Source organism: Kosakonia sp. CFBP8986 (assembly GCF_034044935.1).
Taxonomy (GTDB): domain Bacteria; phylum Pseudomonadota; class Gammaproteobacteria; order Enterobacterales; family Enterobacteriaceae; genus Kosakonia; species Kosakonia cowanii.
Map to the genome: position 1 here is coordinate 1 of NZ_JAXCXB010000009.1, position 57,671 is coordinate 57,671.

Annotated in this window: 53 protein-coding genes and 3 tRNA genes; 37 read left to right on the plus strand and 19 right to left on the minus strand. The window is 55.3% G+C overall.

The features are described from left to right. A partial coding sequence (locus SOM48_RS18450) for a flagellin N-terminal helical domain-containing protein (protein ID WP_320512735.1) occupies nt 1-887 on the plus strand: 887 nt, incomplete at its 5' end. A 204-nt stretch (nt 888-1,091) separates the two neighbouring features. Then, nucleotides 1,092-4,742, plus strand: a complete 3,651-nt coding sequence (locus tag SOM48_RS18455; protein WP_320512736.1) for a glycosyltransferase — start codon at nt 1,092-1,094, stop codon at nt 4,740-4,742. A gap of 60 nt (nt 4,743-4,802) precedes the next feature. Here the strand turns inward: SOM48_RS18455 and SOM48_RS18460 are convergent, their stop codons facing one another. Next, on the minus strand, nt 4,803-8,372 hold the full coding sequence (locus SOM48_RS18460) for a glycosyltransferase (RefSeq protein WP_320512737.1): 3,570 nt from the start codon (nt 8,370-8,372) through the stop codon (nt 4,803-4,805). Nucleotides 8,373-8,619: 247 nt separating this feature from the next. Between SOM48_RS18460 and SOM48_RS18465 the strand changes: the two genes are divergently transcribed. Beyond that, nucleotides 8,620-9,759 carry a DegT/DnrJ/EryC1/StrS family aminotransferase gene (locus SOM48_RS18465; protein WP_320512738.1) on the plus strand — a complete coding sequence of 380 codons (1,140 nt, stop codon included), beginning with the start codon at nt 8,620-8,622 and terminating at the stop codon, nt 9,757-9,759. A gap of 31 nt (nt 9,760-9,790) precedes the next feature. Here the strand turns inward: SOM48_RS18465 and SOM48_RS18470 are convergent, their stop codons facing one another. From SOM48_RS18470 to SOM48_RS18510, 9 genes are all read right to left on the minus strand, one after another. Continuing rightward, nucleotides 9,791-10,987 carry an acyl-CoA reductase gene (locus tag SOM48_RS18470; protein ID WP_320512739.1) on the minus strand — a complete coding sequence of 399 codons (1,197 nt, stop codon included), beginning with the start codon at nt 10,985-10,987 and terminating at the stop codon, nt 9,791-9,793. Beyond that, nucleotides 10,971-12,056, minus strand: a complete 1,086-nt coding sequence (locus SOM48_RS18475) for a LuxE/PaaK family acyltransferase (RefSeq protein WP_313276620.1) — start codon at nt 12,054-12,056, stop codon at nt 10,971-10,973. The genes SOM48_RS18470 and SOM48_RS18475 overlap by 17 nt, the downstream gene beginning before the upstream one ends. Next, nucleotides 12,040-13,422, minus strand: coding sequence for an AMP-binding protein (locus SOM48_RS18480; protein WP_320512740.1), 1,383 nt, complete (start codon nt 13,420-13,422; stop codon nt 12,040-12,042). Before SOM48_RS18480 ends, SOM48_RS18475 begins: the two co-directional genes overlap by 17 nt. Beyond that, nucleotides 13,419-14,384 (minus strand): transketolase family protein, encoded by a 966-nt coding sequence (locus SOM48_RS18485; RefSeq protein ID WP_320512741.1) that lies wholly within the window; start codon nt 14,382-14,384, stop codon nt 13,419-13,421. Before SOM48_RS18485 ends, SOM48_RS18480 begins: the two co-directional genes overlap by 4 nt. Beyond that, nucleotides 14,377-15,195 carry a transketolase gene (locus tag SOM48_RS18490; protein WP_320512742.1) on the minus strand — a complete coding sequence of 273 codons (819 nt, stop codon included), beginning with the start codon at nt 15,193-15,195 and terminating at the stop codon, nt 14,377-14,379. Before SOM48_RS18490 ends, SOM48_RS18485 begins: the two co-directional genes overlap by 8 nt. Continuing rightward, nucleotides 15,192-15,935: an SDR family NAD(P)-dependent oxidoreductase gene (locus SOM48_RS18495; protein ID WP_313276623.1), complete on the minus strand. Its 744-nt coding sequence runs from the start codon at nt 15,933-15,935 to the stop codon at nt 15,192-15,194. The genes SOM48_RS18490 and SOM48_RS18495 overlap by 4 nt, the downstream gene beginning before the upstream one ends. A 10-nt stretch (nt 15,936-15,945) precedes the next feature. Further along, complete coding sequence (locus tag SOM48_RS18500) at nt 15,946-16,689, minus strand: SDR family NAD(P)-dependent oxidoreductase (protein WP_054803244.1); 744 nt, start codon at nt 16,687-16,689, stop codon at nt 15,946-15,948. A 4-nt stretch (nt 16,690-16,693) separates the two neighbouring features. Continuing rightward, nucleotides 16,694-16,936, minus strand: coding sequence for a hypothetical protein (locus SOM48_RS18505; RefSeq protein ID WP_054803245.1), 243 nt, complete (start codon nt 16,934-16,936; stop codon nt 16,694-16,696). A gap of 63 nt (nt 16,937-16,999) precedes the next feature. Further along, entirely contained in the window at nt 17,000-17,647 is a 648-nt protein-coding gene (locus tag SOM48_RS18510; RefSeq protein ID WP_232374395.1) for an acetyltransferase, read from the minus strand. A gap of 477 nt (nt 17,648-18,124) precedes the next feature. On the opposite strand from SOM48_RS18510, the gene SOM48_RS18515 reads away from it, so the two are divergent. The 7 genes from SOM48_RS18515 (at nt 18,125) to sdiA (ending at nt 23,861) form a co-directional block, all read left to right on the plus strand. Next, the gene (locus tag SOM48_RS18515) at nt 18,125-18,844 is read left to right on the plus strand and encodes an RNA polymerase sigma factor FliA (RefSeq protein WP_023480141.1); all 720 of its coding nucleotides are present in this window, start codon (nt 18,125-18,127) and stop codon (nt 18,842-18,844) included. Nucleotides 18,845-18,906: 62 nt separating this feature from the next. Further along, nucleotides 18,907-19,458 (plus strand): flagella biosynthesis regulatory protein FliZ, encoded by a 552-nt coding sequence (gene fliZ / locus SOM48_RS18520; RefSeq protein WP_042717714.1) that lies wholly within the window; start codon nt 18,907-18,909, stop codon nt 19,456-19,458. 80 nt (nt 19,459-19,538) lie between these two features. Beyond that, on the plus strand, nt 19,539-20,339 hold the full coding sequence (tcyJ, locus tag SOM48_RS18525) for a cystine ABC transporter substrate-binding protein (protein WP_320512743.1): 801 nt from the start codon (nt 19,539-19,541) through the stop codon (nt 20,337-20,339). 106 nt (nt 20,340-20,445) lie between these two features. Next, nucleotides 20,446-21,432, plus strand: a complete 987-nt coding sequence (gene dcyD / locus SOM48_RS18530) for a D-cysteine desulfhydrase (RefSeq protein ID WP_139965887.1) — start codon at nt 20,446-20,448, stop codon at nt 21,430-21,432. A 19-nt stretch (nt 21,433-21,451) separates the two neighbouring features. Beyond that, entirely contained in the window at nt 21,452-22,120 is a 669-nt protein-coding gene (tcyL, locus tag SOM48_RS18535; protein WP_023480131.1) for a cystine ABC transporter permease, read from the plus strand. After that, nucleotides 22,117-22,869, plus strand: coding sequence for an L-cystine ABC transporter ATP-binding protein TcyN (tcyN, locus tag SOM48_RS18540; protein ID WP_054803247.1), 753 nt, complete (start codon nt 22,117-22,119; stop codon nt 22,867-22,869). Before tcyL ends, tcyN begins: the two co-directional genes overlap by 4 nt. 269 nt (nt 22,870-23,138) lie before the next feature. Beyond that, nucleotides 23,139-23,861: a quorum-sensing transcriptional regulator SdiA gene (gene sdiA / locus SOM48_RS18545; RefSeq protein ID WP_042712095.1), complete on the plus strand. Its 723-nt coding sequence runs from the start codon at nt 23,139-23,141 to the stop codon at nt 23,859-23,861. Nucleotides 23,862-23,926: 65 nt separating this feature from the next. On the opposite strand, the gene SOM48_RS18550 is transcribed toward sdiA, so the two are convergent. Further along, complete coding sequence (locus SOM48_RS18550; RefSeq protein WP_023480046.1) at nt 23,927-24,151, minus strand: DUF2594 family protein; 225 nt, start codon at nt 24,149-24,151, stop codon at nt 23,927-23,929. Then, nucleotides 24,148-24,315 (minus strand): hypothetical protein, encoded by a 168-nt coding sequence (locus tag SOM48_RS22775; protein WP_422653749.1) that lies wholly within the window; start codon nt 24,313-24,315, stop codon nt 24,148-24,150. Before SOM48_RS22775 ends, SOM48_RS18550 begins: the two co-directional genes overlap by 4 nt. A 298-nt stretch (nt 24,316-24,613) precedes the next feature. Between SOM48_RS22775 and uvrY the strand changes: the two genes are divergently transcribed. From uvrY to SOM48_RS18580, 6 genes are all read left to right on the plus strand, one after another. Beyond that, nucleotides 24,614-25,270 carry a UvrY/SirA/GacA family response regulator transcription factor gene (uvrY, locus tag SOM48_RS18555; protein ID WP_054803248.1) on the plus strand — a complete coding sequence of 219 codons (657 nt, stop codon included), beginning with the start codon at nt 24,614-24,616 and terminating at the stop codon, nt 25,268-25,270. After that, nucleotides 25,267-27,099, plus strand: coding sequence for an excinuclease ABC subunit UvrC (gene uvrC, locus SOM48_RS18560; protein ID WP_128482709.1), 1,833 nt, complete (start codon nt 25,267-25,269; stop codon nt 27,097-27,099). Before uvrY ends, uvrC begins: the two co-directional genes overlap by 4 nt. Before the next feature lie 56 nt (nt 27,100-27,155). Further along, a complete protein-coding gene (gene pgsA, locus SOM48_RS18565) occupies nt 27,156-27,704 on the plus strand; it encodes a CDP-diacylglycerol--glycerol-3-phosphate 3-phosphatidyltransferase (RefSeq protein ID WP_023480080.1) in 549 nt (182 codons plus the stop codon). A gap of 148 nt (nt 27,705-27,852) precedes the next feature. Beyond that, a tRNA-Gly gene (locus SOM48_RS18570) sits at nt 27,853-27,928 on the plus strand. Nucleotides 27,929-27,982: 54 nt separating this feature from the next. Beyond that, nucleotides 27,983-28,056, plus strand: a tRNA-Cys gene (locus tag SOM48_RS18575). A gap of 12 nt (nt 28,057-28,068) precedes the next feature. After that, nucleotides 28,069-28,155, plus strand: a tRNA-Leu gene (locus tag SOM48_RS18580). Nucleotides 28,156-28,310: 155 nt separating this feature from the next. Here the strand turns inward: SOM48_RS18580 and SOM48_RS18585 are convergent. The 5 genes from SOM48_RS18585 to yecR form a co-directional block, all read right to left on the minus strand. Continuing rightward, nucleotides 28,311-29,216, minus strand: a complete 906-nt coding sequence (locus tag SOM48_RS18585; RefSeq protein WP_312202585.1) for a LicD family protein — start codon at nt 29,214-29,216, stop codon at nt 28,311-28,313. Then, nucleotides 29,197-30,591, minus strand: coding sequence for a bifunctional cytidylyltransferase/SDR family oxidoreductase (locus tag SOM48_RS18590; protein WP_076770076.1), 1,395 nt, complete (start codon nt 30,589-30,591; stop codon nt 29,197-29,199). The genes SOM48_RS18585 and SOM48_RS18590 overlap by 20 nt, the downstream gene beginning before the upstream one ends. A 423-nt stretch (nt 30,592-31,014) precedes the next feature. Further along, nucleotides 31,015-32,226 carry a tyrosine transporter TyrP gene (gene tyrP / locus SOM48_RS18595; protein ID WP_320512744.1) on the minus strand — a complete coding sequence of 404 codons (1,212 nt, stop codon included), beginning with the start codon at nt 32,224-32,226 and terminating at the stop codon, nt 31,015-31,017. A gap of 254 nt (nt 32,227-32,480) precedes the next feature. Continuing rightward, entirely contained in the window at nt 32,481-32,978 is a 498-nt protein-coding gene (gene ftnA, locus SOM48_RS18600) for a non-heme ferritin (RefSeq protein ID WP_023480186.1), read from the minus strand. Nucleotides 32,979-33,187: 209 nt separating this feature from the next. Next, a complete protein-coding gene (gene yecR, locus SOM48_RS18605; RefSeq protein WP_054803324.1) occupies nt 33,188-33,520 on the minus strand; it encodes a YecR family lipoprotein in 333 nt (110 codons plus the stop codon). Between the two features lie 239 nt (nt 33,521-33,759). Here yecR and SOM48_RS18610 point away from each other — a divergent pair, with 239 nt between their 5' ends. Next, a complete protein-coding gene (locus SOM48_RS18610; protein ID WP_023480165.1) occupies nt 33,760-34,398 on the plus strand; it encodes an RpiB/LacA/LacB family sugar-phosphate isomerase in 639 nt (212 codons plus the stop codon). Nucleotides 34,399-34,505: 107 nt separating this feature from the next. Here the strand turns inward: SOM48_RS18610 and SOM48_RS18615 are convergent, their stop codons facing one another. Beyond that, on the minus strand, nt 34,506-35,927 hold the full coding sequence (locus SOM48_RS18615; RefSeq protein ID WP_320512745.1) for an MFS transporter: 1,422 nt from the start codon (nt 35,925-35,927) through the stop codon (nt 34,506-34,508). A 216-nt stretch (nt 35,928-36,143) separates the two neighbouring features. Between SOM48_RS18615 and azuC the strand changes: the two genes are divergently transcribed. The 8 genes from azuC to otsA all read left to right on the plus strand — a co-directional run bounded on the left by azuC (nt 36,144) and on the right by otsA (nt 43,545). After that, a complete protein-coding gene (azuC, locus tag SOM48_RS18620) occupies nt 36,144-36,227 on the plus strand; it encodes a stress response protein AzuC (RefSeq protein WP_017458329.1) in 84 nt (27 codons plus the stop codon). Between the two features lie 117 nt (nt 36,228-36,344). After that, nucleotides 36,345-36,596, plus strand: a complete 252-nt coding sequence (locus tag SOM48_RS18625; protein WP_023480161.1) for a DUF2766 family protein — start codon at nt 36,345-36,347, stop codon at nt 36,594-36,596. Between the two features lie 117 nt (nt 36,597-36,713). Then, the gene (locus SOM48_RS18630) at nt 36,714-37,271 is read left to right on the plus strand and encodes a DJ-1 family glyoxalase III (protein WP_313276630.1); all 558 of its coding nucleotides are present in this window, start codon (nt 36,714-36,716) and stop codon (nt 37,269-37,271) included. Between the two features lie 318 nt (nt 37,272-37,589). After that, nucleotides 37,590-38,570, plus strand: a complete 981-nt coding sequence (locus SOM48_RS18635; protein ID WP_128482714.1) for an arabinose ABC transporter substrate-binding protein — start codon at nt 37,590-37,592, stop codon at nt 38,568-38,570. A 70-nt stretch (nt 38,571-38,640) separates the two neighbouring features. Then, nucleotides 38,641-40,155, plus strand: a complete 1,515-nt coding sequence (araG, locus tag SOM48_RS18640; RefSeq protein ID WP_054803254.1) for an L-arabinose ABC transporter ATP-binding protein AraG — start codon at nt 38,641-38,643, stop codon at nt 40,153-40,155. A 14-nt stretch (nt 40,156-40,169) separates the two neighbouring features. Next, entirely contained in the window at nt 40,170-41,153 is a 984-nt protein-coding gene (gene araH, locus SOM48_RS18645) for an L-arabinose ABC transporter permease AraH (RefSeq protein ID WP_023480059.1), read from the plus strand. A 186-nt stretch (nt 41,154-41,339) separates the two neighbouring features. Further along, a complete protein-coding gene (gene otsB / locus SOM48_RS18650; protein WP_054803255.1) occupies nt 41,340-42,146 on the plus strand; it encodes a trehalose-phosphatase in 807 nt (268 codons plus the stop codon). Then, nucleotides 42,121-43,545 (plus strand): alpha,alpha-trehalose-phosphate synthase, encoded by a 1,425-nt coding sequence (gene otsA / locus SOM48_RS18655; RefSeq protein WP_076770072.1) that lies wholly within the window; start codon nt 42,121-42,123, stop codon nt 43,543-43,545. The genes otsB and otsA overlap by 26 nt, the downstream gene beginning before the upstream one ends. 42 nt (nt 43,546-43,587) lie before the next feature. On the opposite strand, the gene uspC is transcribed toward otsA, so the two are convergent. Then, complete coding sequence (uspC, locus tag SOM48_RS18660) at nt 43,588-44,013, minus strand: universal stress protein UspC (protein WP_076770071.1); 426 nt, start codon at nt 44,011-44,013, stop codon at nt 43,588-43,590. A gap of 778 nt (nt 44,014-44,791) precedes the next feature. Between uspC and flhD the strand changes: the two genes are divergently transcribed. The 12 genes from flhD (at nt 44,792) to tar (ending at nt 57,641) form a co-directional block, all read left to right on the plus strand. Then, on the plus strand, nt 44,792-45,142 hold the full coding sequence (flhD, locus tag SOM48_RS18665; protein WP_023480187.1) for a flagellar transcriptional regulator FlhD: 351 nt from the start codon (nt 44,792-44,794) through the stop codon (nt 45,140-45,142). A gap of 2 nt (nt 45,143-45,144) precedes the next feature. Further along, nucleotides 45,145-45,723, plus strand: coding sequence for a flagellar transcriptional regulator FlhC (gene flhC / locus SOM48_RS18670; protein ID WP_042714166.1), 579 nt, complete (start codon nt 45,145-45,147; stop codon nt 45,721-45,723). Nucleotides 45,724-45,850: 127 nt separating this feature from the next. After that, a complete protein-coding gene (gene motA, locus SOM48_RS18675) occupies nt 45,851-46,738 on the plus strand; it encodes a flagellar motor stator protein MotA (protein ID WP_076770069.1) in 888 nt (295 codons plus the stop codon). Further along, the gene (gene motB / locus SOM48_RS18680) at nt 46,735-47,694 is read left to right on the plus strand and encodes a flagellar motor protein MotB (protein WP_023480067.1); all 960 of its coding nucleotides are present in this window, start codon (nt 46,735-46,737) and stop codon (nt 47,692-47,694) included. The genes motA and motB overlap by 4 nt, the downstream gene beginning before the upstream one ends. Nucleotides 47,695-47,698: 4 nt before the next feature. Further along, nucleotides 47,699-49,738, plus strand: coding sequence for a chemotaxis protein CheA (cheA, locus tag SOM48_RS18685; RefSeq protein ID WP_320512746.1), 2,040 nt, complete (start codon nt 47,699-47,701; stop codon nt 49,736-49,738). A gap of 22 nt (nt 49,739-49,760) precedes the next feature. Beyond that, nucleotides 49,761-50,264, plus strand: coding sequence for a chemotaxis protein CheW (cheW, locus tag SOM48_RS18690; RefSeq protein WP_023480148.1), 504 nt, complete (start codon nt 49,761-49,763; stop codon nt 50,262-50,264). A gap of 381 nt (nt 50,265-50,645) precedes the next feature. Then, nucleotides 50,646-51,215, plus strand: coding sequence for a Csu type fimbrial protein (locus SOM48_RS18695; RefSeq protein WP_023480132.1), 570 nt, complete (start codon nt 50,646-50,648; stop codon nt 51,213-51,215). A 25-nt stretch (nt 51,216-51,240) separates the two neighbouring features. Further along, nucleotides 51,241-51,780: a Csu type fimbrial protein gene (locus SOM48_RS18700; protein WP_422653750.1), complete on the plus strand. Its 540-nt coding sequence runs from the start codon at nt 51,241-51,243 to the stop codon at nt 51,778-51,780. Between the two features lie 13 nt (nt 51,781-51,793). After that, entirely contained in the window at nt 51,794-52,558 is a 765-nt protein-coding gene (locus SOM48_RS18705) for a fimbrial biogenesis chaperone (RefSeq protein ID WP_320512748.1), read from the plus strand. After that, nucleotides 52,534-54,927, plus strand: a complete 2,394-nt coding sequence (locus SOM48_RS18710; RefSeq protein WP_320512749.1) for a fimbria/pilus outer membrane usher protein — start codon at nt 52,534-52,536, stop codon at nt 54,925-54,927. The genes SOM48_RS18705 and SOM48_RS18710 overlap by 25 nt, the downstream gene beginning before the upstream one ends. Beyond that, entirely contained in the window at nt 54,927-55,889 is a 963-nt protein-coding gene (locus tag SOM48_RS18715) for a Csu type fimbrial protein (protein WP_054803258.1), read from the plus strand. Before SOM48_RS18710 ends, SOM48_RS18715 begins: the two co-directional genes overlap by 1 nt. A gap of 90 nt (nt 55,890-55,979) precedes the next feature. Next, on the plus strand, nt 55,980-57,641 hold the full coding sequence (tar, locus tag SOM48_RS18720; RefSeq protein ID WP_320512750.1) for a methyl-accepting chemotaxis protein II: 1,662 nt from the start codon (nt 55,980-55,982) through the stop codon (nt 57,639-57,641). Nucleotides 57,642-57,671 lie beyond the last annotated feature (30 nt).

Here is a 57,671-nt window from a genome sequence, read left to right on the forward strand (position 1 = left end):
ACACCCTGTCGCTGATGACCCAGAACAACCTGACTAAATCACAGTCTTCTCTGGGCACCTCGATTGAGCGTCTCTCTTCCGGTCTGCGTATCAACAGTGCAAAAGATGATGCTGCTGGTCAGGCGATCGCCAACCGTTTCACCTCTAACATCAATGGTCTTACCGTTGCTGCCCGTAACGCCAACGACGGTATCTCCCTGGCGCAGACTGCTGAAGGCGCGCTGAGCGAAGTGAACAACAACCTGCAGCGTATCCGTGACCTGACCGTTCAGGCACAGAACAGCTCCAACTCCGCGTCCGATATCGACTCCATCCAGGCTGAAGTTAACCAGCGTATGGAAGAGATCAACCGCGTGACCACCCAGACCGACTTCAACGGCATTAAAGTGCTGAACACCGGTACCGGTTCAAGCAGCTATAACTTCCAGGTTGGTTCTAAAGATAACGAAACTATCTCCATCAGCCTGAGCAAGTCTGACTCCTACAACCTCTATAACGCCACTGGTGCAACTGCGGTAACCACCACCCAGACCATCAACGGTAACGCGCGTTCTACTTCTGCTGAAGGCTTCGACGTACTGAAAGGTACCGTTGACTCCACTGGCGGTACCAACGGTGCTCCGCTGGCAGATATCGATGCGGCCATCAAAGCAGTTGACGATCAGCGCAGCATGCTGGGTGCCTCCCAGAACCGTTTCGAGTCCACCATCACTAACCTGAACAACACCGTGAGCAACCTGTCAGCGGCACGCAGCCGTATTCAGGACTCCGACTATGCGACGGAAGTGTCGAACATGTCCCGCGCGCAGATCCTGCAGCAGGCTGGTTCTTCCGTGCTGGCGCAGGCCAACCAGGTTCCGCAGACCATGCTGTCCCTGCTGCGTTAATCCGCAGACACCGTTGTACAAAAAAGCGCCGCCTGTCGGCGCTTTTTTTTATCTCCACGGCTATCACGCCGGACAATCGCCAGATTTAAGCCCTTTTCAACAACCTTATTCCCCCCTCGAAACGCAGGCATTCCCGCACAATAACTCTAATTACACTTGCGCCCACCGTTGCGGGTAGCAGGTCAAACAGGTTGAGGATGACGGATGCAAACCCTATTAATCAGTATTGATAGTTTCGACGCTTTTACGCAGCCTGCGGCTGAACTTATTGATATTGCTGACACGCTGTTGGCGTCTGGCTGGCGCGTCGAGGTCATTTGCTCGACGGCAGGTAAAACGCTGGGCGCGGAAATTGCCCGCCTGACAGCGACAGGCCGTTTTGCGATCATTACCGATAAGCAAGGCGAGCTTGCCCGCCATTACACGCTCATCTGGATCTACCGCGGCTTTTTCAGTGACAAGTTACTCGATGCCCTTAGCGCCGGCGATCTGCGCGGCGCGATGCTCTTCCGTCACTACTGCGATTACAATGACATGTACATCCCCTGGGGCGTCGCGCTGGAAAACCGTCTCGCCGCGCTGACGCTCGATCTCTCCCCACGCAGCTCTGCCATTTTGTTGCAAACGGGTATTGATCCTGCGCAGCTTAAAACGATGCCGTGGAGCGTACCGCGTCGCTTTGCACAGTATGTGCGAACGCGCCAACCGCAAAGCCTCACGCGCGCGCTTTACATGGCGCCATCGATGTCGACAGAAATGTATGAAATCCAGGCGCGCGCGCGCGATGTGGGCATCAAAATTGAGTGGCTCGATCTCAGCCTGCAGAGTGAGCGTCTCGAACCCGGCTGGCTTGAGCAGTACGATGTTGTCATTGGCAACGAAGATAGCGTGGCAAAAGCGCTTTCTCTGGGTATTCCCCTGTTCCTGATTAATGAAGGCTACGTGGAAGGCTACCTGGGTGAAAATAACATCGCCCAACATGAGGCGGAGCACTTTAGCGCACTTACCCTGCGCAACTGCCCGGATGCCGATGAGTGGGTAGAGTTACTGCAAAGCGGCTATGCCGGAGCGCAGGCGTGGACTCAGGCGCAACGGGCGCACTTCGCGTCGAAATGGGCACTGGATGCACAGCTTGAAGCCCTGCTGGCGCAAGATTTACCTGAAAAATCGCTGCTGATTGATGATAAAGAGCGCTACACCCTGCATTTTCACAGCAAAGCGGTGCTGGCCCAGCAGCAGACCAGCGATTACTCACTGACGCGCTGGTTTGAAGACCGCAAGCTCAGCGACGCCCGTCGCGAGGCGCTGCTCTCCTTTGCCGCGGCATATCCGCACAAATCCACTCTTGGCGTCATTATTGTTGGCGAAGGCCCGCTGGCTGAGAAAACTAAAGCGTCGGTCGAGTGCCAGTCGCTGGCACCCGTCACTATTGACGTGATTGCAGAGGAGGGCGCTTGGCCTGCAGCAGTGAATACGCTGCTCACTACCCGCGAAGCCGGTTCGATGTTGATCGTCCCTGCAGGCTATACCTTACGGGATGACGCGCTGTTGCGTTTCGTCGGGCAAGCGCTCCATCAGCCAGAGGCCTTGCTCTTCTACTGCGATGAGATGACGCAGGGTGAGGGGAACGATCCAGAGCTGACGCTGCGTCCGGAAGTGAACATTGATGTGCTACGCGGTTTTCCCTATATCGGACGCGTGCTGCTCTTCTCACGTGAAGCGGCGCAACAGTTGGGTGGCCTGAATCCATGCTATCCGCACGCTGCGATGATCGATCTGCTATGGCGCTTTGTTGAAGCACAGGGGCCACAATCGCTGGCGCGCGTGGCGGAAGTTCTGGTAGAGAACCCGCATAAAGCGTCGCACTGGTATGCGAGCCCGGCGGTGATAGAGGAGTGCGGCGAGGTGCTGCTTGCGCATCTGCAGCGCCTCGGTATCAACGCCTCGCTGGAGGAGGGCAACGCCCCGGCGATGAAACGCCTTCGCTACCACTGGGGTGCCACGCCGCTGGTCTCTATTATCATTCCGACCCGCGATCGCTTTGCCCTGCTCAAACGCTGCATCGAAAGCCTGATGGAGAAGACGCGTTACCCGCACTATGAAGTGCTGATCGTCGACAATCAGTCTGTCGAGGAGGATGCCTGCCGTTTTCTCAACGATCTTGCCGGCCTGGGCATCGATCAGGTGCGCATCCTGCGTTATGACGCCCCATTTAACTATGCGGGGATCAATAACGCTGCGGCTCAGCAGGCGCGCGGAGATGTGCTGGTTTTCCTGAATAATGATTGTGAAATCATTGATGGCGACTGGCTTGATACCTTGCTGGAGCAGGCACTGCGCCCGGAAGTGGCACTGGTAGGTGCGAAGCTCGAATATCAGGATGGCACTATTCAGCACGGCGGGTATCTGCTCGGCCTGCAACACGGCGTCGAGGTTGCTTTTGAGGGGAGTGACAACCAGGCCAGCGGGTTTAGTCACTTCCTGAAAACGCCGCGCAATCTGGCGGCGGTGAGCGGCGCCTGCATGATGGTGCGCAAAGAGGTTTTCTACGCCCTTAATGGCTTCACTGAGGAGAAATATCCGCTCTATTTCGGCGATGTTGACCTTGGGTTGCGGGCGCAAAAGCTGGGTTATCTCAACGTCTGGACCCCTTACGCCCGCGTCAAACATATGGGCGGCGCCACGCGTCTGCTCGGCAGTAAAATCGGCGTACAGGAGCGTCCTTTACTGCACGACTATGCGACGCTTCGGGCTGAGTGGCAGCAGGGGCTGCTGGCAGAACCCTCTTACCATCCGTTAATGCAGAAAATGGGTAAAGCGTTCACCCTGAGCGACAGCGTGGCTAGGCTCCACCAGCCGCTGCCGGGACGTCCGCTGCCGGTAGTGATGGCGCATCATATTAACTGGGTTGGCGGTGGTCATCACCGTGTGATGCAGCCATTCAAAGCAATGGAGCGTCACTTGATGCTGGAGGGGGGGCTTACTAATACCATCCCCGGCGTGATGGAGGCTGCGCAATTACAGCCGGACGTTATTCTGCTGGAACTGATCACCGGTAGCCGCTTCCCGGATATCTTCAGACAGCTGCGGGAAGTGAGCGCAGCGAAAATTGTGCTCGAATATGACGATTACCTGTTAAACGTACCGCTGAAGAATGGTAACCGGCAGCACTTCCCACAGCATATGATCAAAAGCTTCAGAAAAGTGCTCGACAGCGCCGACTGGCTGGTGGTTTCAACCGCACCGCTGGCGGAGGCCTATAGCCGTTTTCATTCCGATATTCGAATTGCGCAAAACCGACTGGCGCCGCATCAGTGGGGAGACCTGCGCAGCGCGCGCGGCGTAGGGAAAAAGGTGCGCGTTGGCTGGGCGGGCGGCAGTTCGCATAGCGGCGATCTGGAGATCCTGCTGCCGCTTATCAAGGCGCTGGAAGGGCAGGTTGAGTGGGTCTTTATGGGCATGAAGCCGCGCAATGTGCAGTGCGAGTTTCATCCCGGCGTACCTTTCGAACTCTACCCGGAAAAGCTGGCGAGCCTCAATCTCGATCTCGCGCTGGTGCCGCTGGAAATCAACCAGTTCAACGAGTGTAAAAGTAATCTGCGCCTGCTGGAGATTGGCACCTGTGGCGTGCCGATTATCGCCACCAATATTGAACCGTACCGATGCAATCTTCCGGTGACGTTGGTCGAGAACCGCTTTAAAGAGTGGATGAACGCCGTGCAGGCCTACATCAATGATGAGGATTTACGCCACCGTCAGGGAGATGCACTGCGCGAGGCCGTACATCAAGAGTGGTATCTTCGCGATGCCGGGCTGGATGAGTGGCGCCACGCCTGGTTACCGGCAGAAAAGTAGCGTAGCAATATGAAAAAAAGGGAGGCCAGAAGGCCTCCCTTTTTATTAACTGCTTTGCGACTATGCGTCTGGCAGCCAGATGCGGGCCTGCTGAAGCACTGTTTCTTCATCCCAGAAGCCTTGCGCCAGCACCTGCGCTTTTAGCGCATCGCCCAGTGCCGCTGAAGCCGGGCGGTCGTGCAGATGATTTTCAATGGCCTCACGCCAGAGTTTGGGCTTATTCCCCACGCGGGTAATGGCAGCAAAGTTGCCGGTTGCAACAATATCGCTACAGATAACCGGCACGCCGCAGGCACCATATTCCAGCACCCGACGCGGGCTGAGCGTGCGATTCCACAGATTATCCGCCATCGGCAGTAAAGCGAGATCCAGATTGAGGCTGGCCAGCTTCTGCGCAAAATAAGTCGGCTGCACAGCTGCGTGATACTCGGTCATCAGCGGACGCAGTGACGGCGGGCAGTAGCCATAGAAAACCCACTCAACGCGATCCGCCAGCTGGCCTACTAATTTGTGAATGATTTCCAGATCGCCGACATCGGCAGCGCTGCCTATCCAGCCGACACGCATTTTATCGCCGGTACCGCGCAGCGTATTGAGCGCTGACCACTGACGAGGATCGAGGCGAGCGGGCATAACGCGGATATCGCTATGCAGACCTGCGCACTGCTCCGCCAGCGCTTCGCTGGCCACCACCAGCCTGTCGATATGGCTTAACGTAGCGCGCAGAGCGGCTGCCAGCGCCTGTGGAGATTCGCTGCGCTCGGCCGCATTGACCGGCATAGCGGGCAACCAGCCGTCAAGGTCGAACACTTTGAACAGGCTCTCTCCCTGCGGCAGCCGTCGTAACCACTCTTGCGTGCCGTCACTGACCTGGCGATGAACAATTAACGTATCCGGCGCAAAACGCGCCAGGTCGGCGTAAGTACTGGCGTGATAGTTGATCTGACCTTCGACCAGCCCCACTTCATGCATCAGCGAGAGCGGTGTATCGAGACGCTGCTGACTCTCGGGTAAGCTGCGTAGCGGGAAGGAGACCAGGCGCGGGATCGGTTTCCAGTGCAGCGGCTGCCAGCTGTTATAGCGATCTACCTCAAACTGGAAACCTGCGCCATCCTGGGAGAGGTTAGGGTTATAGGCAGGATCGTTTGCGATAATCGGTAGCCACTTGCGGTACATGGCATCCTGTTCAGCCATAAAGCGCTGGCGCTTTTTCTCCTGCACCGTCTTGTCGACATGAGTCTGGCTGACGCTGCCTTCATGCATCACCAGCGCGTGCGGTGTCCAGACCGTTAAATATCCCGCCTCGCGCACTTTTAAGCAGAGATCGACATCGTTATAGGAGACGGTGAATTGCGTCTCGTCTAATCCGCCAACCTGCTCATACACCGCTTTGCGGATCAGCAAACAGGCGGCGGTTACCACATTGTAGTTCTGGTCGACACGCAAACGGTTCATATAGCCGCTGCGATCGTTTTCACTGCCGATATAGGGGTGATCGGCCGGACCGCGCAGCCCGAGTACGACACCCGCGTGCTGGATTTTTCCGTCAGGGTAGAGCAGTTTTGCGCCCGTGATACCCACTTCCGGTCGCAGACCGTGGTTAAGAAGATTATCCAGCCAGTCGGGGTTAATGATTGCGGTATCGTTATTCAGCAGTACCAGGTAGTCGCCGCGCGCTTCCCGTGCCGCCATATTATTGATGGCAGAGTAGTTAAAGGGGTGCGGATAACGCAGGACGCGAATGCGTTCAGGATCAATGGACGAAATGCCCTCCAGCCACTGTAGCGCCTCTACCGTTTCGCTGTTGTTATCGACAATCAGCAGTTCGTAATTACGGTAGCGCGTTTTTTCCAGCAGAGTGGTGACGCAGGCACTGAGGATGCGCAGCTGATCTTTGGTCGGGATGATGATCGACACCAGCGGCTGTTCCTGGTGATGGTAGCGCAGGGCATACAGACCCTCGCCGGTCACCGCCACCTCGCCCTGGGGGTAGCCGCGCTGGCGCAGGTGATGGGTTAAAATGTTTGCCTCTTCCGCTCGGGTCAGGATCTCAGGCAGGTGGCCGAGAAGAAATGGCTCCGGAAGGTGTCCGGCAAAACCCATCCCTTTCTGCTCAATCAGGCGCACGATGTACTCAAATTGCCACGCCTGCGCATAGTGCGGGTTGAAACCGCCCAGCTCACGCAGTGTACGGGTGCGAAACAGCCAGTGGCGAGCCATTTCCGCCGGGTAACTCAGCAATAAATCGAGGTTAAAGTCCGGGCGAAACGCCGTGGAGTGGATATCGCCTTCCTGCTGATAGAGTTCGTCACCGTAGAGCGCATCACACTGTTCCGCGTCACCCAGTGCCAGATCGAACATCAGCATACCGCTGGAGAGCAGCGTTTCGCCTGCCTCGAGGAACAGCACCCAGTCTGTTGCACGATCGCTGAGAAAAGCGTTGATGTACTGCACCGTTTGCGCCTGTGCCGCCACAATAGCGATCGTATCAGGTGCGCAATGCAGCGCGGTTTCGCCTACCGTAACCGCTTCAAGCGTTAGTCCGTAGCCGGTATAGCCGTTGATACTGTCAAATGTTCGCTGCGTGGCTGCCGGATCGCGGTCTGCATGCAGAATAAAGACCGTTAAGGTTTGCGCGATGTTGCGCGCCGTTGCATACGCGTCGACATAGACCCGGTGTTGGGCAGGAAGCGTGCGCTGTTGCAGCCACTGCTGAATTTGATAGCTCTGATAATGGCGGCTTGAGAGGTGCGTTGCGTGCAGCATGCCGTGAATCAGGTTCTCCTGCTGTACCTGCTCAGGGGCATTGAGCGGTGCCACCTTGACGATGCAGTTCTCCTCTTTGGTGCCTTTGTACCAGCCCTGTTCCCGAATGATTTGCGGGAAACGGGTATAGGTACGATTTATCATCTCGCGATACTTCTCATCGTTGGCTCGCTTACTGCTCTGATTTTCTGAAACGCGAAATGCGGCGAGAGGCTCGGCGATAAATGCCAGGTTGCCGAGGCGCAGCAATTTCACGTAGAGCGCGACATCCACGAGGAAGGGCATCGGTTCACCGCCCAGGTTGAATAGCTCCTCGCCGAAGGCGAGCGCGTCTTCGCGATAGCAGAGCACCGCGCTGGGCTCGCCGATAAAGTTGACCTGGTAGTCGGCAAAAAAGGCGACCAGATCGGCACCATCGATCGCTACATCGCAGCCAAACGGAAAGGCCGTGGCATTAATATCCACCAGCGGCTTGCCCTCTTCATCAATACGCGTGCGACGGGACGAGGCGAGACGATTGGCGGGTGAGGATTCAATGGCGTCAACCAGACGCGTCACGCACTCTTTATAAATGATGTCGTCGTCATAAAGGAACTTGATGTATTTACCCTGCGCTTCCCGAATACAGCGGCGCACGTTATTAACCTCGCGCAGTGCTGGTTCGTTTTTGAAGTAGCGGATCGGCACGGTGGAGTGACCCGCGTAACGCTCGGTCAGGGTGCGGATGGTGTCATCGCGGCTATCGTCACAGATAATGATTTCACAGTTGGGCCAGCTTTGATGCAGGGCGCTCAGAAGCGCTGTCTCAAAGAACTCAGGGTTGTAAGCGGGGATGGTAATACTTACCAGAGCGTGTTCGTTCATTTTTTATCCATGCTGAGCTACCCGCGCGCGCGAAGGCAGGGTCATCGTTTTAATACCCCGACTTTGTCACACCGCTGGCAAATCCAGCCGTTAAATATCGGATCTTTTATCCCCTTATTCCTCTGATAGTGAGCGACATTGCACTCGTTTGCATAATTAGCACCATAAATGAATGCTGTTTTGCCGATCGAATAGCCGCAGGCTGGGTACTATCAGCAAAACTTCTCTTAATCAGGCAGGCTTCTCCATGGGCGATAACATTTTCGTCACCAGTCCTTTGTTACCCTCTCTGGAAGAATTTATTCCTTACATGGAGAAGATCTGGCAAAACCGCATTTTGACGAACGGCGGGCCGTTTCATCGTCAGCTTGAAGAGGCATTAGCCGACTACCTTGGTGTAAAGCATGTGTGCCTTTTTTCTAACGGCACCCTCGCGCTACTGACCGCGTTACAGGCATTGCGCATCACCGGCGAGGTGATCACCACTCCTTACTCATTTGTGGCGACGTCGCACACGCTGCTGTGGAACAATTTGACGCCGGTGTTTGCCGACATCGATCCGCAGACATTTAATATCTCCCCTGAACGTATCGAAGAGCTGATCACGCCACAAACCACCGCCATCATGCCGGTACACTGTTACGGCATTCCCTGCGATACCGACAAGATCCAACAGATTGCCGATATCTATGGCTTGAAAGTGATTTACGACGCGGCGCACGCCTTTGGCGTCCGCCAGGCGGGTACCAGCATTCTGAACCACGGCGATTTGTCGGTGCTGAGTTTCCATGCGACCAAGGTTTTCAACACCTTCGAAGGCGGCGCAATTATTTGCCATGATGAGCGCACCAAACAGCGCATCGACTATCTGAAAAACTTTGGTTTTGCCGGGGAAACCCGCGTGGTTGCGCCGGGCATCAACGCCAAGATGAATGAGATGGAAGCGGCGTTTGGCCTGCTTCAGCTCAATCATATTGATGGCGCGCTGGCCTCGCGGGCGAGCATTTATCAACGCTATTGCGAAGGCTTACAGGGCGTGGCTGGCATTCGCTGGTTCGATGCGGCTGGACGTTTCGACTGGAACCACGCCTACTACCCTGTGCTGGTGGAGAGCGACTACCCGCTTACGCGCGACGGGCTTTATGATGCGCTGAAAGAGGAGGGGATATACTCTCGACGCTACTTCTATCCGCTGATTAGCTCATTTTCAATGTATCGCCATCTGCCCTCCGCCGCGCCGCAACATTTACCGGCTGCCAATGCCATCGCGGAGAAGATACTCTGCTTGCCCATCTACCCGGACTTAAGCGAAGCGGATCAACTACGGGTTATTGAGGTAATTCGTCGACATGGGCTGAAAAAGCGCACGGTCCCCCACGTAGCGTGAGAAAAAAAAGCACTGGCGAACCAGTGCTTTTTTATGCGTAAGCCACGTGCCGGGTCAGCATCGCCACCAGATCGTATCCATCCCAGTTCAGCGTGAAATCGAGGGTATGACCAAAGGGGACAATACGATCAACCCCTTTTGGACGCCGCGCGCTAAGCCACTGATTGACCTTTTCCGACTCGACACCAAACAGCGCCAGTGTCTGGCAGCGTTCGCCGCACATTGGGGTGATTTCATCGAGTTCAGCTGCTTCATACTCCATAAAGAAACCGCAGTTGCCGCGCAATGCCATCATCTGAGGCGCAAGGGAAGGTAGCTCAACGCGCATCAGCAGGTTGTTGGCATCAGAGGCTTTTTTTACGCCGGGATAGTTCGCCGCCAGCTGATACAGACGGCTCAGCTTATCGACGGCTGCCACTGGTTCCAGTGTGTAACGCGCTGCGGCGTAGTGGTGAAAGTGTTGCCAGAAGAGCGTGCGGGCCTGCGCTGCATCTTGCCCCAGCCACACCACCAGCGCAGGGGAGGAGCAGGCATTCTGATCGTTGAGCAGGGTATCGTTAAAGAACGCCTGCGCCAGCGTGGCTTTGTTCTCATGCGCCAGGTAGCGTCCGGCGTCGATCGCCGCCAGCGAGTAGCGATCGGCAAAGGCAATATCGAGTGCGCGCACCGGCAGCGGCGAGCGACGGATCTGGGCGATGGTTTCATCTCCACCCCAGATTATCCGCGTATCGCACAGCGCCGAGAGCGCATCATTGATGGCTTGTTGCCGCCCGTAGCGCAGCAGACAGATCCAGGGCGCAAGCGATGGGTGTTCTGCCAGCGCGGCGGATAACAGGCGGATGATAATCGTCACCTGAGGGTGATCGCGCCCCGGTAAACGCACGATATTGGCATTGCCGGTTAGTAGCCCGCTAAACAGCGAATAGGCGAAATTCGCCGCGACATTTCCCGGTGCGATATGAAACGCCACGCCGCGACCAAAGCGCTGCGCGAGATTGCCGCTACTGGCGCGCATCTGTGCCAGCGATGCTGGCCGGCACCAGAAACCGAGGCTCACCACGTCTGGCCACGCCTTCGCTTCGCTGTCTTGCAGCGCCAGGCGCGAAAAGGTGTGCAGAAACTCCAGCACCGGCGCGGCAAAAGGAGCAAACGGAGCCAGCGCAGGCATCGCCCGCAGCTGTGCTTCATCGCCAATGGCAAAGGTTATACCGTCAAAATGTGGCTGCATACGTGTCGCTACACCCTCGTAATTCCGCTTTCTTCAGCCGGCCAAAGAGATGGAAGTACTTCCCTTTGCGCCCGCAGGGGCAGTCATCTTCACCCAGCAACACGCCCTCATCTTCTGTCAGCAGGGAGTGACCCGGATAGGACTCCGGCAGCAGGGAGAGCACCTGAACAATCCCGCGCTCGCCGACTGGCGCGCAGGAGAAATCGGCTGCGTTACGGATGATCACATCCGAGAAAATGGAGCTGTGCAGATGGCCCTCTTCGCACTGCATCGAAATAGAGCCGGTCTGCTCCACCATGCCGTAGTAATCATGCACCGCGGGCAGCCCGCAGACCGCCTGTAAACGACGGGCGAACTCAGCCGGTGAGACCGCTTCGTTTTGCAGCTTTTTCCATCCGCCGCCATGAATCAGTAGCGCATTATCCAGCGCCAGCCTCTTTCCGCTGGCCGCCAGCGCTTTATAAAAGTGCTGCCAGACCATAAAAGTGAAGCCAAACATCAGGATGCGCTTGCCGCGATGTTTTTCCAGGAACGCCTCGATCGCCGCAACATTCAGGTTCATCTCCTCATCCAGCGCCCATGCGCGATCCGCCCCGAAAAGGGAGAAACCGAGAATTCCCGCGCCGCGCGCCGAGAAGTGCAGGCGATCTTTAAGCACATCGGGCGAGTCGATAATCAGCATCGGCATCCGCCCGGCACCGGTAAAGTGGCTGACGATCTTTACCAGCGTTTTTTGCTGCATTGCCGCAGTGGTTTTATCGAGGAAAATGCGCGACACCTGCTGGCCGGTGGTGCCGGAAGAGGTCATGGTTTTCACCACCTCTTCATCCGCCACGCTTTTGAGCGTTAACGTTTTGAACAGCGATACCGGCAGGAAAGGGATCTCTTCAGGCGCGTTAATCGCCTGCGGCGCAATACCCTGCGCATCCAGCATCTGGCGATAGGGCGCGCAGTGTGCATAGTGATGGGCGGTCAGCGTTTTCAGCCGCGCCAGCTGTAACGCGCGTTTTTCCTCGCGCGCCAGCGAGTAGGGTGCGATGGCCAGCATCTCATCAAGGGTGAGGGACATGTTCTTTCAGCCTGTGATAGAGCGTCTTACCCGCCGGGTTTTTGGGAATGTCAGCAAGAATAATGGTGTGAAACGCGCTGGCATGAAGATGGCTTAACTGGGCGGCATACTGTTTCACCGCGGCGGCATGTGAGGCATCGGTGAGAAAGATACAGAGCAGATCGTCGCGCCCGTCGCAGGCGAGGCTGACTTCCGGGAAGGCGGTTTTTAATAGCGCTTCCATCTCATCCAGCCCCACGCGGTTACCGAATATTTTCAAAAAACGCTTTTTGCGCCCAACAATGCGGTAGAAGCCTGCTTCATCGACGGTGGCGATATCCCCGGTGTGCAACGTGCCGGCAAACTGGTCGCCGAGCGCTAAATCTTCGCCACGCTCGGCGTAGCCCAGCGCCACGTTATCGCCGCGATAAATCAGTTCACCCTGCGTATCCGGCGTGGTGATGGGTTGGTTTGTCTCATCCAGCAACAGAAACTCGCCGCCCGGAATTGGTTTACCGATAAAGCCGTAACGCGCTTCGGCCTCTTCCGGCGGTAGCCAGGCCATACGCGAGGTCGCTTCTGCGGCACCATACATAACGATAAAACGCTTCCCGCTCTGGCGGGCAAACTCGGTGTACTCCTGCTGCAACGCCGGCGAAAGTTTTCCCCCGGCCTGGGTCAGCGTGCGCAGATCCGGCAGATCCATGCGCATAAAACGCAGCTTACGCAGCATCTCCCAGGTATAGGGCACCCCGGCGAAGGAGCTGGCGCGCGTCTCGCGGACAAAGTTCCACAGTTCGCGCTGCATCACGCTGTGCCCCGTCAGGAGGAGAGTAGCGCCAGCGTGTAAATGGCTGTTGATGATCGATAAGCCGTAGACATAGTTGATCGGCAGGCTTACCAGCCCGCGCTCATCGGCATCAATCTCTAAATAGTGCGCGATGCTGGCGGCGTTACTCTGCAGATTACGTTTACTCAGGCGCACCAGCTTCGGGCTGCCGGTTGAGCCGGAGGTCGACATCAGCAGCGCCAGATCGTCATGCAGCGGCCAGGGCGTTAGCCCGGTGGCCGTCAGCTGATAGCCTTTCTCCTGCGGTTGCCAGAGCAGGGCCGGGCGGTAAGTATCAATCAACTGTTGCATCAGTGACTCATCAAGGGCGCTGTCGAGCAGCAGGGCCACCGCATCTGCTTGCACGCAGGCGAGATAGCCGATTACCGCATCGGCCTGGTTCTGGCAAAAGAGAAAAACCAGCGCGCGCGCGGGAAGCTTACCGGCCAGCGCATTAACTCTGGCAGTCAGCTCGCCATAGCTGAGCTGCTGCCCGCGATCGTCGATCAGCGCCAGCCGCGCAGCATCGTGTTGTTGCGTCTGCCAGAAGGGGGTCATTGCAGCGCGTCCACAATCCGCGCGCACACCTGCCCGGCGGTCAGGCCGCTCTGCTCCAGCATCCAGCCGTAGTCGCCAGCGTGCGGATAGCCCTGCGGGATGCCGACAATCATCTGTCGCGGCCGCTGCGCCTGATTGGCAATACACTCCGCCACGGCGCTGCCAAGACCGCCGATCACGCTGTGCTCTTCCAGCGTTACCAGCAATTTTTTCCCCAGTTGCGCGCTGATGGCGGATTCATCCAGCGGCTTGATGGTATGCATATCAATTACCGTGGCGGCAATGCCGCGTTCAGCCAATTGTGCAGCGCAGGTGAGGGCAACATGCACCATGCTGCCGGTGGCGATAAGCGCAATGTCGTCGCCTTCGCGCAGGGTTATCGCTTTGCCCGGAATGAGTTCAAAATCTTCTTTATAGACGATGGGCGCGCGCATACCGCCGGTAAGGCGGAGATAGACCGGTCCATCGTAGGCCAGCGCCGCCTGGGTCATTTTGACCGTTGCGGTGCAATCTGCCGGGGAGAAAATGGCGATGTTAGAGACCGAGCGCAGCATTGCCAGCTCTTCGATACCGTGGTGCGTGGCACCAAACATGCCTGTCGCCAGACCTGACGCCAGCCCGACCAGCTTAACGTTCTCCTGCATATAACCGAGGTTAAGGCGTACCTGCTCTGCCGCGCGCAGCGTCAGAAAGTTAGGAAACGAGGTGGCGAACGGCACAAAGCCGCTGGAGGCCAGACCTGCGGCGACACCCACCATGTTCTGTTCAGCGATGCCGGTATTAAAGAAGCGATCGGCATAAGTCGTGCTAAAACGATCGAGGCCGGAGGATTTACAGAGATCGCCGGAGAGCGCAACGATACGCGGATCCTCGTGCGCCAGCTCAAGCAGGGTCATACCGAACGTGCCGCGTGAGCCGAGCATCGACCACGAGCGGATAGTGGCGGGTTTAAACTCAATCATCTTCGCCTCCGTGCAGCCCGGTAAGCGCATCAGAGAGCTGCTGTGCCGAGACGCGGTTACGGTGAAACTCTTTACTGTTTTCCATAAACGACACCCCTTTGCCTTTGACCGTGTTGGCGATAATCACCTTCGGTTTGCCGTTGTGCGGTGCGGCGAAGGCCGCCTGCAGTGTGTCAATATCGTGACCATCACAGACAATGGTTTCCCAGTGGCAGGCGCGCCACAGCGCCTCGAGATCCATCTGCATCACCTCGGCGGTAAAACCATCGGATTGCAGACCGTTACGGTCAACGATCAGGGTCAAATTATCGATCTTATGGTGCGCCGCCATAAACGCCCCTTCCCAGATAGCCCCCTCGTTGCATTCGCCGTCGCCGACCAGCACATAGGTGTGCCATGCTTCGCCGTTCAGGCGGCGTCCGAGCGCCAGCCCGGTCGCGAAAGAGAGCCCCTGAGCCAGGCTGCCGCCGGAGAAGTCGATGCCATATTCCGGGTGTTTGGTCGGGTGAACCTGCAGCACCGAACCGTTGATTTCAAACTCATTGAGCTGCGCCTCGGTAATGATGCCGAATTCGCACAGTGTGGCGTACAGCCCCAGCGCCGCGTGGCCTTTACTGAGGATGAAAACATCCCGTTGCTTGTTGGTAATTTGCTGCGCATCGTAACGCATCACGCTGCCATACAGCGTACTCAGGATGTCGGTCATCGACAGAGCAGGGGAGACATGCACGCCATCGCTCGGCGCGTGGTGCGCCACATTAACGATACGGCGACGTATGCGTCGCGCCGCATCCTGAATTTTTTGCGTCATTTGAGACCACCATCCACACGGATCGTCTGGCCCGTGATATAGCTTGAGAGATCGCTGGCTAAAAACAGCGCCGCTTCGGCAATTTCTGCCGGTTGGCCGGCACGGCGTAAGTCGGCGCTATTTTTCGCCTCCTCGACCACCTGCGCAGGCATGGTCAATAACATCTCTGTATCAGTGATCCCCGGCGCGATGCAGTTTGCGCGGATCCCTTTTTCACCCAATTCAGCGGCGATAGATTTGGTCATAGCGATCAGTGCCGCTTTTGAGGCACCGTAGGCAGATTTACCCGGGTTGCCGTCTTCTCCGGCGGTCGAGGCAATATTGATAATGCTGCCGCGCTGGTGGCGGGTCATCAGTTTGGCAACGTATTGCGTAAACAGGTAGACCGAGAAGAAGTTGACTTCAAACTGGCTGCGCAATTGCGCTTCGCTGGTCATCTGGAAGAGGCTGTTGAGCGTAATACCCGCGTTATTGACCACGGCATCCAGCGGGCGTTTATCCGCCATAATGCGTTTTACCGCCTGCTTCATCGCATCATAGTCAGTCATATCGAAGCCCAGCGGCCAGATTTGCACATCATGGCGGCTGGCAATCTGCGCCATCTCGTCACAAAAGAGCACATCGGCTTCGCGCGCATGAGCATAGATGTTCGCGCCATTGGCGGCAAAAACCTCGACCATCGCACGGCCCATGCCACGACGGCAGCCGGTAATAAGAACTGTTTTTCCTTGCATCAACATAGGTGACTCCTCAACCCATTCCGCCATCAACGCGGATAATCTGGCCGGTGGTGTAACTGGAGGCGTCGGAGGCGAGCCATAGCAGGGTGTTAGCAACCTCTTCAGGTAGCCCCGGACGTTTTAATTCGCAACGCGCCATCTGGCGTGCCATTACCTCTTCAGAGAGCGCGGCGGTCATGGCGGTAGCTATTACGCCTGGTGCGACGGCATTGACCCGCACGCCCTGCGGGCCAAGTTCCGCAGAGAGGGTTTTGGTCGCGGCTATCCACGCGGCTTTAACGCTGGCGTAGGCAAGCTGGCCCGGGTTGCCATCCAGCGCTGAGATACTGGAGATATTGATAATGCTGCCTCGCTTCTGGCGCAGCATCAGGCGGGCAATATATTGTGTGAAAGCGATCTGCGAGAAGAAGTTGATGGTGAAGGTTTTCTGCAACTGCTCCAGCGTCACCATTTGAAAGTTGGCATCAAAGTTTGCGCCAGCAATGTTCACCAGAATGTCGACCGGCTTTTTCGCTTTCTGAATCGCCATCGCGGCCTGTTTGACCGCATCGTTGTCGGTGAGATCAAAATAGACCGGGATAATCTCCACCTGATGCTGCGCGCTAAGCTGCGCGCAATAGTGCGTAAACTCCGCCGATTCGGTCTGGCAGCAGGCGAAAACATCGGCTCCCGCCCGGGCGAAGGTTTCCAGCGTTGCCTTGCCGATACCCTGCAGGCAACCGGTGATAACAGCCGTTTTCGCTTTCAGCAACATGGTCTTAGTCCTGAAGTTCGACGTCGTATTTCTTCAGGATCTCTTTACCTTTTGCCCAGGAAGAGAACTCAATGATGTCGTCGGTATCCATCATGATATCGAACGCGTCCTCCAGCGAGGCGATCATCGTCATGTGTCCGACGGAGTCCCAGGATGGGGTGTCCTGATATTTGTAGTCAGCAAGGATCGCTTCGCTGACGTCAAAAGTTTCCGTAAAAATGCGGTTATAGGTAGCTAAGTTAGACATCGTGTTTCTCCAGAATTGTGTAAAAAATGAGTTGTCTTGTACGCGGCATACCGGCGGCCAGGATCATCGAAAGACTTTTTTATCGTCGTTTGCGCGGATGACTCTTGCCGGGTTGCCCATGGCGATAACGCCGTCAGCGATATCAGCAAACACGGCGGCACCCATACTGACGATCGCCTGCTGGCCGATAGTGGTGTTTTCACGGATTACCGCATTCATGCCAATAAAGGTCGCGTCGCCGACCCGGCAGTGACCCGCCAGGTTGGCATAGGATGAGATCACGACGTCGTCGCCAATCAAACAGTCGTGTCCAAGGCTGGCGTTAGGTTGCAAATGGACATTGCGGCTAATGCGACAGTCGCATGAAATAAAGACGCCACAACAGACGACGCACCCCTCTTCGAGGGTAACGTCAGAACTGACATGCGCGGCAGGATGCACCAGCACAGGGAGCTGGAAGCCGGCTGCCCGTGCTTTATCCGCTAACACGCGGCGAGCAGCAGGTTCACCGACGGCAATGACAATCTCATACTCGGCAGGATTCAGACTTTGCAGCGTCACGACGTCATAGCCTTTAAGCTGGCGCGCAGGCTGCATATCATCAATAAAGCAGAAGCCGTCCCAACGGGGATGCAGATGATTGATGTGTGTCGCCAGTTCAAGTACTTCTCTACCGAGACCACCTGCGCCATAGATTGCCAGTTTCATCATATCCTCGAGATGCGGTATTGCCGGGCGATGAGTTTGGCGAAACCGCGTCACGCTGTTGCGTTCGCTCGCGCGCAAAAAGGGATAGCCCGGATCAGGGCTTTAATGTAAATGAGCGGCGGGGGGAGTCAGGGGGGGAATAACCATCATTTTTCCTCGCTTATCAACGGATAGGGCTGGGTGAAAAAGCGCGATTTTTTGAATAATTTCATTTAAGTCAGAGACTTTGGCTGATTGCCTAACAAAAACTGGCGCCGCACTAAATGGTTTTTGCCATAAGCGAAAATTTTTTTATCCGCTAAATTGTGTCTATTATCCCCTTGATTGATTGGAATTTTCTTGAAAGGTTGTAGGTTTTAAAGCGCGAATTTTCTCTATTGGTGTAAATAACCTGCCATTTCACCCACTATTCATCCGATTAAAACAACTATAGAAACGGATAATTACGCCGATAACTCAATTAACGCAGGGCCGTTTATCGTGAATTCACTCTATACCGCTGATGGTGTAATGGATAAACACTCGCTGTGGCAACGTTATGTTCCTCTAGTGCGTCATGAAGCATTGCGCCTGCAGGTGCGTTTGCCAGCAAGTGTGGAACTGGACGACCTGCTACAGGCGGGCGGCATTGGTCTATTGAATGCAGTAGATCGTTATGACGCTCTGCAAGGAACGGCATTTACCACTTACGCAGTACAGCGTATTCGTGGGGCGATGTTGGACGAGTTGCGCAGCCGCGATTGGGTGCCACGCAGTGTCCGACGTAATGCCCGCGAAGTGGCGCAGGCAATGGGGCAACTAGAGCAAGAGCTGGGACGTAACGCGTCGGAAACAGAAGTGGCGCAGCGTCTTGGTATTCCCGTTGAGGAGTACCGTCAGATGTTGCTCGATACGAACAATAGTCAGCTTTTCTCCTATGACGAATGGCGAGAAGAGCACGGCGACAGTATCGAGCTGGTGACGGAAGATCATCAACAGGAAAACCCGTTATTCCAGTTAATGGAGAGTAATTTACGCCACCGGGTGATGGAAGCGATTGAGTCGCTGCCCGAGCGTGAACAACTCGTCCTGACGCTGTACTACCAGGAGGAGCTGAATCTCAAAGAGATTGGCGCCGTACTGGAAGTCGGGGAATCGCGTGTCAGCCAGCTCCATAGCCAGGCCATTAAGCGCTTACGTACCAAGCTGGGTAAGTTATAGGTCGGTGATACTGCATCGCCCCTGGTAAATGCCGAACAACGCATTGACAACCAGGAGTTATCATGACGGTGCAGCAATCGAAAAGACGGCCATTAAGCCGCTACCTGAAAGACTTTAAACACAGCCAAACGCATTGTGCTCACTGCCACAAACTACTCGACCGTATTACACTGGTACGCCGGGGCGAGATCGTCAACAAAATTGCGATTTCGCGACTGGACATGTTGCTGGATGAAGCCGCGTGGCTACAAGAGCAAAAAGAGTGGGTGGCACTCTGTCGCTTTTGTGGCGATCTGCACTGCAAAGAGCAGAGCGACTTCTTCGATATCATCGGCTTTAAACAATACCTCTTTGAACAGACTGAGATGAGCCACGGTACGGTGCGCGAATATGTCGTGCGTCTTCGCCGCCTTGGTAACCATCTCACTGAACTGAATATCTCCCGCCAACTGCTGGAAGAGGGGTTCCTTGATGAGAACCTCGAACCCTGGCTACCTGCGACCAGCACCAACAATTACCGCATCGCTTTGCGCAAATATGCCCAGTTTAAAGCCCAACAACGCTTTACTGGCGCGCAAAAGATCGCTGTCGGCGCGACATCTGATATATATTAAAAAAGAATGTGTTATCAGGCCGCGGCTGGGCTTAGCACTCAGACGCGGCGCGCTATAGCGAATCTCTTAGTGGGGGAAGAATGAAACTAGCACTTTTGGGTCGTCAGGCATTGATGGGTGTTATGGCTGTCGCGCTGGTGGCCGGTATGAGCGTCAAAACCTTTGCCGCAGAAAATCTGCTGAACAAAGTTAAAGAGCGCGGCACATTATTAGTTGGGCTAGAGGGCACCTATCCGCCGTTCAGTTTTCAGGGTGATGATGGCAAGCTGACCGGTTTTGAAGTGGAGTTCGCCGAAGCCCTGGCGCAGCATCTGGGTGTAAAAGCATCGATGAAGCCGACGAAATGGGACGGCATGCTGGCCTCACTGGACTCAAAGCGCATCGACGTGGTGATAAACCAGGTCACCATCTCCGATGAGCGCAAGAAAAAGTATGACTTCTCAACGCCCTACACCGTGTCCGGTATTCAGGCGCTGGTGAAAAAAGGCAATGAAGGCAGCATCAAATCGCCTGCCGACCTGAAAGGTAAGAAAGTCGGCGTTGGTCTTGGCACCAACTACGAAGAGTGGCTGCGCAAAAATGTGCAGGGCGTCGATATTCGTACCTATGATGATGACCCGACCAAATACCAGGATCTGCGCGTAGGCCGTATTGACGCCATTCTGGTCGACCGCCTGGCGGCGCTGGATCTGGTGAAGAAAACCAAAGATACGCTGGCGGTCGCCGGCGATGCCTTCTCCCGTCAGGAGTCTGGCGTGGCAGTGCGCAAAGGCAACGATGACCTGCTGAAAGCAATCGATGCGGCCATTGCCGAGATGCAGAAAGATGGCACCATGAAGGCGCTGTCAGAAAAATGGTTCGGCGCAGATGTAACGAAGTAATCGTGCTCTGCTAAAAAAGGCGCTTAATCAAGCGCCTTTTTTATTGCTGAGGATATTTCCGTGCATAATAAAACCATTACGTATCTTTGCGGCTTCTGGAGGTTGTATGCCATTACACAATTTGACCCGTTTTCCTCGCCTTGAGTTTATCGGCGCGCCGACGCCGCTCGACTATTTGCCGCGCTTATCGGATTACGTTGGACGCGACATTTATATCAAACGCGATGATGTGACGCCGCTGGCAATGGGCGGCAACAAGCTGCGCAAGCTGGAATTTCTTGCCGCCGATGCGCTGCGTGAAGGCGCCGATACGCTGGTCACCGCCGGCGCAATCCAGTCTAACCACGTGCGCCAGACGGCGGCGGTCGCGGCGAAGCTCGGACTGCACTGCGTCGCGCTGCTGGAAAACCCGACCGGAACTCGCGCGGAAAACTACCTCACCAACGGCAACCGCCTGCTGCTCGACCTCTTTAACGCACAGATTGAGATGTGCGACGCGCTTACCGACCCCGCAGCTCAGCTGAGCGAGCTGGCAACACGCATTGAAGCGCAGGGCTTTCGCCCCTATGTTGTGCCAGTGGGCGGCTCTAACGCGCTGGGGGCGATGGGCTACGTCGAGAGCGCGCTGGAGATCGCACAGCAGTGTGAAGGCGTGCTCGGTCTCTCCTCGGTGGTGGTCGCCTCCGGCAGCGCCGGTACCCATGCCGGGCTGGCGGTGGGGCTGGAACAGTTGATGCCGGACGCAGAGCTGATTGGCGTCACTGTATCGCGCAGCGTTGCGGAGCAAAAACCGAAGGTGGTGACGCTGCAACAGGAGATTGCCCGTCAGCTTGAGCTGAAAGCACAGGCGGATATCCAGCTGTGGGATGACTACTACGCACCAGGCTACGGGCTGCCTAATGATGAAGGGATGGAAGCGGTAAAACTGCTGGCGCGCCTTGAAGGGATCCTGCTCGATCCGGTTTACACCGGCAAAGCGATGGCCGGCCTGCTTGATGGCATTGAGCAGAAGCGCTTTAAAGATAACGGCCCTATTTTATTTGTGCATACGGGCGGCGCACCGGCGCTCTTTGCCTACCATCCTCACCTTTAACGCAGGCAGAAAAACCAGAATGCAAGAGAGCCTACAACTCGTTATCGACTCCGCCCCCTATCTGCTGAAGGGCGCAGTCTTCACCTTACAACTCAGCATCGGCGGCATGTTTTTTGGCCTGTTGCTCGGTTTTTTACTGGCGCTGATGCGCATGTCGAAGCTGCTGCCGCTGCGCTGGCTGGCGCGTTTCTATATCTCTATATTTCGCGGTACGCCGCTTATTGCCCAGCTGTTTATGATCTACTACGGTCTGCCGCAGTTCGGTATCGAACTCGACCCGATCCCGTCGGCGATGATTGGCTTGTCGCTCAATACGGCGGCCTACGCGGCAGAAACGCTGCGTGCGGCGATCTCGTCGATCGACAAAGGGCAGTGGGAAGCGGCAGCCAGTATTGGTATGACGCCGTGGCAAACGCTGCGCCGCGCCATTCTGCCGCAGGCGGCGCGCGTGGCGCTGCCACCGCTCAGTAACAGCTTTATTAGCCTGGTGAAAGACACTTCGCTGGCGGCAACTATTCAGGTGCCGGAGTTGTTTCGCCAGGCGCAGCTTATCACCTCGCGTACGCTGGAGGTCTTCACCATGTATCTGGCGGCATCGCTCATTTACTGGGTGATGGCGACGGTGCTATCGACGTTGCAGAACTACTTTGAAAACCAGCTTAACCGGCAGGAGCAGGATCCGAAATGAGCGCAATCGATGTAAAAAACCTGGTGAAGAAGTTCCAGGGGCAGACGGTGCTGCATGGTATTGATCTGCAGGTGGAAGAGGGCGAAGTGGTGGCGATCATCGGCCCGAGCGGCTCGGGGAAAACCACGCTGCTGCGCAGTATTAACCTGCTTGAGCATCCTGAGAGCGGCTCTATTCGTGTCGGGAATATCACCATCGACGCCACCCGCTCTGTCGGTCAACAGAAAAGTGCCATTCGCGAACTGCGTCAGCATGTCGGTTTTGTGTTCCAGAACTTCAACCTCTTTCCCCACCGCACGGTGCTGGAAAACATTATTGAAGGCCCGGTGATTGTTAAAGGCGAACCGAAGGAGGAGGCGCTGGCACGAGCGCGTGAACTGTTAGCGAAAGTGGGGCTGAGCGGGAAAGAGAACAGCTATCCGCGACGTCTGTCCGGCGGTCAGCAGCAACGCGTGGCAATAGCCCGCGCGCTGGCGATGCGCCCGGATGTGATCCTCTTTGACGAACCTACCTCGGCGCTCGATCCTGAGCTGGTGGGCGAAGTATTGAACACTATTCGTCAGCTGGCGCAGGAGCGACGCACGATGGTGATCGTCACTCATGAGATGAGCTTTGCCCGCGATGTCGCGGACCGGGCGATTTTTATGGATCAGGGGCGCATTGTAGAGCAGGGCGCGGCGAAAACGCTGTTTGCTGAACCAAAGCAGGCGCGCACGCAGCAGTTCCTTGAAAAATTCCTCACCCAGTAAAGCAGATTGCGCGATTCAGCAGTGCCGGGCGCTGAATCGCGACGATTTTACTTAAAGCCTTTATTAAAGTAACCAATTAGCCCACCTATGCCAGGGAAATAATGTTGTCTTTTACGCCTTATTTCCCGCCATTCGCCGTGCTTTAATTCGGCAATAAAGTGAACTCCTTACCAATTATCCCGATATTTTATATTTATAATTAAGTTTTATGTGTTAGCTTATTGTATACAAAAATATGATTAATAAGTGCAGGGGTATTACCGGTCGGTATGCAGCAAAAAGATTTTTTAACCTGGCGTCGTGAAATGATTTCGCGTTTTCAGGAAATGACTGTGGCACAGGACGTTTATACGGAGATCCAGCAGCAGACACAGCTACTGGAGTTTGATTATTACTCGCTTTGCGTGCGGCATCCGGTGCCTTTCACCCGGCCGAAGCTGAGCGTGGAAACCTCATATCCGCCTGGATGGATGGAGCACTATCAGGCAGAGAATTACTTCGCTGTCGATCCGGTGCTGAAGCCTGAAAACTTCATCCAGGGACACTTGCCGTGGAATGACAAACTGTTTCATGATGCGATGACATTGTGGGATGCCGCACGCGACCACGGCCTGCGCAAAGGGGTTTCGCAGTGTTTAATGCTGCCTAACCATGCGCTCGGCTTTCTGTCCGTTTCGCGCTCCAGCCTGTTTGGCAAGACGATGGCCGACGATGAAATAGAGATGCGTTTGCAGACGCTGGTGCAGTTGAGCCTGCTGGCACTGACGCGCCTTGCGGACCATACGGTGATGACACCGGAGATGAAATTCAGTAAACGCGAGCGCGAAATTCTGAAGTGGACGGCAGAGGGGAAAACCTCAGCGGAAATAGCGATGATTCTCTCTATCTCCGAAAACACGGTCAATTTCCACCAGAAGAATATGCAGAAGAAATTTAACGCGCCGAATAAAACGCAAATTGCCTGCTATGCGGCGGCAACGGGAATAATTTAATAGAGTGTGCGACGGAAGTCGCAAAGTGATTCCGGCTGTCAGAGAGCCTGACAGCCGGCGAGTAATTACTGGCGGTAAGCTTGTTTAATTTGCTTAACGGTGCTGGAAAATACGTCGGCATTAGCTTCGTCTTCCATTTGTGCAATTAATCTTTCCATTTTAATAATGACGCGGCCTGCATCAGCCTGACCCATCGCTTGCAGCATCAGGGTAATCATCGACTTCAGGCAAGCGACTTCCTGCGCCAGTTCTTTTGCGTTTTCGGCGGTAGTGAAATCAGGTGTGCTCAATTTATTTTCCTCATTACATTGTCACGGACTTTCGCGACGATTGCTGTTAAGGCCGCGAAGTATACCACAAGGCTTATAAAAAAAAGCAGTGGTTGTTTTTTCACCGCTATAGAAAGTAATTGATTGAGGTCTGGTTGAAAATTACAGCTGTTATATTGTTGCACATCAAATATATGTTTAGCGCGCGTTAAGCGCGGTTAATTGCTGTAACAACTCTATTAGGGTAATTTCTTCTGCATAATCCTGCGTCCTTTGCTAACTTTCTGAAAAGAAAGAATTTATCATTTTACCGCTTCGTTTTTTATATTGAAAAAAGTTTCCAGCTTATGTACAACTTCATTTCCAAAAAAGAGAACAAAAATTGGCGTTCGTTGTTTTTTTGCCTTTCATTATGGGCTAAAAAAAAGCTAATATATGCCGAATTAGTTTTCGCAGCGTTATCCCTTTTCCGGAGATACTCCTTTGATCAACGTACTACTTGTTGATGACCATGAACTGGTGCGCGCAGGGATACGACGCATTCTCGAAGATATTAAGGGCATAAAAGTGACGGGTGAGGTCAACTGCGGTGAAGACGCCATTAAATGGTGTCGTGCCAATGCGGTTGATGTTGTTCTCATGGATATGAATATGCCCGGTATCGGCGGCCTTGAAGCGACGCGTAAAATCGCGCGCGGCAGTGCCGACACAAAAGTCATCATGCTTACCGTTCACACCGAAAACCCCTTGCCCGCCAAAGTGATGCAGGCTGGCGCTGCGGGTTACCTCAGTAAAGGCGCTGCGCCGCAGGACGTGGTTAACGCTATTCGCTGCGTTCACTCAGGCCAACGCTATATCGCTTCTGACATTGCACAACAGATGGCACTTAGCCAAATCGAGCCAGAAAAGACAGATTCACCGTTCGACAGTTTGTCGGAACGTGAATTGCAGATTATGCTGATGATCACAAAGGGCCAGAAGGTCAATGAGATCTCAGAGCAACTGCATCTGAGCCCGAAAACGGTGAACAGCTATCGCTATCGGATGTTCAGTAAACTGAACATTCACGGTGACGTCGAACTGACGCACCTTGCCATTCGCCATGGTTTGTGCAATGCGGAGACGTTAATAAGTCAGTGACTGAAGTTTTTGATTCCAAAGCCTTTCTGAAAACGGTAACCAGTAAGCCCGGTGTCTATCGCATGTATGACACCGGCGGTACCGTTATCTACGTCGGTAAAGCAAAAGACCTGAAAAAACGTCTTTCCAGCTACTTCCGCAGCAATCTCGCCTCGCGCAAAACCGAAGCGCTGGTCGCGCAGATCCAACAGATCGACGTGACCGTCACGCACACGGAGACCGAAGCGCTGCTGCTGGAGCACAACTACATCAAGCTTTACCAGCCTCGCTACAACGTGCTGCTCAGGGACGATAAATCCTACCCGTTTATCTTTCTCAGCAACGATACGCACCCTCGCCTGGCAACCCATCGCGGCGCGAAGCATGCGAAGGGGGAGTATTTCGGCCCCTTCCCGAACGGTTACGCGGTGCGGGAAACGCTGGCGCTGTTGCAAAAAATCTTCCCCGTTCGCCAGTGCGAAAATAGCGTCTATCGCAACCGCTCCCGTCCGTGCCTGCAGTACCAGATTGGTCGCTGCCTTGGCCCGTGCGTCGAGGGGCTGGTGAGCGAAGAGGAGTATGCGCAGCAGGTCGACTATGTGCGGCTGTTCCTCGCTGGCAAAGACGATCAAGTGCTGACCCAGCTTATCGCGCGAATGGAGAAAGCCAGCCAGGCGCTCGATTTTGAAGAAGCCGCGCGCGTGCGCGATCAAATCCAGGCGGTACGGCGCGTAACGGAGAAACAGTTCGTTTCCAATAACGGCGACGATCTCGATGTTATCGGTGTGGCATTTGATGCCGGTATGGCCTGTGTTCATGTGCTGTTTATTCGCCAGGGCAAGGTGCTCGGTAGCCGCAGCTACTATCCAAAAGTGCCGGGCGGCACCGAGCTTGGCGAAGTGGTCGAAACCTTTGTCGGCCAGTTTTATCTGCAGGGTAGCCAGATGCGCACGCTGCCGGGCGAAATCCTGCTCGACTTTGACCTTACCGATAAAACCCTGCTTGGCGATTCTCTTTCAGAGCTGGCCGGGCGTAAAGTCAATGTGCAGACCAAACCGCGTGGCGATCGCGCCCGTTATCTGAAGCTGGCGCGCACCAATGCCGCGACGGCGCTCAGTACAAAACTTTCTCAGCAGTCGACCGTCCATCAGCGCCTTGCCGCGCTGGCGACCGTGCTTAATCTGCCTGCGGTAAAACGCATGGAGTGCTTTGATATCAGCCATACTATGGGCGAGCAGACGGTCGCCTCCTGCGTGGTGTTTGACCCCAACGGGCCGGTGCGCGCCGAGTATCGTCGCTATAACATCACCGGTATCACGCCGGGGGATGACTACGCGGCGATGAACCAGGTGCTGCGCCGCCGCTATGGTAAAGCCATTGAAGAGGACAAGATCCCCGATGTGATCCTGATTGATGGTGGTAAAGGGCAGCTCGGCCAGGCAAAAACGGTGTTTGCCGAACTGGATGTGCCGTGGGATAAACATAAGCCGCTGCTGTTGGGCGTGGCGAAGGGCGCTGACCGTAAAGCCGGTCTGGAAACGCTCTTTTTCGAGCCGGAGGGGGAGGGGTTCAGCCTGCCGCCGGATTCACCCGCGCTGCACGTGATTCAGCACATTCGCGATGAGTCGCACGATCACGCCATCAGCGGACACCGTAAAAAACGGGCGAAGGTCAAGAACACCAGCTCGCTTGAAACCATCGAAGGGGTGGGGCCGAAACGCCGCCAGATGCTGCTGAAGTATATGGGCGGTCTGCAAGGGTTACAGAACGCCAGCATCGAGGAAATTGCGAAAGTGCCGGGCATCTCGCAAGGTCTGGCAGAAAAGATCTTCTACTCGTTGAAACATTAGGGGCTCTGTAGCAACATAGAGCGAAATTTTACGGACAACAGACAGTTAACGCCAACATGCGATTCAATATTCCTACGTTGCTCACCCTTTTTCGCGTCATCCTGATCCCGTTTTTCGTTCTGGCGTTCTATCTGCCGTTCAACTGGGCGCCGTTTGTCTGCGCCCTTATTTTTTGCTGCGCGGCGGTAACCGACTGGTTTGATGGTTATCTGGCGCGTCGCTGGAACCAGAGCACGCGCTTTGGCGCCTTTCTCGATCCGGTGGCCGATAAGGTACTGGTCGGGATCGCAATGGTGCTGGTGGCGGAGCACTATCACAGCTGGTGGGTGACGCTGCCTGCGGCAACAATGATCGCCCGTGAAATTATCATCTCCGCCCTGCGCGAGTGGATGGCAGAGATGGGCAAGCGCAGCCGTGTGGCGGTCTCATGGATCGGTAAAGTCAAAACCACGGCACAGATGGTGGCGCTGGTGTGGCTGCTGTGGCGACCGAACCAGTGGGTGGAGTATGCCGGTATTGCGCTCTTCTTTGTCGCCGCAGTGCTGACGCTGTGGTCGATGCTGCAGTATCTCAACGCTGCGCGCGGCGATCTGCTCGAACCGTGATCGTTTCGTCGCAAATTTCAGCAAACGATCGTGCTTTTGAAAAATATCGTTGACTCATTGCGTCAGGTAAGTAGAATGCAACGCATCGGAAGGCGGCACAGCTTGCCAGAAGATAATAAAATCAAGCGATTACAACACGCCTGATGACGCGGGAATAGCTCAGTTGGTAGAGCACGACCTTGCCAAGGTCGGGGTCGCGAGTTCGAGTCTCGTTTCCCGCTCCAGTTTTACGCATCGGCTGTTACAGCGGGTGCTGGCTGAAAAGCCTGAAGGATTTTGGCGCGTTAGCAAAGCGGTTATGTAGCGGATTGCAAATCCGTCTAGTCCGGTTCGACTCCGGAACGCGCCTCCAATTTCTTCCCGAGCCCGGATGGTGGAATCGGTAGACACAAGGGATTTAAAATCCCTCGGCGTTCGCGCTGTGCGGGTTCAAGTCCCGCTCCGGGTACCATGGGGAAAAAGCAGAATAATCAAAGCAATAAGCAGTGTCGTGAAACCACCGAAAGGTGGTTTTTTTGTGCCTGAAATTTGCTGCCGGGAAGGGTAATCTCAGATTTCTGCAACCGAGGAAGCCCGCAATCAGGCTTCCGGTTTCATGCGCAGCAGTTATGGCTGCGAGGGTAAGCGTGATGGGGACGCTGGCTTGTCATCGCCAATCGCCACAAAGTTGATACGGTGTTCTGTATTGCGTTTTTCCAGCGGCGGCAGCTTCATATAGTCGCCATAGATATTCTCTAAATAACGCTCTGGTTGCGCCGGCACCCGCAAGGCATGCGCCGCAAAGGTGGCACGCACCTCTTTGCTGCCAAAAATTTCACGTTTCACCACCTCTCGTTCGCCATAGACGCCGTACAGATTCCCCACCCACTCGCTTGAATCGACATCACCGTGACCTACGATTTTGTCATAGAGGGTAAAAATAGTGCGGGCCGAGAGGATATTGCTCAACGCCGAAAGAAGGGCAAAGCGTAACTGCACGTTGCCGTTCAACGGTCGCGGATAAAAGCCTTGCTGCTTATTCATCGACAGCGATCGCATCAGGCGAACCGCGCGAAAGAGTAGCTGCCGGCGCCAGCCCGGCGCGGGAATAGCGTCCAGAGGGAATACATCTATACCAATTCCGCGATCGAATGGCTTTTTATAATCCATCACCAGATGAGATTGCGCGTGGGTCACCACAAGAAAAGGGAAGGGCGTGGTCGGGCAATTCTGCGGATGAATAGGTCGTAATGAGTCGGGTAAGCTGTCAAGCAGAGTCAATAAACGCTCGTAGTCAGGCCGCGCGACCACGATATCGATATCATCGTCCCAGGGTATAAAACCGCCATGGCGAAGCGCCCCGAGCAGTGTACCGCCGACTAACCAATAACGGATCCCGTGCCGTTCAAAGAAATCGGTTAATGAAACCAGCACGGCACACGCCTGACGCTGTATATCTTCGATGGGTACGCCAGCGACAAAATAGGCGGCTTCTGCTGCTTCGCCGGCGGGATCAGTTTTTACGTCGTACATCAAACACAGCTCCGGTAAGAGAGGAACACATAGCCTGCAGCGTCGCACGCGCCACGGTTTCGGGATCCAACAGGGTTTCCGGCGGTTCAGCGCCAAAGTTACGCATGCGCATTGGGGTCATGGTCCGTTCCGGGTTGATGCAAAGCACCCGTACATGTTCAGCGGCCCACTCTTCCGCCAGCGCCTGCGTCATATTAACAATCGCGGCTTTGGTCGCACTGTAAACAGCATAAAAGGCGCGTCCACGGGTGTAGGAGCTGGACGCGAAATTAATCAGGCAGCCTTGGGTCGCCCGTAACCATGGGTAGGCTTCCTGAGAAAGCGTAATTGCCGCAGTGAGGTTAGTGGCAATAACTTGCCCTATTTCTACGGCGCTGAGGTGCGTTAAGGGTTTTTTGATCAGCAGCGCGGCAGTATTAATAACAGCGTCTATCTTTCCTTCCTGCGCCGCAACGGTGGCCAGCAGATCGTGAACCTGGTTTTGCTGAGTGATATCCAGGCCATCCAGAGTACGGCTGGCCCCATACACACGGGCGCCATAGCGCTGAGCAAGATCGGCTACCGCAGCACCGATACCGGAACTGGCACCAATCACTACCACGACTTTGCCCTCAAGCTGGCTCAGAGTGCTCTCATCCTGCACCGCCTGGGTAGTGCGTAATTGCAGCAGTTTCTCCGCAAAAAAGAGATCGATGCTATCGGTGATTTTGATATTAGCGGCATCGCCGAGAACGGTACCAATGGCGACTTCAGGCATTTCGCGGCGCACTACGCCACAATCACACGTAACGCCAACAAATCCTCGTGCGATGACGCGCTGGTAAGCTTCGCGCAGCACACCGAGATGAAAGCCTTGCGGCGTTTGACCACGGCGAAGACGGCTACGATCGGGAATATCCGCTATCTGCTGGCGATCGTTAACTTCGACAATCGTATCGCTGGCTGGGATCACCACATCAACCGCGGCGTACTCATCCAGGGCAGATAAGAAGCGCGCCAGCGTAGGTTGGTCAAGCAAAGGGCGAGCGGCATCGTGCGTAAGCACTTTAGCGTCTGCGCTAAACTCTGTCAGGGCCGCCAGTGCTGATGCGGTAGAGTCGGCGCGATCGCGCCCACCTTCGACAATCTTCATCACTTTGCGCCAGTCATTACGCATGGTCACTTCCCAAAGGGTATCCTGATAACCGGCAGGTACTACGATGATAATGTGATCCACCGCGTCACACTGTTCGAATACCTCAACCGTATATTCAATCACCATACGTCCGGCCAGTTTAACAAACTGTTTGGGAACCTCACCGCCGAAACGCAAGCCGCGTCCACCGGCTAAAATGACGGCAATCGTTTTTATGGGGGGATGTTGTAGATCGCTCATACGGCGTCCTCTAATTCTGGCGATAAGCATTCAGCCACATGACATGGCGTGTCGACGAACGGATGAGCGGGTGGCCCTGCCATCAGAGATTCAGATAAGGTAATAAAAAATAAGAATCGATGAATTGTAACGGGATGATGCAATATAGATCTAGTGAATGTTACTGGTGTGATAAATATCAAAAAATTGATGTTTTATTTTATCTCTTTGAAAAACAATGTTTTTTAAAAATAAAAATCACGGAGAATATGAATTACCCTATCTTTACCGTCTTATTCCGGCGATTGAATGATAATGCGGTGAGCATATAGCAGGACGTAAAAAAGGAAATATTGCTGTAAATAGACAATGGCAGCACTGCACAATACTCATTGCTCGCGAAAGGGGACGCACGCACCATTAAGTGCGTACGTAAAGCTGGCCTTAGCCAACCTGCGGCAACCATCCTGCCACAATCAAAAACTGAATAGTAATAATGGCGATACCGCAGGCGAAGATCAGGCACAGCGCCGGTTTCCCGCCCAGCACGCGATAGCCACTTTGCGGATGGTGTTTGCGGCTCTGCCACGCCAGCATCGATGGCAGCAGCAGGGCTAATACCGCAAGCGCAACGCCTGCATAACCGAGTGCCATCACAAAACCGCGCGGGTAGAAGAGGGCAAACGCCAGTGGCGGCAGGAAGGTAATGATGCCGGTTTGCAAACGGCCGCTGACACTATTACGGCGGCGAAAGAGATCGGCCAGGTAATCGAACAGACCCAGCGACACGCCGAGAAATGAGGTGGCCAGCGCCAGATCGGCGAAGAGGTGGATCGCCAGCTCAACATGCGCAGAGGCGACGACATCGCGCAGCGCCAGCAACAAGCCATTAAGCCCTGACTGGCTGGCAAGCAGGCCGATAAAAGTATGGGAGTCGATGCTGCCAAGGGTCGCCAGCTGCCAGAAGATATAAGCCACCAGCGGAATTGCACTACCGGTAATAAATACTTTGCGCAGCTGGCGAATGTTACCGCCCATATAGCTGACGATGCTCGGCACGCTGCCGTGAAAACCAAACGAGGTAAAAATTACCGGTAACGCCGAGAGCGCCAGCCCTTTTTCCAGCGGCATAGTCAGCAGGTTCGCCTGGTGTACGTGCGGCATTAACAGCGCCAGCATGATCACTAAAAAGAGGATTTTGGCGCTGAAGAGAAAACGGTTAAAGAGATCGACCAGTGAGGTGCCGATGCAGACCACGCCGCCAGCGACCAGTGTAAAGATCAACACGCCTGCGCTTGAGGAGAGCGAAACGTTGAACCACTCACTGATACTTGAAGCGAGCAATTCACCAGCACCGCTGATATAGGCAGCCGTTAGCGCATACATCAGAAACATCATGCTGAAGCCGGTGATCAACTGCCCGTAACGACCCAGATAGCGCTGCGCCAGTGTGCCGAGCCCGGTTTCAGCCGGAACATGCTGATAGACCTCAAGCAGCAGCAGGGCGGTATAACACATCACTGCCCATAAGATGAAAAGCAGCCCCAGCGTGGTTGCAAACCCTACGCCCGCCGCTGCCAGCGGCATCGCCAGCATACCCGCACCAATGGTGGTGCCAGCGACAATAAATACACTTCCAAGTGCCCGATTTTTCACACTTTCCTCTATCACTTAACTCACTGCACACGCAATACGCGGCGCAGAGTAAGATAATTCCACCGTTTCGTCAAATGACCGTTACATCTGTTGTAATCTTTTCTTTACGATTTGTCAGGCGAACGAGAAGGAGCTACCACCGAGGGTGTTGAGTGCGGAATCAGGCAGTGTGTTGCAGCAGGGGGATAAGCAGAGGGAAATGTTCTGGAGCAGAAGAAAAAGGCGGTACAGAATTAACTGAACCGCCTTTATTATTAATTTTGTGCGTCGAGGGTCGCCAGCTCTTTATCAATAAAGTAGAGGCCTTCACCACTTTTACCCGCCAGCGTTAATTTATCAATTACCGATTTAAAGAGTTTCTCTTCTTCATGCTGCTCGGCAACATACCACTGCAGGAAATTAAAGGTCGGATAATCCTGCGACATCATCGCAACGTGCGCCAGCTCATTAATTTTTTGGGTAATATGCTGCTCATGTTCGTAGGTCGCGCGGAACAGTTCATCAAGGGAAGCGTACTCAGCAACCGGTGAGGCAATATTCGCGATGCGCGGCAGGCTGCCGGTGTCCGTCAGGTAGTCGAACAGGCGCTGCATATGGGTCATCTCTTCCTGCGCGTGGCGGCGCAGAAACGCGGCAGCACCTTCAAAACTGTGATAGCTGCACCATGCGCTCATCTGTTGATAGAGCAGGGAGGAGAAGAGTTCCAGATTCATCTGTTCGTTGAGTTTTTCAATCATCTCTGCTTTTAACATCGCACGGCTCCGGAATTAAAAATATAACAGGGGAAAGTGCCGCCACTATAATTTGTTATTTAATTATTTGCAAAAGGTAAAATAATAAAACGTTTGATTAATAAAGAGAATGCGAATAACACGCATTGCCGGGGTAATATTTAAATGAATGAGAATTGTTTTTATTATTAATAAAAGAAAAAGCCAGCGCTAATGGCTGGCTTAAGAATTTACCAGGCCGCGCGGTTGGGATCGATAGCGATACCGCGACACTGATATTGAATGGTGATTTTGGTGTTCATGCAGCCTGAACCGCTGATCAAACTACAGGTCTGCACTGGCTGGCCAAACGCCACGGCGGTGGCATAGCCCAACTGCTGGCACTGTTTGTTGGCGGTGCCCTGCGCGACGTACTCATCATAACGCGCGGTCTGCATCATCTGCTGATTAAAGCTCAGACGTACCACACCGCTGGTGGTGTCCACGCTGCTCACTTCTGCTTCTTTGGTGATGGTGCACCCGGCAAGGAGTAACAGCGTGGCGGCAATAAGGACTCTCTTCATGACGTTGCTCTGCTTCATTTTTTGCATCTTCTCATCTTAATCGCCCCCTTTGTGCGGCAATCGACGGAATAACCCCCCGAACACCCTCTACTAATCAGGACGGCTCAAGCGGGCCGCTCAAAACTGTGAGGCGGCTTTTGATTTTTAAAACCATTTTTCACTAAATTTGAAAGTATGTTTGTGAGGTAGTAAGGTTTAGGTAACCTTTGCTATCCGAAGCACGTCTACAGGAGATGAAAATGAAAATTGCACTGATGATGGAAAACAGCCAGGCGGCGAAAAACGCCATCATTCTCAAAGAGCTGAAAACCGTAGCCGATGAGAAAGATTTCCCGGTGTATAACGTCGGCATGAGCGACGAAAATGACCATCATCTGACCTATATCCACCTCGGTATTATGGCCAGCATTCTGCTCAACTCTAAAGCGGTGGATTTCGTGGTGACCGGCTGCGGCACCGGGCAGGGCGCGCTGATGTCGCTGAACATCCATCCGGGCGTGGTCTGCGGTTACTGTATTGATCCGGCCGATGCGTTCCTGTTCGCGCAGATCAACAACGGTAACGCGCTCGCGCTGCCGTTTGCTAAAGGCTTTGGCTGGGGCGCTGAACTGAACGTGCGCTTTATCTTTGAGAAAGCCTTTACCGGACGCAACGGCGAAGGTTATCCGCCGGAGCGTAAAGAGCCGCAGGTGCGCAACGCTGGCATTCTGAACCAGGTAAAAGCAGCGGTGGTGAAAGAGAACTATCTCGATACGCTGCGCGCCATCGATCGCGAGCTGGTCAAAACCGCCGTCTCCGGCGAGCGTTTCCAGCAGTGCTTCTTCGAGAACTGCCAGAATAAAGAGATCGAAGCCTTCGTACGTGAAGTGCTGGCCTGATAACTCCTTTGCCTGATGGCGCTACGCTTATCAGGCCTACGGGGAGCAAATTTCTGCATCGCCCCCGTAGGCCGGATAAGGCGTAAGCCGCCATCCGGCATTGCTGTTTAACGGCTTTTCTGCGACACCGCGCTGCCGGCATCCTTCGTCAAACGCAGCGTATCAATCATTCCCACCAGACAGATCAACGCAATAAAGACAAACGCCAGCCGGAAACTAATCCCTTCCATCGCGGCGATCCCTAACCAGCCGCTGATATGCTCGCCAATTCGAATGCCAATCGCGCCAAGCGTAATGCCAAGACCCACCGCCAGCTGTGTCGCCGTGCTAAACAGCGTATTGGCATAGCTCATCTGCGCGGAAGGCACATCGGCAAAGGCCAGCGTACTGACGCCGGTAAACTGCACCGAGCGAAAAACGCCGCCAAGATAGAGGATGATAAACACCAGCCAGACCGGGGTATCGGCGGTGAGGAAGGCGCAGGCCAGCAGCGCAATCACATTTAGCGCGCCGTTAATCAACAGCAGCTTACGAAAGCCCAGCCAGCGGATAAGCGGCGTTGTCGCCGGTTTAATGGATAAATTCCCGGCAAACACCGCCAGCACCAGCAGCCCGGCGTGGAAGGGATCCATCCCAAACCCGACCTGAAACAGCAGCGGCAGCAGAAACGGCACCGCGCTGATCGAGGCGCGAAACAGCGAGCCGCCATACATGGTGACGCGAAAGGTCGGCACCTGCATCGCGTCGAGGCGGATCATCGGCCACGCATGGCGGCGAAAATGGCGCAGCGTAAAGGTAAACATCACTCCTCCGAGAATCAGCAGTGCCAGCGTCAATCCACCCTGCGGGTGTTGCGAACCGAGCGCTTCCATTGCGTAAACCAGGCTCACCATCGCGATGCTGGTGGTGAGAAAGCCGGTTAAGTCGAAGGGGCGGCGCTCCTCTTCGCGGATGTTGGGAATAATGCGCAGCGCAAGCGCCATCCCCAGCAGGCCGAGGGGAACATTAATAAAGAAGATCCAGCGCCAGTCTGCGTAGTGGGTAATAAACCCGCCGAGCGGCGGGCCGATAATCGGTGCCACCAGCGCAGGCCAGGTCAGCGTGGCGATAGCAGTAATGAGTTGATGTTTCGGCGTGGTACGCAGCACCGCCAGCCGCCCGACCGGCACCATCAGCGCGCCCCCCATCCCCTGCAAAATGCGCATCGCCACAAACATCTCGACACTGGTGGAGAGGCCGCACAGCACCGAGGCGAAGGTGAAGATGGCCAGCGCCAGGGTAAAGATGGTGCGAGCGCCGAAACGATCGGCGATCCAGCCGCTGGCAGGGATTAGCACGGCAAGGGTGATCAGATAGGCGCTGATGCCGATATTGAGCGCCACCGCTTCGACGCCGAAGGTTTTTGCCATATCCGGCAGCGCGGTGGCGATCACCGTGCCATCAATAAACTCCATAAAGAAGGCGCCTGCTACCAGTAATGCAGCGGGAGAAACCGCGCCTCGCGTTTGCACAGGGGAACTGTCGGTCATTAAGGCTCTGCCATCCACAAAAAAATAATTGAAGAAGCTAAAAATATTTTTAGCGCGCTAACTGCCGGATTTGTCATCAGATTGCCAATAAAACTACGCCATTTTCGATTTTTGAAACGTGATTTCGATCGCAGATGGATTGATTTTTGTGACGGGCGTCATATTATGTCGCCCATTAAGGCTCAACACCTGCCTGACTATTTGCCGGAGTGAATAATGAAACTGCGTAAAATCCTGAAGCATATGTTCGAAACCTATTGCAAGACGTTCAAAGACGTACCGCCTGGCGCGATGTTCTGAGAATAAAAGAACCTGCTGCGGCAGGTTTTTTTGTCTCTGCGCAACGCGGCCGCGCGCAAAACTACTCTTGCCCGCCGTTTCCCGCTACTATGGCGCCCTTTCAATAAGGAGCTTCCCATGTCGCAAAATACCCCCGCCGACCAGGAGCTGGTCTCTGACGTTGTCGCCTGCCAGCTGGTCATCAAACAGATCCTAGATGTGATTGACGTTATCGCGCCGGTTGAAGTGCGTGAAAAAATGGCTAACCAGCTTAAAACCATCGACTTCTCGACCCATCCTGCCGCCGCCGATCCGGTGACGCGCCGGGCGATTCAAAAAGCCATTGCGCTGATTGAACTGAAGTTCACCCCGCAGGGCGAAGCGCACTAACGCGCACTTTATCGAATCCCGGCAGCGGGTCTGTGACGCAGCGAAGATTTTGAAACGCTGTTTTGATCAACAATAACTCCACCTGTTTCACCTGACCTCAACGGCAAGGAGTCGGTCATGAAAAAAGTGGCGGTATTGTTAGCGCCGGGTTTTGAAGAAGCGGAAGCGATTATCACCATTGATATTTTGCGCCGCTTAGAGATTGAAGTAGAGACGCTGGCCTGCGCGGATTCCCGCGCGGTGGTCAGCTATCACGCCATTCCCATGGTGGCAGACAGCACCTTGTCCGAGCGGCAAGAGATGCTGTTTGATGCCATCGTCCTGCCCGGCGGGCCGCAGGGCAGCGTCAACCTCGCCGCCAGTAGCGACGTCGTGCAATTTATTAAAGCCCACGATGCGGCGGGTAAACTGATCTGCCCCATCTGCTCCGCCGCTGCGCGCGTGCTGGGCGGCAATAATCTGCTGAACGGGCGTCGGTATGTTTGCTCCGGCGATCTCTATCAACAGGTGCGCGACGGTGAGTATGTCGATGCGCCCGTCGTTGAGGATGGCAACCTGATCAGCGGCAAAGGGCTGGGACACGCTTTCGACTTCGCTTTCACCCTCGCAGCGCGCCTGTTGGGTGACGAAAAGCCCGTTTGCGATCACGCCGATCATATCTACTACCGCTGGTAATCGTTTCGCCCGGCCGCGCCCTGCGGTCGGGTACAAGGATAAGCTGGCTGACGTTATGGATTATCCTGCTTTCACCCTTGCGATTTGTCTGACAAAAGCCGCTGACTTTATGGCTAAATCCGCTGAATTTATGTACGGAATTACTGTAATTCAGCCGTGTGATGCCGCTCTCCTATGGAGAATCAATTTCCCGCTAAAACTATTTCCAGCACAGATGTCCATCTGATGCATGGGCGCTAATGCCTTGTTTTTTGAACTTTTAACAATAGCAATTATTTCTGTTTCCTACATAAAAGCGTGTTTAAGCCGGAGTTTACCATGCACAAATTCACTAAAGCGTTGGCGGCCATCGGCCTGGCTGCCGTTATGTCACAATCCGCTATCGCTGAAACCATGAAGCTCGGGTTTCTGGTTAAACAGCCGGAAGAACCCTGGTTCCAGACTGAGTGGAAATTCGCTGACAAAGCGGGCAAAGAGTTAGGTTTCGAGGTGATTAAAATCGCCGTCCCGGATGGCGAAAAAACGCTGAACGCCATTGATAGCCTGGCGGCCAGCGGCGCGAAAGGATTTGTCATCTGTACGCCGGATCCGAAACTGGGCTCCGCCATCATGGCGAAAGCACGCGGTTACGACATGAAAGTGATTGCTGTCGATGACCAGTTCGTCAACGCCAAAGGCAAGCCGATGGAGACCGTTCCGCTGGTGATGATGGCAGCCAGCGAAATCGGCGCGCGCCAGGGCGAAGAGCTTTATAAAGAGATGCAAAAACGCGGCTGGGATGTGAAAGAGACCGGCGTGATGGCAATTACTGCGAACGAACTCGACACCGCTCGTCGCCGTACCTCCGGCTCGATGGACGCGCTGAAAAAAGCGGGCTTCCCGGAAAAACAGATCTACCAGGTACCGACTAAATCTAACGATATCCCCGGCGCATTCGATGCCGGTAACTCCCTGCTGGTACAGCACCCGGAAGTGAAACACTGGCTGGTGCTCGGTATGAACGATAACACCGTGCTGGGCGGCGTGCGCGCCACCGAAGGCCAGGGCTTTAAAGCGGCAGATGTGATTGGCATCGGTATTAACGGTGTCGATGCGGTGAGCGAGCTGTCGAAAGGGCAGGCCACCGGCTTCTATGGCTCTCTGCTGCCAAGCCCGGACGTACATGGCTACAAAACCAGCGAACTGCTCTACAACTGGGTGACCAAAGGCGTTGAGCCGCCGAAGTTCACTGCGGTGACCGATGTGGTGCTGATTACCCGCGATAATTTCAAAGAAGAGCTGGCGAAGAAAGGACTGTAAGGCTCTGTCGGTTGCGCTCCCCGTGCAAACGGGGAGCCTGTCGTACCCTCAACTGCTTCACGGAGACGTTATGCAACACTCCACTCCCTATCTCTCGTTTCGCGGCATCAGCAAAACCTTTCCCGGCGTCAAAGCGCTGAGCGATATCACCTTTGACTGTTATGCCGGGCAGGTGCACGCGCTGATGGGCGAAAATGGCGCGGGGAAATCCACCCTGCTAAAAATCCTTAGCGGTAACTACGCGCCCACCGGCGGCACGCTGGCGATCAAAGGCGAAGAGGTGGTGTTTAGCGACACCACTGCGGCGCTGAATGCCGGTGTGGCGATCATCTATCAGGAGCTGCACCTGGTGCCGGAGATGACCGTCGCGGAAAATATCTACCTTGGTCAACTGCCGCAAAAAGGCGGCATTGTGAACCGCTCGCTGCTCAACTACGAAGCGGGCCTGCAATTACAGCATCTGGGGCTGGATATCGATCCCCAGACGCCACTTAAGTATCTCTCTATCGGTCAATGGCAGATGGTGGAGATTGCCAAAGCGCTGGCGCGCAACGCCAAAGTGATCGCCTTTGACGAACCGACCAGTTCCCTTTCGGCACGTGAAATCGACAACCTGTTCCGCGTGATCCGCGAACTGCGCAAAGAGGGCAGGGTGATCCTCTATGTTTCCCACCGTATGGAGGAGATTTTTGCCCTCAGCGACGCCATTACCGTCTTTAAAGATGGCCGCTACGTGCGCACCTTTAGCGATATGCAGCAGGTAAACCACGATCAGCTGGTGCAGGCAATGGTTGGGCGCGAGCTTGGCGATATCTACGGCTGGCAGCCGCGCCCCTGTGGCGAAGAGCGTCTGCGCCTGGAGCAGGTGAAAGCGCCGGGCGTACGCACGCCCATCAGTTTAAACGTGCGCAGCGGCGAAATCGTCGGCCTCTTCGGTCTGGTCGGTGCCGGACGCAGCGAGCTGATGAAAGGGCTGTTCGGCGGGACGAAGATCACCGAAGGGCAGGTCTTTATCGATGGCGAAGCGATCAACATCCAGAAACCGGCCCACGCCATTCGCGCAGGGATGATGCTCTGCCCGGAAGATCGTAAAGCCGAAGGGATTATCCCGGTGCACTCGGTGCAGGAGAACATCAATATCAGCGCCCGGCGCAAATACATCCGCGCAGGCTGCCTGATTAACGATGGCTGGGAGAGCGAGAACGCCGCGCACCATATTCGCGCGCTCAATATCAAAACCCCCGGCGCCGAACAGCTGATTATGAATCTCTCCGGCGGCAACCAGCAGAAGGCGATCCTCGGTCGCTGGCTGTCGGAGGAGATGAAAGTGATCCTGCTTGATGAGCCGACGCGCGGTATTGATGTGGGTGCCAAGCATGAGATCTATAACGTGATATACGCGCTGGCCGCGCGTGGCGTCGCGGTGCTCTTTGCTTCAAGCGACTTGCCCGAAGTGCTCGGCGTTGCCGACCGCATCGTGGTGATGCGCGAAGGGGAGATTGCCGGTGAGGTGCTACACGGACAGAGTGATGAACAGCAGGTGTTGAGCCTGGCTATGCCAAAAGTGAGCCAGGCGGTCGCCTGAGTGAGGAGAATACGATGTCATCTTTAACAACGGCCCGCGCGCCGAAAAAGTCGCCCTTTAGCGTCGGGCGAATCTGGGATCAGTTTGGCATGCTGGTGGTTTTCGCGGTGCTGTTTATCGGCTGCGCGGTATTTGTGCCGAACTTCGCCTCCTTCGTCAATATGAAGGGGCTGGGGCTGGCGATCTCGATGTCCGGGATGGTCGCCTGCGGCATGCTCTTCTGCCTCGCCTCCGGCGATTTCGATCTCTCGGTCGCCTCGGTGATTGCCTGTGCCGGTGTGACCACGGCGGTGGTGATTAACCTTAGCGAAAGCTTGTGGATTGGCGTCGCCGCTGGTCTGCTGCTCGGTGTGGTCAGCGGCTTTATTAACGGCTTCGTCATTGCCCGCTTAAAGATCAACGCCCTGATCACAACCCTTGCAACCATGCAGATTGTGCGCGGGCTAGCTTATATCATCTCTGACGGTAAAGCGGTCGGCATTGAAGATGAGCGCTTCTTCGAGCTTGGCTACGCAAACTGGCTGGGCTTGCCTGCGCCAATCTGGCTGACGGTTGGCTGCCTGATTATCTTCGGCTTCCTGCTTAACCGCACCACCTTTGGCCGCAACACGCTGGCGATTGGCGGTAATGAAGAGGCGGCGCGGCTGGCGGGTGTGCCGGTGGTACGCACCAAAATTATCATCTTTGTGCTTTCCGGGCTGGTCTCGGCTGCGGCGGGGATTATTCTCGCTTCGCGCATGACCAGCGGACAGCCGATGACCTCCATCGGTTATGAGCTGATTGTCATCTCGGCCTGCGTATTGGGTGGAGTTTCGCTTAAGGGCGGCATAGGAAAAATCTCGTATGTAGTGGCAGGTATTCTGATTCTTGGCACCGTCGAAAACGCCATGAACCTGCTGAATATCTCCCCCTTCTCTCAGTACGTCGTACGCGGTCTGATCCTGCTGGCAGCAGTGATCTTCGACCGTTACAAGCAGAAAGCGAAGCGCACAGTGTGATGCTAACTGCTTAAATTATCGACACAACCTTTCAGTGTAATTCCCCCTTTAACCAGCCGCTAATGCGGCTGGTCTTTCATTGTTAAAATGGCGAGCAGCGTCACACTGTCTATACTTACATGGCTAATGATAATGGGGCCGTAGATTAATAACGGCTCACACGATGACTGTAAGGAGGAAACAAGGGTGGACGACGCGTTATCAAAACCGCCTCTCTTTTCCGGTGATTTTGCCTTTTTTTTCGATTTGGATGGCACCCTCGCTGATATTAAACCGCGCCCGGATGATGTTTTCATTCCGGAACAGGTGCTGACCAGACTTTCATTGCTTGCAGAGATGAATAACGGCGCGCTGGCGTTGATTTCAGGGCGCTCCATTAGCGAGCTTGATGAGCTCGTTAAACCGTATCGTTTCCCGCTTGCCGGTGTTCACGGCGCAGAGCGGCGCGATATCTCAGGTCAAACTGAACGGGTGACATTACCGAAAGAGGTGCTTATTCCGCTGGAGCAGGCGCTTCGGCAAGGGCTGGCGTCGCTTGACGGCGTCGTGCTGGAAACCAAAGGGATGGCATTCGCACTGCACTATCGCCAGGCACCGCAGCATGAAGACGCGGTCTTTGCCCTGGCACAACAGATGGTTGACACCTTCCCGCAACTTGCCATGCAGCCAGGCAAATGTGTGGTTGAGCTGAAACCATCAGACATTCATAAGGGCGCGGCCATTGAAGCCTTTCTGCGCACGCCGCCCTTCACCGGCAGGAAACCGGTGTTTCTTGGTGACGATCTTACTGATGAGCATGGTTTTGAAACCGTCAATAAACTGGGCGGTATCTCGATTAAAGTCGGTTCAGGCGAAACCCACGCACAGTGGCGGCTGAACGATGTCCGGGATGTTCATCACTGGTTGGAACGTATGTCCGAGTATCAAAAACAAGAAGAAAAGGCGCTAACAAACAGGAGAGATGGCTATGAGTCGCTTAGTCGTAGTATCTAATCGAATTGCACCGCCTGATGATAAAAAAGCCAGTGCTGGCGGACTGGCAGTCGGTATTTTGGGCGCACTGAAAGCCGCAGGCGGCGTCTGGTTTGGCTGGAGCGGCGAAATCGGCGATGAAGATCAACCGTTGAAAGAGGTGAGCAAAGGGAACATTACCTGGGTCTCCTTCAACCTCAGCGAAGAGCATCACGAGCAGTATTACAATCAGTTTTCAAACGCCGTGCTGTGGCCCGCTTTCCACTACCGTCTCGACCTGGTGAAATTCCAGCGCGAAGCGTGGGATGGCTATCAGGAAGTGAACGCCTTACTGGCTGATAAGCTGGTGCCGCTGCTGAAAGAAGATGACATTCTCTGGATCCACGACTATCACCTGCTGCCGTTTGCCAGCGAGCTGCGTAAACGCGGCGTGAAAAATCAGATTGGCTTCTTCCTGCACATTCCTTTCCCGACGCCGGAGATCTTCAACGCGCTGCCGCCACATGCGGAGCTGCTGGAGCAGCTGTGCGATTATGATCTGCTCGGCTTCCAGACTGAGAGCGACCGCACCGCGTTCCTCGACAGCGTGTCGATGCAGACGCGCCTCAGCACGCGTAACAGTAAAGAGCACATGGCGTGGGGCAGAAATTTCCGTACCGAAGTCTACCCAATCGGTATTGAGCCGAATGAGATCGCTCAGCAGGCATCGGGCCCGCTGCCGCCTAAGCTTGCGCAGCTGAAAGCCGAGCTGAAGAATGTGAAGAACATCTTCTCCGTTGAGCGTCTGGACTACTCCAAAGGGTTGCCTGAGCGTTTCCTCGCCTATGAGACGCTGCTGGAGAAGTTCCCCGAGCACCACGGCAAAATCCGCTATACGCAGATTGCGCCGACCTCACGCGGCGAAGTGCAGGCTTATCAGGATATTCGTCACCAGCTGGAGACGGAAGCGGGGCGCATTAACGGTAAATATGGCCAGCTTGGCTGGACGCCGCTCTACTACCTCAACCAGCATTTCGATCGCAAAGTGTTGATGAAGGTCTTCCGCTATGCCGAAGTGGGTCTGGTCACGCCATTGCGTGACGGGATGAACCTGGTAGCGAAAGAGTATGTGGCGGCGCAGGATCCGGAAAACCCGGGTGTGCTGGTGCTGTCGCAATTTGCCGGTGCGGCAAATGAGCTGACCTCCGCGTTGCTGGTCAACCCTTACGATCGTGACGATGTGGCTGCGGCGCTTGACCGTGCGCTGCGCATGCCGCTGGCAGAGCGTATTTCGCGCCATGCGGAGATGCTGAAGATCATTCAAGAGAATGATATCGACCACTGGCAGGAGAGGTTTATCAGCGACCTAAAGCAAATCTCGCCACGTAGCGCGCAGAGCGAGCTACAAAACAAAGTGGCGACCTTCCCGAAACTGGCTTAAGCCGTAAAACAGAACGCTCCCGCAAAATCGGGAGCGTTTTTTTTATCCTTCCAGTGACACCAGCAGCACATCCACTTCGCTCGTCTTCACAATACTCTTCGCCGAACAGGCCGCGCGCGAGAAAAAGGTCTGGTTATGGTTGCCGCATATCACCAGATCGACACCCTTCGTACGGCAGACATGCGATATATGCTCACATAATTCGCCGGTGGCGATAAGCGTCTGTTCAATCGGATAATGTGCACTGGTTACAAGTTCGTTAAGAAACTGTTGCAATTCTTCCTGCAACAGAGTTCGGACACTCTCCATCATCGGCGCAGCAAGCTGATTATAGAGTTCAGGGTCGGCGGCAAGGGTAATTAAGGTGATGCGGGCGTGAGAAGGGCGAGCAATATCAATCGCTTTGGCGAGCAGCTGACGACTTTCGGGTGTCATCGCTACCGCAACCAGAAGATGCGCGTAGGCCATTGCGTTCTCCACGGAGTATTCCAGTTTTTCTCACCATTACTCTGTTTCACGCTCCAGTGCAAGCCACAAACATTGCTGCTATGTGAAGGCAATCATAAATATTCATTAATTATTCTTACGTAACAGAGCGTACATATAATAAGCAAGTTAACCAAAATTGAATACCTATCTGAAATTTAAAGAATATATCGCTAAATTCCTCCGCCGATCATCAGGCTCATTAACGAAAATGAAATGGTTACTTAAGTCAACTAATTAGCCACGCTAAAATCTTAAATTGTTGTTTTTTAAGTGATTTTATTTATGTGTCTGCAATAGATACGTTTTGCTGAATCGAGGCATTCCAGCACGTCATACCTCTGACCAGTCGCGGTTTTTAGCCCCTGGTACTGCATCAGTATTCGTACTAGTGGAATAAAAAAGGGTTCAATCGAGTAATAAAACATCAAATCACAAGCGAGACTGATAGATTTCTGATCAATAATCACGTAAATTATGTGACGTGGATCACAAAAATTTCAAATTCCCGCTCTGTTCAGATTGTATGTCTCAGCACCTACGAGTACAGTTGCGTCGAATTAGGAAAAATCTTAGTTCTTTGTAAGAAATGATTAAGAGAGCAGCAAGGCATTAACATCTCAACGAAGCGCCTTGCTTGCGAGATCCTGAGTCAGTTATGCATTTAGCCTTTCTTTTTTATACCGGGTTTTTTCCCGGCGACATCACGGGGTGCGGCTCAGCCGCATAAGATTCAAGTTGGTTATTCTGGATGGGAAAAATGCATACATCCGAGTTGCTGAAACACGTTTACGATATCAATCTGTCATATTTACTCCTTGCTCAGCGTCTGATTAGCCAGGACAAAGCCTCCGCCATGTTCCGTTTAGGGATCAATGAAGAGATGGCAAACACGCTGGGTGAATTAACCCTGCCACAAATGGTGAAGCTGGCTGAAACCAATCAGCTTATTTGTCAGTTCCGTTTTGACAATCATCAGACCATCACTCGTCTGACCCAGGAATCGCGTGTGGATGACTTGCAGCAAGTCCATACCGGAATTTTGCTTTCAACCCGCCTGCTCAACGAATCATCTAAAAACGGCGACGCGGCCAGGAAGAAAAGGGCTTAATTATGAGTGAGAAAAGCATTGTTCAGGAAGCACGCGACATTCAGTTAGCAATGGAACTGATTACGCTGGGTGCGCGTTTACAGATGCTGGAGAGTGAGACGCAGCTTAGCCGCGGTCGTCTTATCAAACTCTATAAAGAGTTGCGTGGTAGCCCGCCGCCGAAAGGCATGCTGCCATTCTCCACCGACTGGTTTATGACCTGGGAACAAAACATCCACGCGTCGATGTTCTGCAACGCCTGGCAGTTTCTGTTAAAAACTGGTCTGTGCAGCGGCGTTGACGCAGTCATTAAAGCTTACCGACTCTACCTCGAACAGTGCCCTCATTCTGATGAAGGCCCGCTTCTGGCGCTGACTCGCGCCTGGACGCTGGTCCGTTTCGTGGAAAGCGGAATGCTGGAGTTGTCGCGCTGTAACTGCTGCAGCGGTAACTTTGTTACCCATGCTCATCAGCCCGTTGGTAGCTTTGCCTGCAGTTTATGCCAGCCGCCGTCTCGCGCGGTAAAAAGACGTAAACTTTCGCCGGAAGCTGCCGATATTATTCCACAACTGCTGGAAGAACAGATCGATCAGGCTGTTTAACCGAATCAGGTGGAATCAAAACTCCAGCAGCGGTGCTTTAATGCCGCTGCTTTTTTTTGCCCGCCGTTCGTGAAAACCCTCCGAAATGTTTCTCTTAAGCCTTAGTCATTAGCAGAAGGATGATGTCGTGCTTATCGTATTAGGTTACCTGATAGTAGTTGGTGCAGTCTTAGGCGGTTATATGATGACCGGCGGTCACCTTGGGGCACTGTATCAACCCTCTGAACTGATTATTATCGGCGGGGCGGGTGTGGGTGCATTCATTGTGGGCAACAACGGCAAAGCCATCAAAGGCACAATGAAAGCGTTGCCGCTGCTGTTTCGCCGCTCTAAGTACACCAAAAGTATGTATATGGACCTGCTGGCGCTGCTCTATCGCCTGATGGCGAAATCACGTCAGCAGGGGATGTTCTCCCTCGAAAGAGATATCGAGAACCCGAAAGAGAGCGAGATTTTCGCCAGCTACCCGCGCATTCTGGCCGACGCCACCATGCTCGAGTTTATTGTCGATTACCTGCGTCTCATCATCAGCGGCAACATGAACACCTTCGAAATCGAAGCGCTGATGGATGAAGAGATCGAGACCCACGAGAGCGAAGCAGAAGTGCCTGCCAACGCCCTCGCTGCGATCGGCGATTCGCTTCCGGCATTCGGTATCGTTGCGGCGGTAATGGGCGTGGTTCACGCACTCGCCTCGGCGGATCGTCCGGCGGCAGAGCTGGGCGCACTGATTGCCCACGCGATGGTGGGGACGTTCCTCGGCATCCTGCTGGCGTACGGCTTTATCTCGCCGCTGGCAAGCGTGCTGCGCCAGAAAAGTGCGGAAACCGCCAAGATGATGCAGTGCGTCAAGATCACGCTGCTGTCGAACCTGAACGGTTATGCACCGCCGATCGCGGTCGAGTTTGGTCGTAAAACGCTTTACTCAAGCGAGCGTCCATCGTTTGTCGAGCTGGATGAGCACGTACGTGCTGTCCGCAACCCTAACCAACAGACGACAACCGAGGACGCATGAAAAATCAGGCCCATCCTATCGTCGTAGTTAAACGTAAAAAACATAAAGGCCATGGTGGCGGCGGTCATGGCTCGTGGAAAATCGCCTATGCCGACTTTATGACGGCGATGATGGCGTTCTTCCTTGTTATGTGGCTGATCTCCATCTCCAGCCCGAAAGAGTTGATTCAGATTGCGGAGTATTTCCGCACGCCGCTGGCAACAGCGGTCACCGGTGGGCCGCGTATTTCGAATAGCGATAGCCCCATTCCGGGCGGTGGCGATGACTACACACAGCAACAAGGCGAAGTGCAAAAACAGCCGAATATTGATGATTTGAAACGACGCATGGAGCAGTCGCGCCTGAGCAAACTGCGCGGCGATCTGGACCAGTTGATCGAAGCGGATCCGAAGCTGCGCGCCCTGCGCCCGCATCTGAAAATCGATCTCGTACAGGAAGGGCTGCGCATCCAGATTATCGACAGCCAGAACCGGCCGATGTTTAAAACCGGCAGCGCGGAAGTCGAGCCTTACATGCGCGATATTTTACGGGCGATTGCCCCGGTGCTTAACGGCATCCCGAATAAAGTGAGTCTTTCCGGTCATACCGATGATGCCCCGTACGCCAACGGCGACAAAGGGTACAGCAACTGGGAGCTCTCAGCCGATCGTGCAAACTCATCGCGCCGCGAGCTGGTTGCCGGTGGGCTGGATGATGGCAAGGTAATGCGTGTTGTCGGCATGGCCGCCACCATGCGCCTGGTCAACCGCGGACCTGATGAAGCCATCAACCGCCGAATAAGTCTCCTGGTGCTCAACAAACAGGCAGAAGCGGCCATTCTGCATGAGAACGCCGAGAGTCAAAGTGCGCCAATAAGCGCCATTACACAGCCTGAGCCCGCAGAGCCGGCAGCCCCCGCGCCAGCCCCTGCGTCTCCGGTAGCAGTTCCCACATCGCCACAAGCCAATCCGAGGTGATAGCGTGAGCATGGATATTAGTGATTTTTACCAGACATTCTTTGATGAGGCCGACGAACTGTTGGCCGATATGGAACAACATTTATTGGACCTGGTGCCGGAAGCACCCGATTCAGAACAGCTCAACGCCATCTTCCGCGCCGCTCACTCTATTAAGGGTGGTGCGGGAACGTTTGGCTTTACCATTCTGCAGGAAACCACGCACCTGATGGAGAACCTGCTGGATGAGGCACGGCGTGGCGAAATGCAGCTTAACACCGACATTATCAACCTGTTTTTGGAAACCAAAGATATTATGCAAGAACAGCTCGACGCCTATAAAAGCTCGCAAGAGCCGGATGCTGCCAGCTTCGAATATATCTGCAACGCTCTGCGTCAGCTGGCGCTGGAAGCGAAAGGCGAAGCCGCTCCGGCTGCCGGCAGCGCGAAGCTCTCTGTTGTTGAAAGCACCGCGCAGGCTGTCGACGCTGCCCCGGCTGCGGCGAACGACGGCAAATTGCGCGTCGTGCTGTCGCGCCTGAAAGAGAGCGAAGTTGCCCTGCTGGAAGAGGAGCTGGGCAACCTCGGTACGCTGAGCGATGTGGTCAAAGGCAGTAATAGCCTCAGCGCCACCATCGATGGCGGTCTCGGTGAAGATGACATTATTGCGGTGCTCTGCTTTGTTATCGAAGCAGATCAAATTGCTTTTGAGAAAGCCGCTGCGCCAGCCGCCGTTGAAGCCGTCGCCGACGCTGCGCCAGAAGAAGAAACCGAAGCCGCGGTTCCTGCCGTGCAGGCAGCTGCTGCACCGGTACTGAAAGCGGTAGCTAAAGAGCCGCAGCCTGCTGGTCGAGAAAAACCGGCGCGCGCCGCCAGTGAGTCCACCAGTATCCGCGTAGCGGTTGAGAAGGTTGACCAGCTGATTAACCTGGTCGGCGAACTGGTGATCACCCAGTCAATGCTGGCCCAGCGCTCCAACGAGCTGGATCCGGTGACCCATGGCGATCTGATCACCAGCATGAGCCAGCTGCAGCGCAACGCCCGCGATCTGCAGGAATCGGTAATGTCGATTCGTATGATGCCGATGGAGTATGTCTTCAGCCGCTTCCCGCGTCTGGTTCGCGACCTGGCGACCAAGCTGGATAAACAGGTAGAACTGACCCTGCAGGGTAGCTCGACCGAACTCGATAAGAGCCTGATCGAACGTATTATCGATCCGTTAACGCACCTGGTGCGTAACAGCCTCGACCACGGTATCGAAACGCCGGAAAAACGCGTTGAAGCGGGCAAATCGCCGATTGGTAACCTGATCCTCTCCGCAGAGCATCAGGGCGGCAACATCTGCATCGAAGTGACCGATGATGGTGCCGGCCTTAACCGTGACCGTATCCTTGCCAAAGCGCTTTCTCAGGGCATGGCCGTGAGCGAAAGCATGACCGATGAAGAAGTTGGCATGCTGATCTTTGCTCCGGGCTTCTCTACCGCAGAGCAGGTGACGGACGTCTCCGGCCGCGGCGTGGGCATGGACGTGGTGAAACGTAACATCCAGGAGATGGGCGGCCACGTTGAGATCAAATCGAAGCAGGGCACCGGTACCACTATCCGTATCCTGCTGCCGCTGACGCTGGCGATCCTCGACGGCATGTCAGTGAAAGTGAATAACGAAGTCTTTATCCTGCCGCTCAACGCCGTTATGGAGTCGTTGCAGCCGCGCGAAGAAGATCTGCATCCGCTGGCGGGCGGCGAGCGCGTACTGGAAGTACGTGGCGAATACCTGCCGCTGGTTGAGTTGTGGAAAGTGTTTGACGTGGCTGGGGCAAAAACCGAAGCCACGCAGGGAATTGTTGTCATTCTGCAGAGCGCAGGTCGTCGCTATGCGCTGCTGGTCGATCAGCTGATTGGTCAGCACCAGGTGGTGGTGAAAAACCTGGAGAGCAACTATCGCAAAGTGCCGGGGATTTCTGCCGCCACCATCCTTGGTGATGGTAGCGTCGCGCTGATTGTGGACGTCTCAGCGCTGCAGGGATTGAATCGTGAACATCGTATGGCGCACACAGCCGCCTGATTTAGTTAAGAAGGTATAAAACATGACCGGTATGAGTAATGTAGCAAAACTGGCGGGCGAGCCATCAGGTCAGGAGTTCCTGGTCTTCACTTTGGGCGATGAAGAGTACGGCATCGATATTCTCAAAGTGCAGGAAATTCGTGGCTATGATCAGGTTACCCGCATCGCCAACACCCCTGATTTCATCAAGGGCGTCACCAACCTGCGCGGCGTGATCGTGCCCATCGTCGACCTGCGCGTGAAGTTCAGCCAGGGCGAAGTGGAATATAACGAAAACACCGTGGTGATCGTGCTGAATCTTGGTCAGCGTGTGGTCGGTATCGTGGTTGACGGCGTTTCCGACGTACTGTCACTCGCCTCTGACCAGATCCGCCCGGCACCGGAATTCGCCGTGACCCTGTCGACTGAATACCTGACCGGCCTCGGCGCGCTGGGCGACCGTATGCTGATCCTGGTAAACATCGAAAAACTGCTCAACAGCGACGAAATGGCGCTGCTGGACATCGCGGCAACCCACGTCGCGTAACGCATCAGGCGGGTGAAGCCCTTCACCCGCCCGTTTTTCCCTCTGCCTTTCCCGCTTCAGTTACCCTTAAGTGACTATTCAACCTCCCTAACTGCATGATTTTGCGGTGATATCATATATGGTGATATTTATCACAAATTCAGACATATATTTGTTACATTTTCAGTGCTTTCACCCCGGTTTCGCCATTAACCCTCTGATGCAATTCATTAAAAATGCTTACCTGTCCGTTACATTTTATCGCCCGGATAAAGTGGTTGGTTTTCAGCGCCTCATCTAAATTTCAGTTAAACCTCTTTTTTCGACTGATTTTATTGACTCTTTTCCGGCCGTCCCATTGATTGGGCAATGCGGCGCGCGCGGGAACGCTGGAGATGACATATGAACAGAAAACTTCTTTGTGTACTGGCTGGCGGCGCGTTAATGGTGGCCGGACAAAGTGCCTGGGCGGTCACCAGTAGCGGGACGATTGGCGCAACCCTGACCCTCACGAATGGGTGTCTGATTAACGGCTCGCCGAGCCAGAACGGTATCAACTTCGGTACCCTCGATTTTGGTACCCACCCGGCAACCTTCTCCCAGCTCACTACGCAGCTGACCGGCGCCAACGGCGGCAACAGCTTCACGGTGCAGTGCACCACCACCGACTACACCGTGCAGGTTACAGGCAACACCAACTCCACCGCGCCGGGTAACGTCGTCGGTACACCGGGCACACCGGCCCGTTATCTGGTCAATACTGCCGACACCACGCGTGGCGTGGCATACAGCCTCTACAGCGATAGCGGCTTCAGTAACGTTATCGCCAACAACACCAATATTCCTCGCGCCTCAACTTCCGGCGGCGTTGATAACTACACCCTTTATGGCCGTATCACCGGCGGCGGCAACAGCGTCACCGTGGTGCCGGGCACCTACACTGACGTGATTAACGTGAGCGTCACGTACTAGTCCTCCGCCAATGAAAAGGGAGAGCGTGCGCGCCGTCCGGCAGGGTGGCCGGACAGTGCTGCGCGCATTATCAGGAGGAGTGGTGCTGGGCATGCTGGCGCAACCGGCTGCACTGGCGGTCACGACGCAAACCTTTACCGTCGGCGCAACGATTACGCCTGGTTGCGCCGTGGTCACCGGCAGCGGCGCGGCGCTCGGCACGCTCAATTTTGGCACCCGCTCGGGCGTGGAAAAGGGGCAGGTGACCAGCGCCTTTGTCCCCAATGCCTCCCTTTCACTCGGTTGCACGCCCGGCGTGGCGCTCAGCATGAGTATCAGCGGCGGCAACTACTATTCGACGGTGCGCAATATGCAGCGCAGCGGCGGCGTAGAACGGGTTCCGTACCGCCTCTACACCAGCAGCACGCTGGCACCCAATACGGAAATCGGCGTCAACCAGCCGGTTCCGGTCACCATCACCGATAGCAATAATATTTTGCTCGCCATCTTTGGCGCAGCGCAGCTCACCGGCTTCAGCCCGGCGGGAACCTACAGCGATCAACTCACCGTGACGTTGTCATGGTGATAAGGGAGAGGGAATGAATGTCAACCTGGGCCGCCGCGCGGCAGGATGTATGCTGGCGGGGGCGTTGACCCTTGCAGCGGGAAACGCGCAGGCAGCGGCCACCATTCTGATCTGGCCGATCGATCCCTGGCTGGATGCAACCACCAACGCCACCGAGTTGTGGATCCAGAATCAGGGCGAAACCCCAACCACTATGCAGGTGCGTATTGTCCGCTGGACGCAAGATGGCGGGCTTGAGCGTTACCAGCAGCAGGGCGATGTGGTTGCCAGCCCACCGATTGTGCAGATAGCACCCGAAAGCAAGCAACTGATTCGCCTGATTAAGCAGGCAGCGATCCCGGCCGGCAAAGAGCAGGCTTACCGCATCATTGTCGATGAGATCCCGCAGCCGGACGATCCGAACAAACCGAAGATTGGCCTCAAGCTCCAGATGCGCTACTCGATCCCGCTGTTTGTCTATGGGCAGGGCGTTAAAACGGAAGCCGAAGGGGCGCACCACGCCTTTGTACAACCGGCAAAATTACATTGGCGCGTGGTGCGTGAAGACGGCCAGGCGCAACTGGAAGTGCGCAATGATGATGATATCCACGTGCGGCTGAGCAAAGTGCGCGTGCGCCAGGGTGGGCAGATGCGGCTGGTCGCCGACGGGCTGTTAGGGTATGTGTTGCCGCACAGTGCCCGGCGCTGGCCTCTGCCTGCCGGGGTGAGCAATCCATCGGCGCTGGAGGCATCGATTAACGCACGGGATGAGCAATGGCAGTCGTCAGCAGGAAACTGATTATTGCAGCCGCAATAATGTTACCCGGCGCAGCCGCCTGGGGGCAGCCGGGAGATGATGGTTTACCGCCGCCGCCGGATGCGCAGAGCATCAACCAGCAGGCGGAGTTTCACCTCGCGCTGGTGATCAACTATTACGATACCCGGCAGGTGGTGCCGGTGACGCGGCGGCTCAACGATTTTTTTCTTAAGCGTGCCGATCTGCTCCACGCCGGGCTGCCGCCGGATCATCTACCCGAGGGCGAGGTCAATGTTTCTGCGCTGCCCAACGTGCGCGTGGAGTATGACAGCGCCGGGCAGCGCCTGCTGCTGTTTGTTCCGCAGGCGTGGGTTCCGGCACGCTATACCTCCTTCAATGAGGGCGGTCGGCGCAGCGAGCCAAAATATGGCCGCGGCGCGGTGTTCAACTACGACCTCTATACCAGCACCACCGAACACATTGGCAGCCAGGCCGCGTTATGGAATGAGTTTCGCTTCTTTAGCGGAAATGCGGTCTTCTCCTCCACCGGCGCGCTGCGCCAGACGCTCAGCGGTTCGCTGCGTCAGCGGGAGGGCTACATGCGCTATGACACTTCGCTGATGTTTAATAACGAAGAGGATGCCACGCAGTGGGAAGTGGGGGATGTGATCTCGGAAGCCCTCAGCTGGAGCAGCAGCGTGCGCGTCGGCGGTATTCGTTACGGCCGCGACTTCACATTACGCCCCGATCTCGTCACCTGGCCGCTGCCCTCTTTCTCCGGCGAAGCAGCGGTGCCCACCTCGGTTGACCTGTTTATTAACGGCTATCGCGCCGGTAACCGGCAGCTACAGCCGGGGCCGTTTACCCTGACCAACATGCCCTATATCAACGGCGCGGGCGATGCGGTACTGGTCACTACCGATGCCCTCGGGCGGCGCGTCAGCACCACGCTGCCGTTTTATGTCGCCAGCGAGCTGTTAAAGCCGGGGCTGAGCGATGGGGCGATCACCATCGGTTCGTTACGGCGCAACTACGGGATTGAAAATTTTGATTACGGCCCGCTGGTGGGCAGCGGCTCATACCGTTATGGCGTCACGGACTGGTTAACGCTGGAGGGGCACGCCGAAGGAGCGCAATCGCTGACGCTCGGCGGCGCAGGCGCGGTGGTCCGGCTGGGCCGCCTCGGCGTGGTGAACGGCGCCTGGACCGAGAGCCGGATGTTCGGCGATGCGGGCAACCAGCTCAACTGGGGTTATCAATACAACACCAGCCTGTTTAGCATCAACACTCAGCACAGCCGCCGCAACCGCGAGTTTGGCAACCTGGCGCTCTACGATCAGCGCGCCAGCTACGACGATATGCGCCAGAACGGGCGCTGGCCCATCGCCAGCTACAGCCGCAATACCGACCAGTACTCGCTCTCTTTCAATATGGGCGACTTTGGCAACATTGGTGCGGCGTGGATCGGTGTGCGCAGTTTCGACAATCAAAAAACCGAGCTGCTGAACCTCTCCTGGAGCCGCAATCTGTGGGGCTCCAGCAGCATGAACCTTGCCGCCAGCCGCGATAACCAGCGGGGCGACTGGACCTTTGGCCTCTCGGTGCAGATCCCGATTGGCGAGCGTGACAGCGCCGCCTTCAGTATGGAGAGAACCCCGGATGCTGGTTCGACGCAGCGCGTGAACTACAGCCATGCAATGCCCACCGACGGCGGCCTGAGCTGGAATATGTCGCTGGCGCACCAGTCGCAGGCGCGAAGCTACCAGCAGGGCACGCTGGGCTGGCGCAATAACAATGTCGAATTGCAGGGCGGTGGCTATGGCGAACGCGGCAAGATGACCTGGTGGGGGGAAACGATTGGTGCCGTCGTGCTGATGGATGGTCAGCTGTTTGCCGCTAACCGCATCAACGATGCCTTCGCGGTGATCAGCACCGGCGGCAATGCTGGCGTACCGGTCAATTATGAAAACCAGCCGGTGGGCGTAACGGATAAGAATGGCTACCTGCTGGTGAGCGGCGTGTCGGCCTACTATCCGGCGAGTTACAGCATTAACACCCTGAACCTGCCTGCCGATACCCAGCTTAAGAATACGGAGCGCAAAGTCGCGCTACGCCGCCAGAGCGGTTACCTGATTGAGTTCCCGATGGTGCAGGAGCGCGTCGCCAGCGTCATCCTCCATGATGAGCAGGGGCTGGCAATCCCGGTTGGCAGCCAGGTGGAGCGCCGCGGTAAAGCGCCTGCGGTGGTGGGGTATGACGGTATCGCCTGGCTGGAGAATCTTGAAAACATCAACCCGCTCATTGTCCGCCTGCCGGAAGGGGGAGAGTGTAAAACCGAGTTCACTCTTAGCGCCAACCCCGAACATAAATTGCAGACCTACGGGCCGCTTACCTGTCAGAGGAATCCATAATGCGTCGGCTACTTTTCCTGTTTCTGCTGCTCTGTGCGGCCCCGGCCTGGTCGGCCTGTACAGTCAGCACCGTTAATGCCGCGTTCGGCACCGTCACCTCCTTTGTCCTTAATGCCGGGGCGCAAACCACCACCGGCAGATTAGTGGTGCGCTGTGATGCGGTACTCAACCTGCTGACCAACGACTCCATCACCTTAACGCTGACGGGAGCAACGGTGACGGCAACCAACCGGGCAGCAATGAAGCGCAGTGATAACGCCGCTATCACCGATACCATTCCGGTGCGGCTCTGCGGCCAGGCCAACTGCGCCAACAACAGTGAAATAAACATTGGTGGCAACAGCTACACCTGGAGCGGTGCGGCGCTGCTTGAATTGCTCGGCTCGCGCACCTATACCTTACCGCTCTACTTTATGACGGTGCCGGGGCAAAATGTCAGCGCCGGGCCTTACCAGGTGACGCTTAACTTTAGTGTCGCCTACGATGTCTGTTCCAACGGCGTGCTTGGCATCTGTTTCTCTTCGCAGAAAGGCACGGCGATCACCAGCCTGCTATTAACCGGCACCATCACCAATGATTGCACCACCATCAGCGCGCCGAATGTTAACTTTGGCAGCGCGCCGCTGGTGCGAAATTTCCCCACTGTTTCGCAATCTGTCTCCATTACTTGCACTAAAGGGAGCAGTTACACTGTCGGCATTAATAACGGTCTCTACGCCAACGGCAGCGTGCGTAATATGGCGAGCGGCACCAATCGTCTCAGTTATGAGATTTACAAAGCCGGCACCACCAGCCGCTGGGGCAGTATCGGGGCGGAGCGCTGGGCCAGCAGTGCCTCTTCGCAGATGAGTGCCGATGGCCTGCTGCGCACCTATAACTACACCGCACGGGTGCTGACAACGCAGACGACGCCGCCTGGCGGAACCTACAGCGATACCTTGACGGTGGATATTGTGTTTTAAGCGCAAATTTATTTCCTTTTCGCAAATGTAAAGTTCCCAGGCCGGATGCCGATAACACCGTTAATAACTCATCAATAAGGTGTTTGTTGCATGTTGAACCGTATCCGCGTCGTTACTCTGCTTATGAGTGTGCTGGTGGTCTTTGCCCTGCTTCAGCTCGTCTCTGGCGGACTCTTTTTTTCGTCGCTTAAGCAGAACCAGCAAAGTTTTGCGGTCTCCAACGATCTGCGTATGCAACAAACAGAACTGGGCAAAGCCTGGGAGCTGATGCTGCAAACGCGTATCAACCTGAGCCGCTCCTCCGCGCGCATGTTGCTCGACCCGAACAACCAGCAGAGCAGTGCCAAAACCGATCTGCTTAACAGCGCGAAAGCATCGCTGGCCGATGCTGCCAAACATTACGACGCCTTCCGCCAACTGCCGACCATGCCGGAGATGGATAGTGCGCGCCAGGCCCTTGATGAGAAATACCAGACTTACCACGCCGCCCTGAGCGAGCTGGTGCAGTTCCTCGAAAGCGGCAATATGAACAGCTTCCTCGCGCAGCCGACCCAGGGGATGCAAAACGCCCTCGGCGCGGCGATGAGCAACTATGCCACCCTGAGCGACAGCCTCTACCGCAATGCCTGGGAGCAGAGCGTCAGCGACTACACCTTCGCCAAATGGCAGATGGCGATCCTCGCCCTGGCGCTGGTGATTGTGCTGGCCGGCGTCTGGTATGGCATCCGCCGTATTCTGCTCTCGCCGCTCTCCTCGGTGATTGCCCATATCCGTGAAATCGCAGGCGGTAATCTTGCCCATACGCTGCGCATTGATGGCCGCAGCGAAATGACCGAGCTGGCGCAGAGCGTTGACCATATGCAGACCGCGCTGATCGACACCGTGACTAACGTGCGTCAGGGGTCGGATGCGATCTACTCCGGCACCAGCGAAATCGCCGCCGGGAATAACGATCTCTCCTCGCGTACCGAAGAGCAGGCCTCTGCGCTGGAGCAAACCGCTGCCAGCATGGAAGAGCTGACCGCAACGGTGAAACAGAACGCCGAAAACGCCCGTCAGGCTTCGCTGCTGGCGCAGAGCGCCTCTGAAACCGCCGAGCGCGGCGGCAAAGTGGTCGATGGCGTGGTGAAAACCATGCATGAGATCGCCAACAGTTCGCAGAAAATTGCCGACATTATTAGCGTTATCGACGGCATTGCGTTCCAGACCAACATCCTCGCCCTTAACGCGGCGGTGGAGGCAGCGCGTGCCGGTGAGCAGGGTCGCGGCTTTGCGGTAGTGGCTGGCGAAGTGCGCAATCTGGCGAGCCGAAGTGCGAACGCTGCCAAAGAGATTAAATCTTTAATTGAAGATTCTGTCTCCCGTGTCGATACCGGTTCTGTACTGGTTGGAAGTGCAGGGGAGACGATGCTCGATATCGTCAACGCGGTAACGCGCGTCAACGACATCATGGGCGAGATTGCTTCCGCCTCTGATGAGCAGAGCCGCGGTATCGATCAGGTGGCGCTGGCTGTCTCCGAGATGGACCGCGTCACCCAGCAGAACGCCTCGCTGGTGCAGCAGTCCGCTGCCGCGGCGGCGGCGCTGGAGGAGCAGGCAAGCCGACTGACGCAAGCCGTTTCCGCCTTCCGCCTGACCGCGACAGTGGGTAAAGCGCAGGCCGCACGGCAACCGGCGATGAGCGCGACGCTTACTCCGGCACGCAGTCGGGCGGTTGCCGCCGGGAAAGAAGAGAACTGGGAAACGTTTTAAGCAGGGTTGCAACGCCGGGTGGTCACGACC

Excerpts from the sequence above, each read along its gene's own strand:
- SOM48_RS18490 (WP_320512742.1), bottom strand. The coding sequence starts at position 15,195 with ATGACGCAAAAAATTCAGGATGCGGCGCGACGCATACGTCGCCGTATC.
- motB (WP_023480067.1), top strand. The coding sequence starts at position 46,735 with ATGAAAAATCAGGCCCATCCTATCGTCGTAGTTAAACGTAAAAAACAT.
- SOM48_RS18500 (WP_054803244.1), bottom strand. The coding sequence starts at position 16,689 with ATGTTGCTGAAAGCGAAAACGGCTGTTATCACCGGTTGCCTGCAGGGT.
- ftnA (WP_023480186.1), bottom strand. The coding sequence starts at position 32,978 with ATGTTAAAAGCAGAGATGATTGAAAAACTCAACGAACAGATGAATCTG.
- SOM48_RS18485 (WP_320512741.1), bottom strand. The coding sequence starts at position 14,384 with ATGATTGAGTTTAAACCCGCCACTATCCGCTCGTGGTCGATGCTCGGC.
- SOM48_RS18710 (WP_320512749.1), top strand. The coding sequence starts at position 52,534 with ATGGCAGTCGTCAGCAGGAAACTGATTATTGCAGCCGCAATAATGTTA.
- SOM48_RS18630 (WP_313276630.1), top strand. The coding sequence starts at position 36,714 with ATGAAAAAAGTGGCGGTATTGTTAGCGCCGGGTTTTGAAGAAGCGGAA.
- araG (WP_054803254.1), top strand. The coding sequence starts at position 38,641 with ATGCAACACTCCACTCCCTATCTCTCGTTTCGCGGCATCAGCAAAACC.
- SOM48_RS18495 (WP_313276623.1), bottom strand. The coding sequence starts at position 15,935 with ATGTTGATGCAAGGAAAAACAGTTCTTATTACCGGCTGCCGTCGTGGC.
- otsA (WP_076770072.1), top strand. The coding sequence starts at position 42,121 with ATGAGTCGCTTAGTCGTAGTATCTAATCGAATTGCACCGCCTGATGAT.
- tar (WP_320512750.1), top strand. The coding sequence starts at position 55,980 with ATGTTGAACCGTATCCGCGTCGTTACTCTGCTTATGAGTGTGCTGGTG.
- SOM48_RS18585 (WP_312202585.1), bottom strand. The coding sequence starts at position 29,216 with ATGTACGACGTAAAAACTGATCCCGCCGGCGAAGCAGCAGAAGCCGCC.
- SOM48_RS18465 (WP_320512738.1), top strand. The coding sequence starts at position 8,620 with ATGGGCGATAACATTTTCGTCACCAGTCCTTTGTTACCCTCTCTGGAA.
- araH (WP_023480059.1), top strand. The coding sequence starts at position 40,170 with ATGTCATCTTTAACAACGGCCCGCGCGCCGAAAAAGTCGCCCTTTAGC.
- SOM48_RS18480 (WP_320512740.1), bottom strand. The coding sequence starts at position 13,422 with ATGACCCCCTTCTGGCAGACGCAACAACACGATGCTGCGCGGCTGGCG.
- flhC (WP_042714166.1), top strand. The coding sequence starts at position 45,145 with ATGAGTGAGAAAAGCATTGTTCAGGAAGCACGCGACATTCAGTTAGCA.
- sdiA (WP_042712095.1), top strand. The coding sequence starts at position 23,139 with ATGCAGCAAAAAGATTTTTTAACCTGGCGTCGTGAAATGATTTCGCGT.
- SOM48_RS18615 (WP_320512745.1), bottom strand. The coding sequence starts at position 35,927 with ATGACCGACAGTTCCCCTGTGCAAACGCGAGGCGCGGTTTCTCCCGCT.
- SOM48_RS18475 (WP_313276620.1), bottom strand. The coding sequence starts at position 12,056 with ATGTCCCTCACCCTTGATGAGATGCTGGCCATCGCACCCTACTCGCTG.
- SOM48_RS18695 (WP_023480132.1), top strand. The coding sequence starts at position 50,646 with ATGAACAGAAAACTTCTTTGTGTACTGGCTGGCGGCGCGTTAATGGTG.
- SOM48_RS18590 (WP_076770076.1), bottom strand. The coding sequence starts at position 30,591 with ATGAGCGATCTACAACATCCCCCCATAAAAACGATTGCCGTCATTTTA.
- SOM48_RS18505 (WP_054803245.1), bottom strand. The coding sequence starts at position 16,936 with ATGTCTAACTTAGCTACCTATAACCGCATTTTTACGGAAACTTTTGAC.
- SOM48_RS18460 (WP_320512737.1), bottom strand. The coding sequence starts at position 8,372 with ATGAACGAACACGCTCTGGTAAGTATTACCATCCCCGCTTACAACCCT.
- SOM48_RS18470 (WP_320512739.1), bottom strand. The coding sequence starts at position 10,987 with ATGCAGCCACATTTTGACGGTATAACCTTTGCCATTGGCGATGAAGCA.
- tcyL (WP_023480131.1), top strand. The coding sequence starts at position 21,452 with ATGCAAGAGAGCCTACAACTCGTTATCGACTCCGCCCCCTATCTGCTG.
- flhD (WP_023480187.1), top strand. The coding sequence starts at position 44,792 with ATGCATACATCCGAGTTGCTGAAACACGTTTACGATATCAATCTGTCA.
- azuC (WP_017458329.1), top strand. The coding sequence starts at position 36,144 with ATGAAACTGCGTAAAATCCTGAAGCATATGTTCGAAACCTATTGCAAG.
- tcyN (WP_054803247.1), top strand. The coding sequence starts at position 22,117 with ATGAGCGCAATCGATGTAAAAAACCTGGTGAAGAAGTTCCAGGGGCAG.
- SOM48_RS18625 (WP_023480161.1), top strand. The coding sequence starts at position 36,345 with ATGTCGCAAAATACCCCCGCCGACCAGGAGCTGGTCTCTGACGTTGTC.
- yecR (WP_054803324.1), bottom strand. The coding sequence starts at position 33,520 with ATGAAGAGAGTCCTTATTGCCGCCACGCTGTTACTCCTTGCCGGGTGC.
- SOM48_RS18705 (WP_320512748.1), top strand. The coding sequence starts at position 51,794 with ATGAATGTCAACCTGGGCCGCCGCGCGGCAGGATGTATGCTGGCGGGG.
- SOM48_RS18610 (WP_023480165.1), top strand. The coding sequence starts at position 33,760 with ATGAAAATTGCACTGATGATGGAAAACAGCCAGGCGGCGAAAAACGCC.
- tcyJ (WP_320512743.1), top strand. The coding sequence starts at position 19,539 with ATGAAACTAGCACTTTTGGGTCGTCAGGCATTGATGGGTGTTATGGCT.
- dcyD (WP_139965887.1), top strand. The coding sequence starts at position 20,446 with ATGCCATTACACAATTTGACCCGTTTTCCTCGCCTTGAGTTTATCGGC.
- pgsA (WP_023480080.1), top strand. The coding sequence starts at position 27,156 with ATGCGATTCAATATTCCTACGTTGCTCACCCTTTTTCGCGTCATCCTG.
- SOM48_RS18715 (WP_054803258.1), top strand. The coding sequence starts at position 54,927 with ATGCGTCGGCTACTTTTCCTGTTTCTGCTGCTCTGTGCGGCCCCGGCC.
- SOM48_RS18510 (WP_232374395.1), bottom strand. The coding sequence starts at position 17,647 with ATGATGAAACTGGCAATCTATGGCGCAGGTGGTCTCGGTAGAGAAGTA.
- cheW (WP_023480148.1), top strand. The coding sequence starts at position 49,761 with ATGACCGGTATGAGTAATGTAGCAAAACTGGCGGGCGAGCCATCAGGT.
- SOM48_RS18635 (WP_128482714.1), top strand. The coding sequence starts at position 37,590 with ATGCACAAATTCACTAAAGCGTTGGCGGCCATCGGCCTGGCTGCCGTT.
- uspC (WP_076770071.1), bottom strand. The coding sequence starts at position 44,013 with ATGGCCTACGCGCATCTTCTGGTTGCGGTAGCGATGACACCCGAAAGT.
- SOM48_RS18455 (WP_320512736.1), top strand. The coding sequence starts at position 1,092 with ATGCAAACCCTATTAATCAGTATTGATAGTTTCGACGCTTTTACGCAG.
- fliZ (WP_042717714.1), top strand. The coding sequence starts at position 18,907 with ATGACGGTGCAGCAATCGAAAAGACGGCCATTAAGCCGCTACCTGAAA.